We start from the raw sequence: 46,847 nt of genomic DNA, 5'->3' as shown, positions 1-46,847 counted from the left end.
TGCCGACGAAGTTGACACTGCCGGTGAAGGTCAGCCGCTCGACATTGGCGTAGCCCGCGATGCTCAATGTCCCCTGCGCCGTCTGCACTGTGTCGTCGCCCTCGCCCGCCGCTTCGACGACGGAGACGCCCTGAACGCCGAGGATGTAGACGTCGTTTCCAGCCCCGCCCTGCAGCACATGTCCTGGCACCGCCGAGACCAGCGTGTCACCATAGGCCGAGCCGATCGCCTTCTCGATGTTAACATAGGTGTCGCCGGCAGCATCGCCGCCGCTGCCCGTATTGGTCCAAAAGTCGACGTTCACCGCAGCCGCCGAGGTCGAGTAGTCAACCGTGTCGACACCGGCGCCACCATCCAATCGGTCCGCCCCTGCGCCGCCGATGAGGATGTCGTTGCCTCCGAGGCCGGAGATCTGATCATCTCCGCTAGTGCCATTCAAAGTATCGTTACCTGCCGTTCCCGTAATGACTGCGATTTTAGCCCCCTGTCGATTCAAATGTGGAAAAGAAATGATGTTGGTCGTCCCGAGACACGTGCTCGACGTGGTCGCTGATTGGGTTCAGGAAATAAGGGAGGACCATTCGATCCGTCCTGCGAATGAAAACCTGCGTGGACCGGTAAGAGCTTGAGATCGCGAGCTTTTGCCGTTCGTCTTGAGATATCGTCTGAAATCACAGCAAAGGCGTGTTTTGTCAGCGCACCATCAACCACTGCAGCCATGCGTAGCATCACGTGCGAGCGAATGACCTCCATCAAGAGTCCTGTTGCGAGGAGGATTGGGGCGATCAGGGCCGGAACGCTCTTGCTCAGCATCGCCTGATCGCAGACCTCGACCATGAAAATCGGTTTGGTGAGCTCCAACTATTGATTAGGCGTGAAAAGAGAAACACGCCACCTGAAGCGGCAAGGCAACTCCGATACTCCTGAGGCTGTTTCCTACCCAGCACCTGCATCCTTCTCGCCGCTATAACTCCCCATGAGATCGTTAGGATGACAGAAATTCAGGTGCAACTTTTAATTTAAAATCTTGACATAAGGCGGAACTCATGCCCGCTATAGTGTTAAACCTCGGATGTAAGTATCTATAAAATATCTATTTTTGATTGAATTCAATCTCTTAAGGTAACATTCGAATTCAATGAAAAAGAAATTCGAATAGCTGCAAATCGAGTCATCTCCGAGAAATTATTCCACAACATTTCAGAGCACGAGCCGCGGCCTCAGAAAGCGCCAACGAACGACGCATAGGAATTGCGACGACAAGGCGGACGGAGCTACTTCTCTCCCGTCTTCGGAGCTATTTGAAAATGATCGAGGTCGGAATAATGCCGAGCGCAACGGCGAGATAGCCGGCATGACGCGGCCCGCGCGCATCGAGTTTTTCCGTGACGGAATTCAAGACAGCTCGCACGGCGGTGCCCGAAACCGAACGCATATCGCCAATCTGTTTGACTTCGTGGCCGGCGACGTAAAGCGCCAGATAATCGGTTTCCTTGGCGGTCAATGCGGAAATGCGAGAAGCCTGCGCTGCGGGTTTTGTCTCGATCTCAGCCGTCCTGACCTGAATGGCTTTGCCGATCTGAATGAGCGATGGCAGAGTACGGCCCTTGAACGTCGCCCAATCGTCCCCCTCGAGATTTGATGTGACGCTGAACAGCGCCCGCCCGGCCTGGGCATCGACAAGAGGTATGGAGACGCCATTATTGCCGACGCCATGGCGCTCGGCTTCCGCGAAGAAGGACGCGGTTTCCTTCGACACAGACTTCAAGTGGCTCCAGTCTAACGGTTGAGATGCTTTGCGTGCGGCGATCTCGATGGGGTCGGTGCGAACGTAATTTTTCGACTGATAGAGTTTCTTCCACCTGTCGGAATAGGTCTCTGCAACGAGCCGTTCATTGGTCACCCGGCCCGGAATGAAAAGAGCTTGATAGGCAAGATTGGCAGCCCCGACCAATGCTCGCAGTTGGTGGACAATTGCTGAGAGATGGCCAATTTCATGGAGGTTGCGGATGCAGTGGAATGCTTCCTGCAGGATACGCTGATCGACAGACATTTTCTTCCGAAATCAATATTTCTAATCAGCAGCAGGACGAAGCGGCCCGCATGCTTTTGATATACATTTATTACACGCGGATTTTACAGTTTGGGTTGTATTTATCCAGTCTGCATTATTGCGATGCAGAATTGACAATTGTCAGGCGACACTGCGGAGGGAATCTTAAGCATTCGGATAGCTGTCCATCCAGCACGGCTAAACGAACGTGAGAGTTCCCCCGGCTGTGCCGGGGTGGCAGTAACAGTTTGACATTTGCTGGAGCCCACCGCGACTTTTCCTTTGTGAGCCGCCAAGCACACGAAAGGTCAAGTCACGATGGACGAGTTTGAAAGTTTAAGCCACAGCAGATGGGAGTGCAAATATCACGTCGTTTTCATCCCGAAATACCGTCGCAAGACGCTTTACGGCGAGTTGCGGCAGCACCTTGGCGAGATATTCCGGAAACTGGCTGAACAGCGTGAAAGCCGTGTGGAGGAAGGGCATTTGATGCCGACCATGTGCATATGATGCTGTCGATCCCGCCAAAATACGCGGTCAGTCAGGTTGTTGGATACATGAAGGGCAAGAGCGCCATCCACCTTGCGCGGGTTTACGGTGAGAGAAAGCGCGGCTTTACCGGGCAGCACTTTTGGGCGCGTGGGTACTTCGTGTCTACCGTCGGTCGTGATGAGGAGACGATCCGCGATTATATCCGCAACCAAGAGAAGGAAGACCACAGGCTTGAGCAATTGAACCTGTGGCGTTGAACGGCCACCTTCAGGTGGCGCATTGAAACCGGGGCCGCGTCAGCGTCCCCATCCAGCCGCTTTGAGCGGCTCACATCTTAAAGCCCCCGGCTTTGCCGGGGGATACTTACTCGTGAGATCCTCATGCACCATGACGCATTCATCATGCGTCACTCGTGCCGCAGCGCCTCGATCGGGTTCAGCTGTGCTGCCCGTCTCGCCGGGAAATAGCCGAAGATCATGCCGATTGCGGCGGAGAAGAGGAAGGCGACGGCGACCATCAGGGGGCTGAAGACGAAGGGGACCTTCATCAGGGTCACCGCGCCGAAGCCGAGGCTCAAGCCGAGCACGATGCCGGTGATGCCGCCGAAGAGCGAGAGCGCCACCGCCTCGACCAGGAACTGGGTGAGCACCTGGTTTTCGAGTGCGCCGATCGCCAGGCGAATGCCGATCTCGCGGGTTCGCTCTGTGACAGAAACCAGCATGATGTTCATGATGCCGATGCCGCCGACGAGCAGGCTGATCGCGGCAACCGCGCCGAGCAGGCCGGTCAGCAGCGTCGTCGTGCCGGTCATCGCCTCGGCGATCTGGGTCATGTCGTTGACGTTGAAATCATCCTGCCGGCCGGGGATGATCTTGCGGCGCTCGCGCAGCAGATCTTCGACATCGGACTGCACCTTGGCGGTGGAGACCCCGTCGCGGGCCGAGATGATGATCTGCGGCACATTGCTGTTGCCGCTGATGCGCCGCTGGAACACCTTGACCGGCATGATGACGACATCGTCCTGATCGGTCCCCATGCCGGACTGGCCACGCTTGGCGAGCACGCCGATGACGGGGCACGAAACCTTGCCGACGCGGATCTGCTGGCCGATCGGGTCGGCGGCGCCGAAGAGCTGCGAGCGCACAGTCTCGCCGATGATGCAGCGGGACTGGCCCCGCTCCTCGGCGGGGGTGAAATTGCGGCCGAGCGCCAGGTTCCAGTCCTGCGCGACGAAATAGTCGTTGGTGGTGCCGGAAACGCTGGTCGAATGGTTCTGGCCACCTGATATCACCGTCGCTGTCGACTGGTTGAGCGGCGCGACCGCCCTCAAGCCGCTGATCTGGTCGCGGATGGCGGCGACGTCCTTGACGCTGAAGCGCTTGGCTTCCGAGCTCGCCCGGCCGGGACCGAACTGGCCGGGGCGGACGAAGAGCATGTTGGTGCCGAGCCGCGACAATTCCGTCGAGACCTGCGCGGTCGTGCCATTGCCGATCGTCACCAGCGCGATGACGGCGGCAACGCCGATGACGACGCCGAGCACGGTCAGGAAGGAACGCAGCATGTTGCGGCTGATGGCGCGCAATGCCAGTTTCAGCGTCTCAAAGAACATGATCCGCCCTCCTCCGGTGCTCGACTTCCGTCTCCAGCTTGCCGTCGACGAAACGCAGCAGCCGCTGGGCATAGGCGGCGATATCGGGCTCATGGGTGACCATGACGATGGTGATGCCCTGCTCGCGGTTCAGCCGCGTCATCAGATCCATGATCTCGACGCTGGTCCTGGTGTCGAGATTGCCTGTGGGCTCATCGGCGAGGAGCAGCGCCGGCTCGGTAACGATGGCGCGAGCGATAGCGACTCGCTGCTGCTGGCCGCCTGACAGTTCCTGTGTCTTGTGATGTTCGCGCCCGGTGAGACCGACCAGCGCCAGGGCTTCGCGGGCCCGCTCGCGCCGCTCGCGCACCGCCATGCCGCGATAGATCAACGGCAGTTCGACATTTTCGACGGCCGAGGTGCGCGACAGGAGGTTGAAGCCCTGGAAGACGAAGCCGAGCATGTGGCGGCGCAGCAGCGTCAGCTGGCTGCGGTCGAAGCCGCTGGTCGGAATGCCTTCGAAGATGTAGTCGCCGGCGCTCGGCACGTCGAGGCAGCCGAGAATATTCATCGCCGTCGACTTGCCGGAGCCAGACGGCCCCATGATCGCGACGAATTCATGGGCGTTGATCGCCAGGTCGACGCGGTCGAGCGCGCGGATCGCCGCCTCGCCCTCGCCGTAGATTTTCGAGACCTGCCTGAATTCGATGAGCGGCGGGCTTGCCATCCGTCTCTCCGCCTAGTTCGCACGCGTCGTGGCGTCGGTCACCAAGGCGTCGTTTTCCTTGATTTCGCCGGAGACGACCTGGGTGAACTGGCCGTCGGAGGAGCCGACCTGGATGACAACAGGTGCGGGCCGGCCGTCGCGCAGCACCCAGACGCGCCGCTCGGCGCCCGTCAATGCCTGACCTGAATTGCCGCCGCGCTGGCGCGGCGGGCCGAAGATGCCGAAAATGCCGCGGCCGCGCCTTTCCGCCTGCGCCGGGGCGTAGCGCAGCGCAGCGTTCGGCACCATCAGCGTTTCCTTGACGGCTTCCACGGTAATGTCGGCCGTCGCCGTCATGCCAGGGCGCAGCAGCAGATCGGCATTGTCGACCGAGAGCACCGCCTTATAGGTCACGACATTGTTGACCACTTCGGAGGCGAAGCGGATCTGCTCGATCTCGGCCGGAAAGCTGCGGTCGGGATAGGCGTCGACCGTAAACTTCGCCTTCTGGCCGACGGCGATCTGGCCGACATCGGCCTCATCGACATCGACCTGCAGCTCCATCTTCTTGAGGTCGCCGGCGATGGTGAACAGGATCGGCGCCGAAAGCGAGGCTGCGACCGTGGCACCCGGATTGACGGCGCGGGTGAGGATCACGCCGTCGATCGGCGAGACGATCTTGGCCTTGGCAAGATTGACCTCGGCAAGCTGCAGGTCGGCCTCCGAGGCGAGCACCTCGGCTTCGTTGATCTGTTTGGCGGCGACGGCGGAATCATATTTGTAAGTGGCGTCGTCGAGGCTCTGCTGGGTGGAGACGTTGCTCTTGACCAGGCTCTTCAGCCGCTCGAGCGAGGTGCTTGCGGATTCCAGATCGGCATTGGCCTTGGCGACGTTCGCCTTGGCAGAATTCAGCTTGGCGCGCGAACTCTTCACATCCGCCTCCAACTTGTTGGTATCGAGAAGCGCCAGCACGTCACCCGCTTTGATCGTGCTGTTGTAATCGACATTGACGTCGCGGACCGTGCCGGAAAGCTCGCTCGATATATCCACCTGCTCGGTCGGCTGCACCGAGCCGGTGGCGGTGACGAGCACCGTCAGATCGCCGCGTTTTGCCGGCTGAGTGGCATAGCTCACTTCTCTTTGCCCGCGGCCCATATAGAAATAGGCGGCGCCGGCTACGGCAGCGACGAGGATCAGCAAGATGAGCAGGCGTCCACGCCAGCGGCTGCGCTTGCCCTGACGTCCCGATGCGGCAAGCACCGCTGCGAGATCGGACGCGCCGCTTGTCTGTGGCCCGGTCTTCTTGCCGGTTCCTGTGTCGTTCATGTCATCCTCGATCAGTCATTGGCCGTCTCGGCCCTTGCAGCGAAATAAGCATAGCGCAGATGAACCGGGCATTAGCGTTGCCGCCGAAGTGGCACGGAATTGCGGATGGGGGAAATGAAATATTGGTAAGAAAAGTCAAGTTTTGGCGCGGAAGCGCTCGTCAGTCGGCATCGCCGGCGGATTGCCCCGCGCCCGGCAGCGGATTCAGCCAAGGTTCGCGCCGCGTGATCCAGATTTCATGATCCGGCGCGAGGTCAGTCGGTGGGCTGTCGAGCGAACCGAGACGGAGTTCCGCCGCCTCCTCCCGCAGGCAGAAAAGCCTGCTGCCGCAGGCGGGGCAGAAGCTGCGGCCGGCAAACGTGGCGATCTCGCCGCTATGGGCAAAAGCCCGGCGCGGCCAGACCGCGAAGAAGACGAAGGCCGAGCCGCTCGATTTGCGGCAATCGGCGCAGTGGCAAAGGCCGACGCGAAGCGGCTCGCCTTCGACGCGATAGCCGACTGCCCCGCACAGGCAGCTTCCCGTCCGGATCCGCATGGCGGCCGTCAGGCGTCGAGACTGGTGGGCAGTCCCGGCGGGCGGCGCTTGGCCGCCATCAGCAGATCGAGTTCGGTGGCGGATGGGCCAAACTTGTCGTAGAGGCGTTTTGCCTCCTTGTCATCCAACCGGTATTTCCTGGCAAATTCGCCGATACTGTAGGGGCGGCCACGCAACACTCTTCGCGCCGGGGTCGCCGTATTCGGTGCGTCGGTCATGGGTTTCTCCTTTCATTCCATGCCCTTTAAGTTAGAGCGATGGGGTCGATTGGAAAGAGCCGACGAGCTGGAGCGGGCTTCCGGCGTAGATCGATCGGGCTGATCGCGGAACCTTCCTGCCGCCAGACGCATTGTCGAATCGAGGTTGCGGGCCGCGCCAAGCGGACGCGGCGGCGCCGGAGAACATCGGGATTTTTCCGCTTTCTCCCGATGGCCAACGAAACGGCAGGCGAGCTCCCTACCCGCCCGGTCCGCTTCCTCATTCCTCATTTCGAGACGATCACGAAATATTAAAATGTGGAACGCATGCGCTGGAGCGAGGTTTTTCTTTCGAGGTCGACGTGGCCTCGTTCAAACCCAAGGAGAACCGAATGGCAAACCAAGGTGGAACGCATGAACAGCACGTCAAAGCCGGGCAGCAGAGTCACAAGAACGACGCCAATGCCCGCAGCTCCTCTTCAGGTGGCCGCGACGCGCAGTCCAGCGGATCCCGCGGCGGCAGCCATGAACAGCATGTAAAAGCTGGTCAACAGAGCCACAAGAATAGCCACTAAAGCTGTCTTGATGTGAAAATTCGGCCCGCGCCTCCATTCCGGCGCGGGCTTTTTCTTTTAATCCGTGCCACTTGGTTTGCACCACGCGCTTCGGAGCAGAATGTCAGCAGATCAGGACGTTACGCCCTATAGTGTTCGCGGGGCCGTCTTGAACATCGATCAATACTTCGGTAGCATTGAAACTGAAATTCAATACTTGCGGGAAAAATGACTAAAATTAACCTCAACGCGCCTCAGATTGACTTACTCTTTCAATCCTTTTCTGGGCCGCCTTGGTATTTGCTATCTCGTCGTGCCTGGTTTTATTAATTTATTTTATATTATTCTATAGCGAAAGCGATTTCCGCCTTCTGTATGTATTCCTAATCCTCGCTGCTCCATCGTCGCTACTCGCATGCATTTATTTCGCGGTCGGGCTGTGGTTGCGGAAAAGAATCTCCGATTAGCCGTCTTGGCGGCGGAGAGACCAAGCTCAAATGAAGACTTCCCTGTCAACATCAATCACAGCTCAAAACCCCGGACGTCCCTGAGCGTCTCAGGACAGACGCCTTCCGTCCTCGCCGAAGAGGTGCAGCACGGCGGGATCGAGATGCAGCGGCAAGCTGTCGCCCGATTTCATCCGTCGCTGGCCGGCAAAGACGGCGATAAGCTTCTTTCCACATGCGTCGGCGTGGACGACGGTCTCCGAGCCCAGTTCCTCGACGAGGAGGATGCGGGTGTCCAGCTTGCGCGCGTCAGTCCCATCGGCAAGGGTGATGTGCTGCGGGCGGATGCCGATGCTGACCCTCTTGCCGATTAGGCGCGTTTCCTCAGCAATAACGGAAAGGCGATGCCCGCCGACGGTTTCGACCTCGGTGAGATTGCCGTCATGGCCGATAATTGCGCCCTCCAGGAAATTCATGTGCGGGGCGCCGATGAAGCCGGCGACGAAGCGGTTGGCCGGCTTGTTGTAGAGCTCCAGCGGCGTTCCCACCTGTTCGATCCGGCCACCTCTGAGCACGACGATGCGGTTTGCAAGCGTCATCGCCTCGACCTGATCGTGGGTGACATAGATCATCGTCGCCTTCAGCCGCGCATGCAGGGCGGCGAGTTCGGCGCGCATGCTGACCCTGAGCTCGGCGTCGAGATTGGAGAGCGGCTCGTCGAGCAGGAAGGCATCAGGCCGGCGGACGATGGCGCGGCCGATTGCGACGCGCTGGCGCTGGCCGCCGGAAAGCTGGCCCGGGCGGCGCTGCAGGAAGGGCTCGATCTCCAGCATGCGGGCGGCGTCAGCGATGCGCGCTTCGATCTCGGCCTTGGCCACCTTGGTATTCTCGAGACCGAAGGCAAGGTTTTCCCTGACGCTCATATGCGGATAAAGCGCATAGGATTGGAAGACCATGGCGAGGCCGCGGTCGGCGGCGCCGATCTCGGTGACATCCGTGCCGTCGATAGCGATGCTGCCGCCTGTTGGCTTATCGAGGCCGGCGATGAGGCGCAGCAGCGTCGATTTTCCGCAACCGGAGGGGCCGACGAAGGCGACGAACTCGCCGTCCTTGACCTCAAGCGAGACATCGCGGATGACCTCGACGGAGCCGAAATTCTTGACGATGTTTCTGAGCTCGAGCCCGCTCATGCACTCTCCTGTATTTTTGTAGCCTGGCCTATTTCAGGCCGGAGCCGGCGATGCCTGTGGTGATGAAACGCTGCAGGAAGACGAAGATCAGCACGACGGGGATCATCGAGACGACGGTCATGGCGAGGATATAGTGCCATTGCACATTGAGCTCGCCGGCATAGACGTTGAGGCCGACCTGCAGCGTATACAGTTCCTTGCGCGAGAGCACGATCAGCGGCCAGAGGAAATCGTTCCAGCGCCAGACGACCGAGAAGATCGCCAGCACCGCAAGCGCCGGCGCCGACAGCGGCAGGATGATGCGCCAGTAGATCTGCCATTCGCTGGCCTTGTCCATGCGTGCGGCGTCGATCAGCTCGTCCGGGATGGTCAGCATATATTGGCGGAGCAGGAAGACACCTGTGGGGGTGGCGACCGTCGGCAGGATGACGCCCCAGAGGCTGTCGAAAAGGTTCAGTGTGCCGATGACGGAATAGAGCGGCACGACGATCACCGAGAGCGGCACCATCAGTGTCGCCAGGATCATCAGCATGACGGCGGTGCGGCCGGGGAACTGGTATTTCGACAGCGCGAACGCGGCCATGGAATTGACGAGCAGCGTGATCGCCGTCGCCACAACAGTCACGAAGACGGAGTTGCGCAGGAACAGGAAGAAATCGAAGCGCTGGAACGGTTCGGTGTAGTTGCCGGCAGCGAATTCCACCTTCCGCACCGAGGTGCGGTCCTTGATGTTCGCCTTGACGATCTCACCCGGCTGTTTCGGATCGACCATCTGACCGACAATGCCGATGCGGCGGACTTCGGCGAGCATCCGGCTGCTGCCGTCCGGCATCGTCACGTTATAGAGCGGCAACGGCTTGTCGTAGCCCGGCACGACTGCCTGTTCGGTGACATAGGGCAGGAAGGACGGCGGGAATTCGGCAAGGGCGGCCGGCGTCTTGAACGAGGAGAAGACCAGCCAGACGGCCGGACCGAACATCAGGAAGACGCCCGAGATCAGCCAAATCCAGGTGACCACGTCGGTCCAGTGCCAGCCGCGGCCGCGGCGGCGAAGGAGAAAGGTGCCGACAGCACTCATTGGCGTTTCCCCTTCTTCTCGTTGCGGCTGCTTGCGGCAAGCTGAATCAGCGTCAGAATGACGAGCACGATGCCCATGAGGATCGAGGCGGCCGAGGCAAGCCCCGGATTGCGCAGCGAACTCGCAAAGCCGGTCTCGTAAATATACTGGGTGATGTACATGGTGCTGGTGCCCGGCCCGCCACCGGTCAAGACGAACACCTCGTCGAAGATCTGCACGGCGCGGATCAACGCCAGCACCAGGACGACGATGAGGTTTGGCATCAGGAGCGGCAGGGTGATGCGCCGGAAGATGCGGGTGGGGCTCGCCTTGTCCATCGCCGCCGCCTCATAGAGATCCCTCGGGATTGCCTGCAGACCGGCGAGCAGGATCAGCGCGTAAAAGCCCATATGCGCCCAGACAGAGACGAAGACCGCGAAGAAGAAGGCCCAGAAACGATCGCTGAGCCAGGAGAAGGGCTCGAAGCCGAAGGGGCTCAGCGCATAATTCAACAGTCCCTGGCGCTGCAGGATCCATTTCCAGATCAGGCCGACGACGACGGGCGAAAGAAGCACGGGGAAGAAGAAGACGGCGCGCCAGAAGCCGCGATTGGAAAGCTCGCGATTGAGGATCAAAGCCGTCGCCAGCGCGGCGACCAGCATCGCCGAGACCTGGAACACAACGAAGACGGCAGTGTTGCGCACGGCCGCCCAGAATGTGTCGGCAGCGCAGGTCGAAGGGTCGAGATAAGAACCGCAATCAAACAGGATGCGATACTGCTCGTCGCCGACATAGGTCCTGTTCGGCAGGAAGATGGCGCCGCCGCTCGTCGTCGAATAGATGAAGTTGATGACCAGCGGCAGGAGCACGAAGACCGTAAAGATCAGCATGTTGGGCGCCAGGAAGACGCCCGCCATGCCGTTCAGCCCGGTCAGCTTCTGCCAGCCGCGCATGGGAATATCGACGATACCCATGAAGAGCCGGACAGGTGCCGAGAGCGCCTGCCGCAGGCCGGCTTTCGCCGGCGGTTCGGAAGAAACCGTCTTTCCCGCCATCTATTCGTCCGTCAGTTGGCGCCGACCTTGGCCTTGATGTCCTCGTCGATGCGGGCATAGGCGTCAGCGAGCTTCATTTCGCCGGCGATCACCTGGCTGATGCGGGCGACGATGGCGCTGTAATAGGCATCCGACCACTTCCAGCCCGGAAGCTTCATGGCCGGCGCCGCCGTCTGACCGGCCGCGGCGACGAAGGCCTTCAATGCCGCCTGCACATGCGGATCGTCGGTCTTGAAGTCCATCTGGCCAGCGGCGACATCCTTATGCGCCGGAATGAACAGGCTGCGCTCGGCGAATTCCTTCTGCACGTCGACGCTCGCTAGGTAATCCATCACCTTGGCGACGTCCTTGGGGTTCTTGGTGTATTTGACGGCGACGAGACCCGCGCCCCCCTGCATTCCGGTGCAGGCCGCCGTGCCACAGGGGCTTCCGGCCATGACCCAGTCGAAACTGTCGCCGATCTTCTGGGCGAAGCCGGAAATCTGCCAGCTGCCGGAATAATAATAGGCAAGGCCGCCATTGATGAAATCTTCGGCGGCGGCGCGATAGGTGGTGCCGGCAGCGCTGACCCAGACATCCTTGTTGACGATGCCCTCCTCGTTCCACTTGACGAAGCGGCTGAGGAATTCCTTGGCGCCCTGATCGATCGGCGCCGGCTTGCCGTCGGCGGCGATATAGTTGGCGCCATAGGAAATGTTCGGGCCGGAGACGCGATGGCCGGAGCGGTCGATCGCCATGGCGAAGACCTTCTGGCTGTCGGCGACCTTCTTGGCGGCCACTGCCCAGTCGTCCCAGGTGGCCTTCGGGCCAGGAATTTCGACACCGGCCTGATCGAACAGCGTCTTGTTGACGAAGCCGCCGGTCAGGGTGATCTGCGTCATGAAGCCGGTAATGGCGTTCGAGCCGTCTGGACGCATCCAGTCAGCCTGGGCGCCGAAGTTGTCGTCCCAATATTTCGCATCGGCAAGGAGCGGGCGTAGATCGAGCCAGTGCTGCGCCTGCGCCTTCAGATTGGTGACGCGGGCTATGTCAGGCCCCTTCCCGGCTTCGAGCTGCACCGGCAGCTGTTCCTTGACGACGTCGTAGGAGACTTCGTCGAGGATGACGTTGACGTCGGGATTGGCCTTCGAGAAGCGCGCCAGCAGGTCCTTGATGACAGCGCCTTCGCCGCCGTCGGAATACCACATGATACGCACGTCGCCGGCATGGGCGGCAACGGAACTCAAGAGAACCGCAGCCAAGGCCGCGCCGATCGATTTCATTCTGGTCATTTTCTCCTCCTCCTGACGGATGAATGCGTTGCCCGGCCGGGTCCTCCACCTGCCGGGCATGTCGTCTATGAGGCCGCGCGCCGAGGCTGCCTGCCTGGTATCTCAAGATGTACCGCGTCTCCCCGCACCGACCAGTCCGACGGGCGAAGAATGCGGCCTTCAGCGCGCACGGTGCCGTCCTCTTCGAAGACGATCTGACCATAATCCGGATCGATGACGATCAATGCGCCCTCAATGTCGCGGCGGGCCGCGAACGTGGCGAAACGCGCCCGCATGCCGTCGAGGCCGCCCTCGCGCCCACAATCGGAGAGACGGACGATCCAGCAGCCCTTGCGGCCGGACAGGCGCAGCTCGACATCCGTCGTCGGGCCGTGTTTCACCGGTTCGAGCGCGCCATTGCCGATCAGCATCGCAAGCCCGTTGCCGGCGCGGGCGATCGCCAGATTGCCATCGACCACCGTGTCGTCGAAAGCTTCGATTGGGAACCAGGCATGAGTGAAATCCGGCTGGCCCTCGTGGATGTCGAAATCGAGAATGGCGAGATCACGATATTGATGGACGCGCGGCAGCGTTCCGCAGCCACCCCAGAAGCTCGGCCGGCCGTAACCGAATTGAATGGTCTCGCCGGGATGATTGATCCAGACCTGCGCTTCCGGCCGGTCGCCGAGGCGCAGGTGCAGCACCGTCTCCTGATAGCCCCATGCGCCAGGGCGATAATGGGCGATGGTGCCGAGCGCGGTGTCGCGCGTCTTGTAGTGATAGAGGGCGGCAAAACGGTTCTCGCCCTGGGAAAAGGTCCATTCCTGCGCGTCGTCGGCGTCATGCGCGGCGATCGCGGCAAGGGATTCGGGGAAATGCAGGCCGTGGTCGCGGATGCAGACGGCAAGCTGCGGCAAAGCGTGGACGCGCCGGCCATACCAGCCGCGGCCCCAGAGCAGCCGGGCGATGCCCGAGAGTTCGACCGAGCGGCCGGGACGCAGCGTATGTTCGTAGGAGCGGCCCTGGCTGCCGGTCAGCATGCCGTGATGGGCCGAACGGGCGACGATCTCCATCAGGCGGACGATGCTGGCATTGGCGCGAGCGCGGATCATCTCATCGGGCGCGCAGGCGGCAAGCGCCGTCAGGCCCTTGAGGTCGATCGGGAAATAGGGAACGGAATTCCACTCGGCCATTTCCCAGCGCTCGAAATGATCGAGCCAGGCGCGGACGCGCTCTTCGCCGACCTTCATCTGCTCGGCGCCGGTGCGGCCGGAACGGATGAAGACGGCGTCGGGGAAAAGCCTGCCGCCGAGATAGGCGGCGGTATGGAAGAGCAGCGCGTGGTTTTCCGAAAAATACCACTGAACGTCGTTGCCCGGCTCGTCCATCCAATAGCGGTAATTGAGAACGGCCTGCTCGATCCTGCCACGCAGTTCCGCTGACAGCAGATCGCTCCAGCGCGTATAGGCAAAAAGCAGCGGCACCAGCACGAAATCGGCGCAGTCGTGGCAATCCTCGATGACCGGCAGCATGGCCGAAATCATTGACTCGGTCTGCTCGCCACCCTGCCCCAGAGCCAGACGCGCAAAAGCACAGACCGTGTCGGGCTCGGAATGGGCGGCGACTTCGGCAAGCGCCTCGGCAACGCGGTCTTCCAGCACAGCCGGCGCTTGCCCCTGGCGCTGGGGATGACAGATCTCGACGCCGAGCGTGCGGCCGACCGACAACTCGCCGGTTTTGAAGGTGATGCGGAAATGGCGGAAATCGGCGGGCATATCAGCCGAGGTGCCGAGTTCCAGCTTGGTTGCTCCCGCTTCCAGCGCGAAGTCATAGTCGAAGCGCTCGACCGACATGAAGTCACCTTCGATCTCGACATGACAGCTCAGCGCCAGTGGCAGCGGCGCGGGAAACAGGATCGTCACATCCTGGCCGAGATAGGCGGTGCGGTCGAAGCGCATGCCTTCGAGGATCGTCTCCAGCGCATCCGCAGCAGCGGCGGCCACCGGAACGGGGACAGCGGTTTCGACCTCCGGCCCGTCGAGATAATCCAGCTGGAAATAGAAGCGGGCGTCACGCTCGGCGAGATCGTCGAAATAGATGCTGATCTCGTTGAGGCCGGCTGAAAGTTCGACCTCGAAGATCTGCTGGGCTTCCAGATTGCGCTCGTAAGGCGCCATGAAGCCCTGCTCGCGGCCGTTGACGAAAAGGATGGCGCCGCCGCAGGTCGACAGGCGAAGCGTAGCAGATCCGGCCGTGCGGGCATCGAGGAAGGTGCGCGCCCAGCAGCCGATGCGCGTCGGGCGAAACCAGAAGCCGGAAAGATCGACGCGCGGCGAGGCAAAGGGAAGCCACCAGCGGATGGGTTCGAAGTCGTCGGTCGGTTGTGGTCTTTGGCCGGAGAATGATTTTTTGAATTCGGTGCGGCAAGGATATTCATGCGGGATGAAGTTCTTCGTCTTGGTGACGAAGAAAAACGGATCCATCCTGCCTTCCATCGGCCGGTCGGCGACATCGTAGCGCTTTTGTGAGAGGTGGCCGAGCTGCCAATAGACGATCTGGGTCTGTTTGCCGGTGGCGCGGCGAAGATGGGATTTATCAGCGGTCATGTTTCAACTCGCTCGAGCCCTGAGACGTTGGAAACGCCGACGCGTGGATGACGGTCAAGCCGCATCTTCAAAGCCTCCCTGCTCTGCCGCTTGTCGCGGACTCCTCATGTGCAATTGTGCATAGGCATTCCGTTTGCGCAATCTGAAAGATTTTTGCATAAGAGTAGGTGAACGAGGAGAACGACATGTCAGCGGAGGAGAAAAAAGGCAGGCGCACACGTCTCGACGACATCGCCGCCCGCTGCGGCGTCTCGATCAGCACAGTCTCACGCGCCTTGGCGGGCGAAAAAGGCGTCCGGCCGGAGATTCGCAAGCTGGTACTGGAAACGGCAAGCGCGGTCAGCTACGCCCTGCCGGCGAGCGTCGCCGGCAAGAAGGTTATGCTCGTCGCCTCCGGCGCGGCAATGATCGACTATGTCCGCAACCAGTTCACGCTCCATGTGCTCGAAGGCTTGAATGCCCGCGCGGCCGCCCTCGGCATCGAACTGGCGATGCGCCCGGTGGCCGATAAGGCCGATGAAGCCCGTGTCGTCGCCGAGATGCGGGACGACCCAGGCTTTGGCGGCATGCTGATCCTGACCGTCGACGAGGAAGATATGCTGGCGGCAGCCGCCGGTCTCGGCAAGCCCGTCGTGCTCGTCAACAGTGACGATCCCTATATGCGGCTTTCCAGTGTGACGCCCTGCAACCGCTCGGCCGCCTTCATCGCCGCCGAGCGGCTGATCGAGGCCGGGCACCAACGCATCCTGTTCATGCTGCGCCCGGGACGGCGGACGATCGAGCGGCGGCTGGAGGGCTGGCGCGATGCCCTGCAGCATCACGGGCTGCAGGCCGATGCCGATCTGGTGCTCGAGGTCGACGACTGGCTGCCGGAATTGGCCGCCGAGGCGGTCACCCGCCTCGTCCGCGACAAGGGTCTGTCCTTCACCGCCATCCTGACGGCGGGCGACAGCCTCGCCAACGGCGCCGTGCGCGGATTGCAGGCGATGGGGTATGCCGTGCCGCAAGATATCTCCGTCATGGGCATCGACGACCTGCCGCAATCGGCCTTTCTCAATCCGCCGCTCTCGACAGTGCATATTCCTATGCGCGAACTCGGCGCCACCGCGCTCGATCTGTTGCGCGACATGATGCTCGGCCTGGCGACGCCGCGGCGGCGTGTCGAGCTTTCCTGCCATCTCGTCGAAAGAGGCAGCGTCGCGGCCGTCAGCGGCGCAGCAGCGCGAAATATCAGGCCTCGATAAAGCTCGCTTCGAACAGTTCGCGGGCATAGGCATCATGTGTCACGCCGGCCTGCAGATCCTGTTTGGTGAGTTCGTCGACGAAACAGCCGTTCTTCATGATCAGCACCCGGTCGCACATATGGGCGATGACCGCGAGGTCGTGGCTGACGAGCAGATACGTCAGTCCCTTTTCGTCACGCTGATCAGCCAGCAGGTTAAGGATTTCGGCCTGGACGGAGACGTCGAGCGCCGATGTCGGCTCGTCGAGAAGCAGGATGGGCGGCGAGAGGATCAGCGCCCGGGCGATCGCCACGCGCTGCCGCTGGCCGCCGGAAAGCTCATGCGGAAAACGATTGGCGAAGCTTGCCGGCAGGCCCACCTGGATCAAGGCCTTTTCGACCTTCGACCAGATCTCCGAATGGCCCATGGCGCGCAGCGGTTCGGCCAAGGCGGTGCCGATGCGATGTCGCGGATGCAGGGATCCATACGGATCCTGAAACACCATCTGGGCAAATTTCAGCTCCTCGCGGGAGCGATGCTTGCCGATCGGTCTGCCGCCGAGCTCGATCTGACCGGTCCACCCGGCCTCCATGCCGGCGAGGCAACGCAGCACCGTCGACTTGCCGCAGCCGGATTCGCCGACAATGCCGAGCGTCTCTCCCTGCTTGACCTGAAAACTGATGCCCCTGACGACATGGTTGCTGGACTTGCCGGAGGCAAAGACGACATTGAGGTCGCGGACATTGATCATTGCGCCGTCTCCAGATCGAGTTTCGCCCTGTCGAGAACCGCCAGCCGGCGCACCGGGTTCTTCGGGTCCGGCAATGCGGCTATCAGCCCGCGGGTATAGGGATGGCGGGCCTCTTCCAGACTGGTCAGCGTCTCGACGATACGGCCGGCATACATGACGATGATCCGCTCGCAGAAGGCCGCCACCATGCGAATGTCGTGGCTAATCAACAGCAGGCCGGAATTGTGCTCGCGCACCAGCTCATCGAGCAGCAACAGCACGTCCTTGCGGACGCTGACATCGAGCGCCGAGGTCGGTTCGTCGGCAATGACCAGCTTCGGCCGCGCCAAGAGCATCATGGCGATCATCACGCGCTGACCCATGCCGCCCGATATCTGATGGGGATAAAGCGCCATGACCCGATCCGGATCGCTGATGCGCACACGCTCCAGCATGGCGCGGGCGGCGTCTTGCGCCGGGGCCTTGCCGAGACCGAGGTGAAGGCGCGCGGCCTCGGCGATCTGCTTGCCGATCGAGAGCACCGGATTCAGCGAATAACGCGGATCCTGCATGATCAGCGCGATGTCCTTGCCGCGAAGCGCGCCCATCTGCCGCTCGCTCTTTGACAGCAGGGGATCGCCGCCGAGATCCAGGCGTTCGGCGGAGACCACCGCTGCCGGTGGCAGCAGGCGCATGATGGCGCGCCCCGTCGTCGATTTGCCGGAACCGGATTCTCCGACGATGCCGACCCGTTCGCGCCCGACGTCGAAACTGACATTGGAAACGGCGGGCACGGCGCCGCGGCCGAAGCGGACGGTCAATCCTTTGACGGAGAGAACGGGTTGAAGATCACGATCTCTCATTTCACGATCTGGCATGGCGGGGATCCAGAATGTCGCGCAGAGCATCTCCGGCGATGTTGAAGGCAAGGCTGGTGAGAAGGATGGCGATACCCGGCATGACGGCGACCCACCAGTAATCCAGCATGAATTTGCGGCCGTTGGAGATCATCGCGCCCCATTCCGGTGCCGGCGGTTGCGCGCCAAGGCCGAGAAAGCCGAGGGAAGCCGCCGTCAGGATGATGCCGGCCATATTGAGGGTCAGGCGAACGATGACCGAAGGAACGCACATCGGCGCAATATAGAAAAGAAGAATGCGGATCGGCGAGGCGCCGTAAAGGCGGGCGGCGACCACGTAATCGGCGTTTCTGACGACAAGGGCCTCGGCGCGCGCCAGCCTGGCGATCGGCGGCCATGCGGTCAGCGAGATCGCGATGATTGCCGTGGTCAGGCCGGCGCCGAGTGCGGCGGCAAAGGCCAGCGCCAGGATCAGCGACGGGAAAGATAGGACGATATCGGTGGCGCGCATCAGCAGCGCGTCAGTGCGGCCGCCGAAGAAGCCGGCGACGACGCCGATCAGCAGGCCGATCGGACCGACGATTAGGGAGATCGACAGCACGGTCTGGATGGTGATGCGCGTGCCGAAAATCAGGCGGCTCAGAATGTCGCGGCCAAATTCGTCGGTGCCGGCCCAATGCGCCAGGCTCGGGGCCTGCAGGGCATCGCCGAGCGATTGCACGACCGGATCATAAGGCGCCAGAAGCGGCGCGAAGATCGCGATCAGGCACAGCAGGCCGAGGATGACGAAGCCGGCAAGGCCAAGCGGTTCCGCAGCCAATTTGCGGCCGGCGCGCGCAAACGAGGCCGCGACGCGGGTCGAGACACTTGGTGGGCGGATCTGAATGTCAGTGCGGATGGCGTCGCTCATCGGGCCGCCTCCCGCATGCGCGGATCGAAGACGGCATAAGCCACGTCGGCGAGGAAGTTTAACAGCATGAAGATGAATCCCACGATGATGGTGCCGGCCACGATGGCGTTCATATCGCCGATCATGAGGGCGTTCGTCATGTACTGGCCGATGCCCGGCCAGGAGAAGACGATCTCGGTGACGACAGCGCCTTCCAGCAGCCCGCCATAGGAAATCGCCAGGATGGTGATCAACTGCACCGCGATGTTCGGCAGGACGTGGCGCCAGATCGTGCCGAAGGGGCTCACACCCTTGGCACGGGCGGCGATGACATAGTCCTGGCTCAACTGCTCCAAGGTGAAGCTGCGAGTCATGCGGGTGATATAGGCCATCGCCGCATAGGCGAGGATGATGGCGGGCAGAATGATATGGCCGAGCGCATTCCAGAAGATTTCCGTCTCGCCCTGCAGCAGGCTGTCGATCAGCAACAGGCCGGTCTGCGGCGTGACGAGGCCTTCATAAAAGACATCGATCCTGCCGGGCCCGCCGACCCAGTTGAGGCCGGCATAGAAGATGACCAGCCCGACGATGCCGAACCAGAAAACCGGGATCGAATGCCCGACGAGGGCCACCACCCGGGCTATCTTGTCGATGAAGCTGTCGCGAAACAAGGCCGCGACCAGGCCGAGCGGCACGCCGACGAATGTCGAAATGATCACCGCCAGCGTCGCCAGTTCGAATGTCGCCGGAAATGCCTGGGCGAGGTCTGAGGAGACGGGATTGCCGGTGAGCACGGCAGTGCCGAAATCGCCATGCGCCAGCCCGTTCAGATAGAGGAAGAACTGCTGGTAAATCGGCAGATCGAGCCCGAGGCGGGCCCGCATCGCCGCATAGGCGGCGGGATCGGCGAGCTCGCCGACGATCGCGCCGACCGGATCAGTGGGCAGGACGCGGCCGATCACGAAGGTCACACAGAGGAGAATGAACAGGCTGACCAGCAAATGCGCCAGGCGTCGGCCAAATTCGGCTACGGAGAGTTCCTTCATGATCGGCTGTCCTCCCGAGTCTTACTGGGTTTCGACCTTGGTTACGTTCTCGAGACGCGTCATTTGAGACGGATGTCCGACATATCCCTGGACCTTGCCGGTCAGGACGATCGGCTCAAAGCGCTCGAACATCGGCAGCACCGCCGGCTTCTGTTCGACGAACATCTTCTGCATCTGCACGTAGAGTTCGCCGCGCTTCTTGGCGTCCGGCTCCATCGATGCTTTCGCCGTCAGCGCCGTCAACTCGGGAATATCCCAGGCCGACCGCCAGACGAAATTGCCGGCATTGTTGGCCTCTTTCGAGTTGTCGGGATTTGAGGAAAACTGCTCCATCGAGCCGAGCACGTTCGGCATGTAGGCGCTGGTCTGCGGGATCAGCAGATCGAAATCCCGGGCGCGATGGGCGGCGATGATTTCCGAACCGTTGCCCTGCTGGATGTCGATCTTGATGCCGACCTGGGCAAGGGAAGCCTGAATGGCGGTGGCAAGATCGATGCGCGGTGTCTGGGCGATTGTCTTCAGCGTCAGCGAGAAGCCGTCCTTATAACCCGCCTCTGCCAGCAGCTGCTTGGACTTCTCGACGTTGAGCTGCCAATCCGGGCTCGGGATAGCATATTCGAAATTCTCCGGCACGGGCACGGTTCTCGCCCGTCCGTAGGGGCCCATAATCGTCTTCTCGATGCCCTTGTAGTCGATGCCGTAGGCGATTGCCTCGCGGACCTTGGGGTTGGAGAGGAATTGGTTGCCGGCATTCATCGACAGCACGTAGAAACCGCCTGTCGGAATGCGCTGGATGGCAAAACCCTGCTTGGCCTGGAATGTCGCGAGATCGGAGGCTGTCAGCGCACTGGCAATATCGATATCGCCGCGCTCCAGCATCAGCCGCTCGACCTGGCTTTCCGGCACATGGCGGACGATGACGCGACGCATCTTCGGAGCGCCGTCGACATAACCCTTGTTGGCGTCGAGAATGACCAGCTCGTTCGGAGACCAGCGGTTGAGGGTGAATGGACCGGAACCGGCCGAATGCGTTCGCATCCAGGCATTGCCATAGTCATTGTCGACGGCGTGGCTTTCGACCTCGACGCTGTCGACCACGCTGGTGGTGGTCGTCGTCAGCCGGTAGAGCAGAAGCTCCGCCGTCACCTGGTCGGAAAGATCGATACGCACCGTCTGGTCGTCGACCGCCTTGACGAGCTTGTCGACATTGTTCTTGTCGTAGCCGACGCGCTTGAGGTTGGCGGCTGCGGCCTGATCCATCTTCAAGAGCCGCCCCAGCGAATAGACGACGTCCTTCGAAGTCACCGGGTTGCCGGACGCGAAATTGGCCTTGCGCAGCGTAAAAGTGATGCCCTTGTCGTCAACCTTCCAGCTTTCCGCCAGCTGCGGAAGGATCTTGCCGTCCGCCGTGCTGGCGACCAGCCGGTCGTAAAGATTCGACATGATCTCAACGGCTTTGCCCTCGGTCGCCTGCTGCGGATCGAGGGACAGAACCTGGGCCAACGACGTTCCCATCACCAGCTGGTCTTGCGGCGTCGCAGCCTGCAGCTGCGGGGCAGCCATGGTCAGGGCGCCGAAAACGGCGCCGAGGAACAGGCCTTTAGAAAAATGCTTCATTGTCACTCCTCCATGAATTACTATAGAAGACATATTATGTCGACCGTATGTCGTATTATGATCTATCGAAGTCAGATACGATTGACAAGGCCCGAACGGGAGACTTGAGTGCAATGGGATTGGGGAACAGAAAATGACGACACTCGGCCGTGGCCGGCAAAGACTGGCGCAGCAGGTCATCGATCAGCTGCGGGCGCAGATCGAGGCTGGCATGCTACGGGTCGGTGACCAGCTGCCGACCGAGCCGCAGCTTGAAGCGACCTTCGGCGTCAGCCGCACCGTGGTGCGCGAGGCGATCGCCGATCTCAGGTCGGCCGGCTTCGTCAAGCCGATCCAGGGCAAAGGAGTGTTTGTCGCGGATCCGAAATCTCAATCGGTGCTGCCATTGACGCCGGTGGAAATCAAAAGCATCCCCGAAACCCTTGAGTTGCTGGAGTTTCGCATGGCGGCCGAGGGTGAAGCGGCGGCGATTGCCGCCTATCGCCGCACCGCCGAGCAGGAGGCGGCGATCCGTGAGGCCAACCGCCGGATGGCGAACTTGATCGAGACCGGGCAGCAAACGGTGGAGGCGGATTACGCCTTCCACATGGCGATCGCCGCCGCCACCAACAACCGATTCTATGTCGATGTGCTGCGCCAATTCGGCCCCAAAGCGATCCCCCGCGGCCAGTTTCCGACGCTGCCGGAGGCCAATGACCGCGACTATCTGCAAAAGGTCTATGCCGAGCATGTCGAAATCCTGTCGGCCATCGCCGATCAGGATCCGGAGCGCGCCCGCCAGGCGATGCGTGCGCATATGATGGCCAGCCAACGTCGCTATCGGATGCTCTCCGAGCAGCAATAGGGCTCGACTCTCTTCGAAATTCATATTATGTCATATGACATTGTGTAATTTCGAAAGAGGCTCAAATGTATCTGGGAACACAGGTCGCCGCGCGGGATGACGACGATTATCGTATCTTCGCGCAACTGGGTGTGAAGCATATCAACGCCGATCCGCCGGGAGAACCGAGCAGTTGGACGCTTTCAGACCTCGAGCGCCATCGCGACAAGGTCGAAAGCTTCGGCCTGATCCTCGACATGATCCAGCTGCCGCTGCCCTCGCAGCCGATCGAGAAGGCGTCCTATCCCGATATTCTGCTCGCCGGCCCGGAGCGCGACAGGCAGATCGACGCCGTCTGCAAGCTGATCGAGAATACCGCAGCGGCCGGCATTCCGGCGGTGAAATACAATCTCAACCTGATCGGCATTCCCCGCACACCCGATGAGCCGGGACGCGGCGGCTCGATGAATGCCAGCTTCCGCTGGGACAAGACCGATCAGCAGGCAGCACCCGGTCTTGCCGGCGTTCTCTCCGAAGACGAAAACTGGGAACGGATCGACTATTTCCTCGAACGGGTCGTGCCGGTCGCCGCAAGCAACCGCGTCAGGCTCGCCTGCCATCCGCATGATCCCTATACGCCACCCGGCTTTCGCGGCGTCACGCGGGTGCTCGGCACCGTCGAAGGCCTGAAGAAGTTCGTGCTGATGCGGGAAAACCCCTATCACGGCCTCAATTTCTGCCAGGGCTCGATCGGCGAGATGCTGGAAAGTCCCGGCAAGGAGATCGACGACGTCATCCGCTGGTTCGGTGAGCGCAACAAGATCTTCAACGTCCACTTCCGCAATATTCGCGGCGGCAAGCTCTCCTTCATGGAGACCTTCCCCGACGAGGGCGACATGGACATGGTCCGCTCGGCCAGGATCTACAAGGAAGTGGGCTTCAAATACATGCTGATGCCCGACCATGTGCCGACCGTCAGCGGCAAGGACCCTTCCGCCACCGCATTCGCCTATTGCTACGGCTATATCGCGGCCCTTCTGCAGACGCTCGAAAGCGCCTGAGACCGCCAATTTCAACAGCTAAGGAACAGGACTTCATGATGAACCCGATTGAATTGAAGAAGGCCGTCGGTAGTGGTCTCCTCTCGTTTCCGGTGACGCATTTCGACGATCAGCTCACATTCGACGAGCCAAAATACCGTCGTCATGTCGAATGGCTTTCGGGGTATGACGCGGCTGCGCTGTTTGCCGCCGGCGGCACGGGAGAGTTCTTCTCCCTCAATCCGGCCGAAATCCCTCAGGTCGTCCGCGCCGCCAAGGCCTCGGCCGGCAAGACGCCGATCATCTCGGGCACCGGTTACGGCACATCGCTCGCCATCGAAATCGCCAAGGCGGCGGAAAAGGCCGGCGCGGACGGATTGCTGCTTTTGCCGCCCTACCTGATGTTTGCCGAACAGGCCGGCCTGATCGCACACGTGAAGGCAGTCTGCCAATCGGTTGGCATCGGTGTGATCGTCTATAACCGCGACAACGCCGTCCTGACGGCCGAAAGCATCGCGCGGCTCGCCGACGAATGCCCGAACCTGATCGGCTTCAAGGACGGCGTCGGCGATGTCGACAAGGTCATCGAGATCACCACCCTGCTCGGCGACCGTCTGGTCTATGTCGGCGGCATGCCGACCCACGAGGTCTATGCGCAAGCCTATTTCGCCGCCGGCGTGACGACCTATTCCTCGGCCGTCTTCAACTTCGTCCCGGCGCTGGCCCAGCGCTTTTACGGCGCCCTTCGCACCGGCGACCAGGCAACCGTCGATGAAATCCTGAAGAGCTTCTTCTTCCCCTTCGTCGCCTTGCGCAACCGCAAGAAGGGCTATGCCGTCTCGATCATCAAGGCGGGTCTTCGCGTCCTCGGCCAGAACCCCGGCCCGGTTCGCCCGCCGTTGACGGACCTCACCCCGGAAGAGCTGACACTCTTGGAAAAGATCGTCCAGGCCAACGGCGTCTCGCGGATCGCGGCGGAGTAGTCGCGGGTTACCTTTTCAACGACAAAACCGCCGGGCTTGCTCGGCGGTTTTGTCGTTGTCAGCCATCCGTTAAATCACGCCCACAGCCTATCGCACAAAACGCGCGCAGCAATCAAAGCGCCACGCCACTGCCGCGGTCGAAAACATGCACCTGGTCGCTGGCGATGCTTGCCTCGAACACCGCGCCGTAGCGGGCGGGGTATTCACCGTCGACGATGGCGGTCACCTGCTGGCCGGCGAGATCGAAGACCACATGGGTCTGGGCGCCTGTGGGTTCCACCAGCATGGTGCGGCCGGCAAGCGGCGTGCCGGCCGACAGGCCGGGAACGAGATGTTCGGGGCGCAGGCCGATGGTGACGGCCTGGCCGGGCCTGACCCGGCGGTCGGGCGCAATAAGGATCGCTGTGCCGTCTTCGAGGCGGGCGGCGGGCGCGCCGTTTTGACCCTCCACCGTGCCGTCGAGCATATTCATCGCCGGCGAGCCGATGAAGGCGGCGACGAAGAGGTTGGCCGGCTTTTTGTAAAGTTCGAGCGGCGTGCCCGACTGCTCCACCCTGCCCTGATTGAGCACGACAATGCGGTCGGCGAGCGTCATCGCCTCGATCTGGTCATGGGTGACATAGATCGACGTCGTCTTCACCTTCTGGTGCAGCGTCTTGATCTCCGAGCGCATCTGCACGCGCAGTTTCGCATCGAGGTTGGACAGCGGCTCGTCAAACAGGAAGACGGCCGGATTGCGCACGACGGCGCGGCCCATGGCGACGCGCTGGCGCTGGCCGCCGGAAAGCTGGGCCGGCTTGCGGTCGAGCAACTCGGCAAGATCGAGCATGCGGGCAGCCTCGGCAACGCGGGCCTCGATCTGGGGTTTGGCAACGCCGGCGAGCTTCAAGTTGAAGCCCATGTTTTCGGCGACCGTCATATGCGGATAGAGCGCATAGGACTGGAAGACCATGGCGATGTTGCGCTCGCGCGGTGTCATCGCGTTGACGATATTGCCGCCGATCGCGATCTCGCCATCGGTGATTTCTTCCAGGCCGGCGATCATCCGCAGCAGCGTCGACTTTCCGCAGCCGGACGGACCGACCAGGGCGACGAATTCGCCATCCTCGATATGAAGCGAAATGCCGTGGATAACGTCGACGGCGCCATAGGCCTTGGTTACATCGTGCAGTGAAACGGATGCCATGATTGCAACTCCAATAGTTCGGCTCAGGACTTGACGGCGCCGGCGGTCAATCCGGCGATGATGTGCCTCTGGGCGACGAAGAAAACGATGATTGTCGGCAGGATGGTCAGGGTGATGAAGGCCAGCACCAATTGCCATTCCGTGCCGTATTCGCCGCGATAGACCATGATGCCGAGCGGCCAGGGATATTTCGATTCCGAGTTCAGCATGATCAGCGGCAGGATGTAGCTGTTCCAACTGCCGACGAAGGAGATGATGCTGACGGTCGCGACGATCGGCCGGGAGAGCGGCAGCGAGATATGCCAGAAGAAACGGAGATAGCCGCAGCCATCGACGAAGGCCGCCTGAAACAATTCTTCCGGAAGGTTGCGGAAATAGTTCCGGAACAACAGGATGCTCATGCCGAGGCCGAAGGCGACCTGCGGCAGCACCACACCCCAATAGGTATTCAGCAAGCCGAGATCGCGGATGCGGATGAACAGCGGCAGGATCGCGGTCGCTGCCGGAAACATCAGGCCGAGCAGGAAATAATTGAGCAGGAAGGACGAACCGAAGAAGCGCACATGGGCAAAGGCGAAGGCCGCCATCGACGAGACGATCAGCGTCAGCAGCACGGTGAGCGCTGCAATGATCAGCGAATTGCCGATCTGCAGCCAGTAGCGCTCGCCGAACAGAATGTCGGTATAATTCGCCCACTGCCATTCCGTCGGCAGGCCGAAGGGATTGGTGCGCAGGTCGCCCAGCGTCTTGAAGCCGCCAAGCGCCGTCGTCAGCAGCGGGATCAGCACGATGGCGGCAATCAGGGTCAGCGACACGTAGAGGTAGATGCGGGTCGATGCGCGCATGCGGATGGAAGAGCTCGTATCAGTCATGGCGCATGAAGATCCTTTTGTAACCGAAGGCGAGCGTTACGCAGATGATGAAGAGCACGACGCCGACGGCGCTGCCGAGACCCACCTGCATGCGCATGACGCCATAGGTGTATAGAAAGGTGACCATTGTCTGGGTGGAGTTGGACGGGCCGCCGCCGGTCAGCGGCATGATCATGTCGAAAAGCTGCAGCGAACCGACGACGGCGAAGAAGATGGACAGGCGCAGGGTCGAACCGAGCAGCGGCAGCGTGACATAGCGGAATTTTTGCCAGCCGGTGGCGCCATCGATTTCGGCCGCCTCAAGCACGCTCTTGTCGACCGATTGCAGCCCTGCGATAAACAGCATCATGTGAAAGCCGAAATATTTCCAGACGATGACACCGAGCACGGCATAGATCGCCAGGTCCTTGTCGGCGAGCACATAAGGATTGGCGAAGCCGAAGAAGTTGGAAATGGCGGCAAACAGGCCGTAATCGCCATCATAGACGAAGCGCCAGATCAGGCCGGCGGCAACGTCCGCCAACACATAGGGCAGGAAGAAGATCAGCCGATAGCCGACGACGCCCGGAATGCGGTGGGCGAGCATGGTCGCAAGCCAGATGGCGAGCGGCACCTGGATGCAGATCGAGATGACGATGATCAGGCCGTTATTGACCAGCGCCTGGGTGAAGGCCGCATTGCGGAACAGGACCTGGAAATTGCGGAGTGCGATGAACTCGGTCGGCGTGCCGTAGCCGTTCCATTTGTAGAGGCTGTACCAGGCCGCCTCGCCCATCGGCATGATGACAAAGAGCGTGAAGAGCAGCAGCGCCGGCGGCAGAAACAGCAAGAGCACCGCCAGCCGGTCATGGGCGACCGAACTTCTGCTGTTTGCGGCTCTTCGTGCCGGCCTTGCGGCAGTCGTTATCGAGGGAACTGAAATATTGGCCATGGTCCTGCTTTCGTTCGTCGGCAGCAATGCCGGCGCTCCACTGGATCTGGAGCGCCGGGAAGGCTCTGCGGGCGCCGGTTATTGTTCCAGCTCGAAAGCGTCCTGGATCATCTGGGCGCCGTCCTTGGAATTCATCTGGCCGGAGACGATTTCCACCGAGACGTCGTTGACGACACGGCCGACGGCCGCACCGAGATCCTGATCGAAGAAGTTCTGATGCCAGGTCGAACCGGCAAGCTGTTTGGCCGATTCGGCCAGCAGCGGATTGACGACGCCGTCATCGGCGCCGACGGCAACGGGAAGCAACATGCCGGCCTTGGCCATCGCCCGTTCATTCTCCGCGCTCGTCAGGAAAGCGAGGAAATCGATCGCTTCCTTGGAGGCCTTCTTGGTGACGGCCCAGCCGTTCAGGCCGCCGAGCGTATCGGTCGGCTTGCCGGCGCCGCCCTCGACCGTCGGGAAGACGAAACGGCCGATATTGTCCGGTGCCAGCCCCTTGCCGTCGCCGGCATTCTTGCGCTGGTTGGCCTCGGTGGCCTCAAAGCCGAGGATCATCGCCGCCTTGCCGTCACCGAAAACGCCGAGCGTCTGCGGCCAGGTGGCGCCGAGATAACCGGGCTGGAAAGGCTTGAGCTTGCCGAGTTCGGCAAGGTCGTCACCGGCCTTGATGATGGCGGGGTCGAGGAAGCCTTCGCCCTCGCCGTTCTTGGCGGCGTCGAAGACCTTCTGGCCGCCTTCGCGCATGACGAGATAGCTCCAGTAGAAATGGATCGGCCATTTCTCGCCGCCGCCGCCGGCAATCGGCACGATGCCGGCCGCCTTGATCTTCTTCACCGCAGCGAGGAAATCAGCCCAGGTCTTGATGTCTTCGGCCTTGACGCCAGCCTTGGCAAACAGCGCCTTGTTGTAGAAAAAGCTGACCAGACCGACCTTGTAGGGAATAGCCCAGGTCTTGCCCTCAAAGCTCAGGCCGTCGACCGAGGCCGGCGTGTAGGCCTTGCGCAGCTTGCCGCCATCGGCATCGAGCGCTGCCGTCACATCCTGCAGCGCGCCGGTCTCGGACTGCTGCTTCAACACGCCGCCGCCCCAGCTGAAAAAGAAATCCGGCACGTCGTCGGATTGCAGCAGCGTGGGAAGCTTGGCCTTGAAGGCCTCGTTTTCGAGGAACTGCATCTGGATGTCGACGTCCGGATGCTGGGCTTCGTATTTCTTGACGATGTCTTCCCAGGCCGCGACGTTCTTCGGGTCGAGCTCGAGATGCAACCATTTGACCACCGTCGTCGCGGAGGCAGCACCCGCACCCGCCAGCAACATGCCGGCTGCCGCGGCCATGGATACGATGCGCCTGCCGCCGAAAGCGGCGTTCTTCAGCATAAAATTCATGATTTTCCTCCCAGGGGACCTATCCTCACAATTTTTCCCCAATGCGGATTAATTCACCGGAGCTTTTGCCGGATGTCAACCCAATTGCCGCTATTTTTACCAAATGTGCTTGACAGGTCCGTGGGATTGCCTGCTATTTATTTCGTAACCCGTTAAAAATATTGGCTTCCGCCCAACGAACGATGCCGGCTAGTTTTTCATGAAGACCGCAGATCCAGAATTGATGCGCGCGATCAATCGCTTGAACGTGCTCGACACCATCCGGCGCCATGGTCCGATCTCGCGCATCGAGATCAGCGAACGCACCGAACTCTCGACCACCACGGTTTCCGCCATTACCGCCTCGCTGCTCGACGACGGGCTGATCCTGCCGCGCCACGAAGGCGATATCCGCAACGAGGCGGTGCGCGGCAGGCCGCGTGTGGCGCTGGAGCTCAATCCCGACGCCGCCCGCGTCGTCGGTGGCAAGATCGCCGCCAACCGGATGGTCTTCGTCGTCACCAATTTCCGCGGCGACGTGCTGTCGAAACTCGCTTTGCCGATCCGCCTCGACCGGCAGCCGATCGGCGTCATCGCCGATCTGGTCGAGGACGGCGTGCGGCGCTGCGTCGTCGATGCCGGGCTGTCGCTCGAAGATGTCGACAGCGTCTGCCTCGGCTTTCCCGGCGTCATCGAGCACCGCACCGGCTACATCAGAAGCAGCCCGATCTTCCGGGACACCAATGTCGATTTCGCCGCCGAGATGTCGACGCGGCTGTCGACGCCGACCATCGTCGAAAGTGACGCGCATGCCATCACGCTTGGCCATCACTGGTTCGGCAAAGCGCGCGATCTCGAGGATATGGTATTGATTTCATTGGAGCAGACGCTGGGCCTCGGTGTGCTGCACGGCAACAGCCTGTTCCGCGGCGCCGGCGGTCTCAGCCACAATCTCGGCGACCTCGTGCTCGGCATGGGGCCGAATGGCGTGGTGCGGCTGTTCAGCCAGGCCGGCGAAAGCGCCATCCTCGGCGAACAGCAGGCCGACGGGCGTTTTGCCGAAGCGATCCGGCTCGGGCGCGGCATGACTCATGCCCAGGCCCTGATCAAGGCCGATGACGACCGGCTGATCGGCGCCGCCATCCGCGCCGGCGAAGCGGTGGGATTGACCATCGCCAATATCGTTACGCTGTTTGCGCCGCCGCGCGTCATCCTTGTCGGGTCGAGCCTGGCGCTCGGCGAACCCTTTTTGAACAGCCTGCGCGATGCCTATGCGCTTGCCATTCCGCCCTCACTGAAGGGCGTGAGCGAACTCGTCTTCGACGATTCGAGCGATGATTTCTGGGCTCAGGGTGCCGCTGCGGTGGCGCTCTACGAACTCTACGAATCGCCCTGGAGCACCACCGGGCCGGCACTCTGACGGGTGTCACAATCACGATCAGATGGAGGAATTCATGGAAAGAGTCGGTATCGGCATCATCGGATGCGGCAATATTTCGGGCGCCTATCTCAAAGCGATGGCGTCCTTTCCCATTCTCGACATCCGCGGCGTCGCCGATCTCAACCGGGAACTGGCGGAAGCCAAGGCGCGTGAATTCAATGTTCCCGCCAGAACGGTCGAGGAGCTTTTCGCCGACCCCAAGGTCGAAATCATCGTCAATCTGACGATCCCCAAAGCCCATGTTGCCGTGGCATTGCAGGCGCTCGAGGCCGGCAAACATACCTATTCGGAAAAGCCGCTGGGGATTAATTTCGCGGAAGGGAAAAAATTGGCGGAGGCCGCCAAGGCCAGGAATCTGCGCATCGGCGCAGCCCCCGACACCTTCCTCGGCGGCGGTCATCAGACGGCGCGCGCGCTGATCGACCAGGGCGTCATCGGCCAGCCGGTCGGCGGCTCGGCGAGCTTCATGTGCCCGGGCCATGAGCGCTGGCATCCGAACCCGGCCTTCTATTACGAATTGGGCGGCGGGCCGATGCTCGACATGGGTCCCTATTACATCACCGACCTCGTCAATCTTCTCGGGCCGGTCGCTCAAGTGGCGGGCTTTGCGACGACGCCGCGGCCCGAACGGCTGATATCAAGCGAGCCGCGCAACGGCGAGCGCATTCCCGTGCACGTGCCGACCCATGTCACCGGCATGATGGCTTTTGCAGGCGGTGCCGTCGTCCAGATCGCCATGAGCTTCGACGTCGCCGGCCACAAGCATGTGCCGCTCGAGGTCTACGGCACCGAGGGCACGCTTATTGTGCCCGATCCCAACAGATTTGAAGGCCCTGTCGAATATCTGCGCAAGGGCGGCCAATTCGAGGATCAGCCCCTCACATCTCCCTATGCCGATGGCAATTACCGCTCGCTCGGCGTCGCCGACATGGCGCATGCGATCCGCTCCAACCGGCCGCATCGCGCCAATGGCGATCTGGCGCTGCATGTGCTGGAGGTCATGGAAGCGTTCCACACTGCGTCTGAGACCGGCCGGACGGTGGCGATCTCAACGGCGGTGGAGCGCCCTGCCCCCATATCGCAATCCATCGTCGACGGACGGCTGGCGAAATAATTTCAGGAGGAATGACTATGCGTGAAGCACTGATCGTCTGGGGCGGCTGGAGCGGCCACGAGCCGCAGGAATGCGCCGAAATCATCAAGGGGATGCTCGAGGAGGACGGCTTCAAGGTCTATCTCGAACACGGCACCGAGGCCCTTGCCGACCCTTCCGTTCATGATCTCAGCCTGGTCGTGCCGATCATGACGATGTCGAAGATCGAGAAGGAGGAGGTCAAGAACCTCGCCGCCGCGGTCGAAAGCGGCGTCGGCATCGCCGGTTATCACGGCGGCGCAGGCGATGCCTTCCGCGACTCCGTCGACTACCAGTTCATCATCGGCGGCCAGTGGGTGGCCCATCCCGGCAATATCATCGACTATACCGTCAACATCACCCGGCCGGACGATCCGCTGATGGAGGGGATTGCCGATTTCCCCTATACGTCGGAGCAATATTACATGCATGTCGACCCCTCGAACGAGGTGCTGGCGACGACGAAATTCACCGGCGAGCACGCCTACTGGATCGACGGCGTCGTCATGCCGGTCGTCTGGAAGCGCAAATACGGCAAGGGCCGGGTTTTCTATTCCTCGCTCGGCCATCAGGCCAAGGAGTTCGACGTGCCGGAGATGAAGACGATTTTCCGCCGCGGCGCCAATTGGGCAGCGCGATAGTTGTTCGGTTCGCGGGGAACAAAGACCCCTCCCCACAAGGGGGAGGGACTCAGATGCCGCACCGCTTCACATAAACTCTATCGTATCAATCCGTCGAACGGCACCAGCCAATACGACCTCTGCTTTCGGTCGCCGCCGGACACCACAGCTTAGCCCCTCCCCCTTGTGGGGAGGGGTTTTTGGCAATCTCAACGCAGGATCAACGCCGTCCCATAAAGCCCCAGCGCAAACACCGTATGCGCCAGCAGATTGAAGCACCGCACCTTATTCGGGGTCGGATGTTTGGAAGCGGCCCAGCCGATGCCGAGGCCCGGCTGCAGCAGGAACCACCCTGCCCCGACGGTGATGATGCCGAATATCCAGGCGGGGAGAAATGTCGGGACGGCCAACCAGCCCTGCCCCATGATGAGCGCGAAGATAACGCCGTAGAGAATGCCGACGGCGTAGTGGCTGATCCAGCCGAGCGCCAGTTCATTGGCATAGGGCTCGGCATCGGCGATGCTGTCGTGAAAGACCTTGCCGCGGCGGAGATGCCAGAACCAGCGGCCGACCGGCGCCCAATTGGGCGCCGTCTGGCCGAAGACCTTGGTGAGCACGATCGCCCAGAGGTCCATCAGGATGGTTGCGCCGGCGCCGATCGCCAAGCCGCGCCACAGAATATCGAACATTGGGAATCACCGGAGAGCGTTAAATTGCAGAGACGCCAGCAAACCATTGCAGGCGCGTCGGCGCAATGGCTCCAGTGAATTCCTCGCGCATCCGGGGATTATATGACAGTGCCCCGCCCTCTGGGCGATGGCCGATGCTGCATCATCCGCAAAAAGGCATCGGTGCGGGCGCAAATTGATGCTTTTCGCGTGCAGCGATATTTCCTACTCACTGTCGAAACGGCAATGAGAGGCGCGGCGATGGCAATGCCATTTTACTGGAACGAACTGAATAGCTCCGATTTCGCCGGACTTTCGCCCGACACGACCATTGCCATCCTGCCGATCGCCTCGACCGAACAGCACGGTCCGCACCTGCCGATCGCGACCGATGTGGCGATCGCCAACGGCATGCTGGCCGAACTGCGGAAACAGAAGCCCGACGACCTCGATTTTCTGGTCCTGCCGACGCAGGAGATCGGCAAGGCGAACGAACATATCTATGGGCCGGGAACGCTGTCGCTCGATGCTGAGCTGCTCATTCCCGTCTGGACGGCGATCGGCGCCAAGGTTGCCGAAGCCGGCATTCGCAAGATGGTCATCGTCAATTCGCATGGCGGCAATGTCGACATCATGAGCATCGTCGCGCGCGAGTTGCGCGTCCGCTGTCAGATGGCCGTCGTCTCAACGCAATGGGGCCGCTTCGGTCATCCCGAAGGCATGATCGGCGAAGACGAGTTGAAATACGGCATCCATGGGGGCGAGGTCGAGACCTCGCTGATGCTCTATTTCCGCCCCGATCTGGTGCGGATGGACAGGGCGCAGAATTTCACCTCCAAGGCCGAATGGATGCGCGGACAATCGAGATATATCCAGCCGCTGCCGCCGCATTCGCTTGCCTGGATCGCCCACGACCTCAATCCGCACGGCGTCGTCGGCGACGCCTCGCGCGGAACGGTGGAGAAAGGCGAAGCGATCTGCCGCCATCAGGTCAAGGGCTTCATCGAGTTGCTGTCCGACCTGAAGCGCTATCCGCTTTCCAGCCTCTATTCACAATAACGCCGGCGAAAGCGACCAAGAGCATTAGGCCGAAAAGTGTGTGCGGTTTTCGGACGACATCATGCTCTAACCCTTTAATTTAGAACAGGATTCATATTTAGGTCGACCCCTAGAATATGAATCCTGTTCTAAGGTGCGACAGGCTTTTCCATCACGATATGACCTTTGGCCTGCAGTTCCTGCACGAGGCCGGCAAGTTCGGCGAGCAGGTATTCGACGAACAAGCTGGTGGCTGAATCGAGCGGCGCGCGGGCGCGGGCAAAAAGCTTCATCGGCTGCTGGCGCGCATGCGGTTCGGCGATCGCCCGGAAAACGAGCTCGCCCTGCCTGCATTCGGTGATGACGTCGAGCGGATTTAGTATCGTCAGCCCCGCCCCCGATTTGACCAGCTTCTTCAACATCTCCGACGCATTGGTCTCAAGCACCGGCTCGACATGCACGTCGAGGCGCGCCAAGGCCAGATTGATCACATCACGCAGGCTGGTGCCCTGCTGGGCCAGCACCAGGCGCTCCTGGACGATATCCGCCAGATTGATCGGGCCTGAACCGATCAGGTGATGGCCGGGCGGCAGCACCACGCCGATCGGGATATCGAAACTGCCAAGCGTTCGGATGCCCGGTGTCGCCGGAATGTTGAAGCCGAGGCCGATATCCACCTCGCCCGACAGCACCGGAGTGACCGTCATCGTGCCCGCGTCATTGCGCAGCTGCATGAAGACGCGCGGATGCTCCGACTGGAACCGAGCGATGATGTCAGGCAGAGGGCCGGCGGCAAGGCCAACCGTGGTAACGATGCGGACCTTGCCGGCCTGCTGCATCTTCAGGCTGCGGATACGCCCTTCCAGCCGCTCGTAATTCTTCAGCACTTCGCGAATATGTTCGATGCAGAGTTCACCGGCCGCCGTCAGCCGCAGGCCGCGCGGCAGCCGCTCAAAGAGCGGCGCGCCCATTTCCTCCTCCAGCGCGAGAATCTGGCGGTTGATCGCCGATGACGCCACATTCAGCCGCGCCGCCGCCTTGCGGATCGAACCGGTGCGGGCGATCTCATTGATGTAGATGAGCTTTCGGGAATGCAGCATGGCAACCTCGTTGCATGAAAATAAAGCAGACGCACAAATTAGGCACAGGCTGCCGTTGAGATGCCAAAAAGGCATCGTTGCGCACGAAATTTGATGCTTTTCAAAGAGCAAAGCAATCGCTCCAATGAAGAAAATCCGACGTCATCACAGGCGTTGCGAACTCAAAAGGGGAACGCTGATCATGCCCAATGCACTGAAGAATACGGTCTTTTCCGCCCTTATGGGTTTTGGTGGCGCGCTCGTCGCTACTGTTGCGGCGCATGCGGCCGACAAGGTCAGCTACGGAACGAACTGGCTGGCGCAGGCCGAGCACGGCGGCTTCTACCAGGCGGTCGCCGACGGCACCTATGCGAAACACGGCCTCGACGTCACGATCGTGCAGGGCGGCCCGAACGCGGCCAACAGCGCGCTGCTGATTTCCGGCAAGATCGATTTCTACATGGGTGGGCCGCAGGGTGAGATCTCGGCTGTCGAACAGGGCATCCCGCTCGTCGATGTCGCGGCGATCTTCCAGAAGGATCCGCAGGTCCTGATCGCCCATCCGGATACGGGTATCGACAAATTCGAGGATCTTGCCAAGCTCAAGACCTTGTTTCTCGGCAAGGACGGTTACCTTACCTATTTCGAATGGATGAAGGCGAACTTCAAGGGCTTCAAGGACGAGCAGTATAAGCCCTACAATTTCAGCCCCGCGCCCTTCCTTGCCGACAAGGAATCCGCCCAGCAGGGCTACCTCACTTCCGAGCCCTACGAGATCCAGAAGCAGGCCGGCTTCGAACCGAAGGTCTTCCTGCTCGCCGACAACGGCTATTCGCCCTATTCGACGATGATCACCACCACACAGACGATGATCGACAGCAAGCCGGATGTCGTCCAGCGCTTCGTCGATGCCTCGATCGAGGGCTGGTACAACTACCTCTACGGCGACAACAGCAAGGCGAATGAGCTGATCAAGAAGGACAATCCTGAAATGACGGATGGCCAGATCGCCTACTCGATCGCCAAGATGAAGGAATACGGCATCATCGAATCCGGCGACAGCCTGGACAAGGGCATCGGCTGCATCACCGACGCGCATTACAAGGCGTTCTTCGACGAGATGGTGGCGATCAAGGTGTTCAAGCCGGAGACCGATTACGGCAAAGCCTTCACGACGAAATTCGTCTGCAAGAGCATCGGAATGGCGATGAAGAAGTAGGCACCTCCGACGTCGGCCGATGGTCCGCCTGTGGTGGCGGACCGCATACTCCCCTGGTGAATGAGACAGGCAATGCCGTTAGCAAAGGCCCAGGCCTTATCCCCGCAAGAGACGCGCAAGCGGCCGCTGGTCGTGATGCAGTCGGTCTCGAAGGTCTTTTCCAGCGGCACTGTCGCCCTTTCCGACATGTCGCTCACCGTCGAAAGCGGCGAGTTCGTCAGCCTGCTCGGCCCTTCGGGCTGCGGCAAGTCGACAGCGCTGCGCATCATCGCCGGCCTTGGTGACGTGACGTCGGGGGCGATTGACTGGCCGAGTTCGCGCATCAATGCCAGGGGCCTGCCGGAGGGCGATATCGGCTTCGTCTTCCAGGAGCCGACGCTGATGCCGTGGAAGAACGTGTTCGACAATGTCCACCTGCCGCTGAGATTGAGGCGGGTTTCGAAGGCGGCAGCGCATGGAGAGATCATGCAGGCGCTGACCACCGTCGGCCTCCAGGATTTCGCCAAAGCCTATCCACGCGAACTTTCCGGCGGCATGAAGATGCGCGTCTCGATCGCCCGCGCGCTGGTCACGAAACCGAAGCTGCTTTTGATGGATGAGCCCTTCGCCGCGCTTGACGAAATCACCCGCCAGAGGCTGAACGACGACGTGCTGCGGCTGTGGAAGACGACAGGCATCACCGTCATCTTCGTCACCCATTCGGTCTATGAATCCGCCTATCTTTCGAACCGCATCGTGGTGATGAAGGCAAGGCCCGGCCGTGTGCATGCCGATGTTCCGCTGACCACCAGCCTGGAACGCGACGAGCATTACCGCACCTCGGAAGAATACCGGAAGGCCTGTGAGACGGTCTCCCTTTCGCTGATCGGGGCAATCAACGCGGCGGGAGAGCATTGATGCATGACGAAACGGATACGCCGCCGCGGCTCCTTCATCTTTCCGTAAATGCAGCAGGCGCAAGACGCCGCGATCTCGCGCTGCGCATCGCCATCCCCTTCCTCGTTATCGGCCTGCTGGTCCTGATCTGGTATGCTTATGTGAAGCTCTCAGGCGTGCCGCCCTATATCCTGCCGGGTCCGGCCGCCGTCGCAAACGCCTTCGTAACGGACTGGGATACGCTTGCCCCTGCCCTCTGGGTCACCACCAAGATCACCTTGCTGTCGCTGATGCTGGCCCTTGTCGGCGGCGTCGGCTTTGCGATCTTCCTGGTGCAGTCGCGCTGGATCGAGCTTGCCTTCTATCCGCTTGCCGTCATCCTGCAGGTGACGCCGGTCGTGGCGATCTCGCCGCTGATCCTGATTTATGCACCGTCGACCCAGGTGGCGCTGCTAATCTGCGCCTTCCTCGTCGCCTTCTTCCCGATCCTTTCGAATATGGTCCAGGGGTTGAAGAGCGTCGACCACAATCTCATCAATCTCTTCGAGCTTTACGGCGCCTCGCGCTGGCAGACGCTGCTCTTCCTCAAACTGCCCGCCGCCCAGCCCTATTTCATGACGGGCCTCAGGATCGGCGGCGGCCTGGCGCTGATTGCCGCCGTCGTCGCAGAATTCGCGGCCGGCTCGGCGGGCGCCGGCTCCGGCCTTGCCTTCCGGCTGCTCGAAGCACAGTACCGGCTCAACATTCCGCGCCTCTTCGCCGCGCTGCTGATGCTCTCCCTGCTTGGCGTGGCGATCTTCGCCGTCACCTCGTTCATTTCCTGGCTCGCCCTGCATCGTTGGCATGAGAGCAGCCTGAAACGGGAAAACTGATGACCCATTCCTTCATTTCGCCGCCCAATGCCGGCCGCTTCGTGCTGAGCAATGCGACGCTGCCTGCCGTCGCCATCGAGGGATTTGACGCGCCGGCGATCGAGGGGCTGGTCAAGGCGGATATCGTCATCGCCGATGGCGTCATCTCCGCGCTGCTGCCGGCGGGTGCAGCCCCGGTGGAATTGCCACGATCCGATCTGAAGGACGGCATGGTCTGGCCCTGCTTCACCGACATGCACACCCATCTCGACAAGGGGCATATCTGGCCGCGCAACGCCAATCCCGACGGCACCTTCACTGGCGCCCTGGACGCGGTGCGAGCGGACCGGGAGGCGTACTGGTCGGCAGCGGATGTCGGCAAGCGCATGGAATTCTCGCTGCGCTCGGCCTATGCGCACGGCACCAGCCTGATCCGCACGCATCTCGATTCGCTGGCGCCGCAGCACCGCATTTCCTTCGAGGTTTTTGCCGAGATGCGCGAGGCCTGGAAAGACAGGGTCGCGCTGCAGGCGGTGGCGCTCTTCCCGATGGAGAATATGGTGGACGCGGCTTATTTCGCTGACCTGGTTGCCGTCGTGCGCGAAAAAGGCGGGCTGATCGGCGGCGTTACCCGGATGAATCCCGATCTCGACAGCCAGCTCGATGTGCTTTTCAGGGCTGCCGCCGATAAGGGCCTCGACGTCGATCTTCATGTCGACGAAAGCGACGATCCCGCCGCCGAGACGCTGAAGGCGATCGCGCAAGCCGTGCTGCGCAACCGGTTCGACGGCAAGGTGACGGCAGGCCATTGCTGCTCGCTCGCCAGGCAGGACGAGGAGGCGGCAAAACGCACGGTCGAGCTCGTCGCAAAGGCCGGCCTCTCCATTGTCTCGCTGCCGATGTGCAACCTCTATCTGCAGGACCGATATCCCGGCCGGACCCCTCGCTGGCGCGGCGTGACCCTGTTCAAGGAACTGGCGGCCGCCGGCGTTGCGACAGCGGTGGCCTCCGACAATACCCGCGATCCCTTCTATGCCTATGGCGATCTCGACCCGGTCGAGGTGTTGCGTGAAGCAGTCCGCGTCCTGCATCTCGATCACCCGCTGGACACGGCCGCGCGCGTCGTCACTACCTCGCCTGCGGATATTCTCGGCCGGCCCGACAAGGGGCGCATCGCCGCCGGCGCGCTGGCCGATCTCGTGCTCTTCAGCGCCCGGCGCTGGGGCGAATTTCTCTCCCGTCCACAGTCCGACCGCGTCGTGCTTCGTCGCGGCAAGGTGATCGACCGCAGCCTGCCGGATTACCGTGAACTCGATAACATCGTTGGAGCCTGACATGCCGGATTATCAAACGATCAAAAAGGAACTCGAGGGCATCGCCATCGAGGACAATCCGGCGCTGGTGCGCCAGAAGAGCCGCGATTTTTACTGGTATTCGCCGATCCTGAAAGCGCAGCTCGACAATGTGACGGCCGATCTCGTCGTCACGCCGAAAAACGAGCAAGAGGTCATCCAAACGCTGAAGGTCGCCTTCGCCCATGGCGTGCCGGTGACGCCGCGTGGCGCCGGCACCGGCAATTACGGCCAGGCCATGCCACTTTCCGGCGGGATCGTGCTGAACCTTGCCGCCATGGACAGGATCAAAGAAATCCATCCCGGTCGGGTGGTCTGCGAACCAGGCATCGTCATTGCTCAACTCGACAAGCAGACCAAGGCGCATTCCGGTCAGGAACTGCGTTTCCATCCGTCGACGGCGCAGACGGCAACGGTCGGCGGCTTCGTCGCCGGCGGCTCCGGCGGCGTCGGTTCGATCACCTGGGGCGGACTGCGCGATCTCGGCAATATTCTGCGTCTGCGCGTCGTTACCATGGAGGCCGAGCCGCGCGTGCTCGACCTAACCGGCTGGGATCTGCAGAAGGTCAGCCATGCCTACGGCACCAACGGCATCATCACCGAAATCGAAATGCCGCTCGCCCCTGCCTATGATTGGGTCGACGTGCTTGTCGGCCATGACGACTTCATGGCTTCGGTGCGCTTCTCGGATGCGCTGGCAAAATGCAACGGCATCCTCGTCAAGGAAATCGCCCCGATCGCGGCACCGATCCCGCACGATTATTTCACCCGCCACAGACCCTATATCCGCAAGGGCCAGTCGGTGGTGGTGCTGATGATCGCGCCGCATTCGATGGATGCCTTCCTCGCCTTTTCAGCCGCCCACAAGGGCGAGATCATCTTCCGCTCCGACACGGTCGAAAGCATGAAGGGTATTCCGCATGCCTATGAGCTTGCCTGGAACCACACGACGCTGCGTGCCTTGAAGGTCGATCCCGGCTTCACCTATCTGCAGGTTCAGTATCCGGGCCCGGATCACGTCGCCAAGGTCGCCAAGATGGTCGAGATCTTCGGCGACGAAGTGCCGGGCCATCTCGAATTCATCAGGTTCGACGGTCAGATCCAGTGCTCCGGCCTGCCGTTGGTGCGCTATAGCACGGAGGAACGCCTCGAGGAGATCATCAAGATCCACCAGGATCACGGCTGCCCGATCTTCAATCCGCATCGTTATACGCTTGAAGAAGGCGGCATGAAGCGCACCGACAAGGTACAGCTCGCCTTCAAGCAGGAAACGGACCCGAGAGGGCTGTTGAACCCCGGCAAGATGATCGCCTGGGAAAATCCCGATTTCGATTTCAATGCCGGCAAGAATTATCTCTTCCCGGGGCTCGCGAGCGTCATGGAGGCCTGATGAGAGTTCTGGTTCTTCACTCGCATCCGGTCGAGGAAAGCTACGGCAAGGCGCTCTACAAACAGACGCTGGAGAGCCTGCAAAAGGCCGGTCACGAGGTGGATGCGTGCGATCTCTATGCCGAGAATTTCGATCCCGTGCTCTCCCGACACGACCGGCTCGCCTATCACGATTATCCCGGCAATACCGAGCTGGTGAAACCCTATGTCGAGCGGCTGAAGCAGGCCGAAGCGCTGGTGCTGGTGACGCCGATCTGGAATTTCGGTTTCCCGGCGATCCTGAAGGGCTATTTTGATCGCGTCTGGCTTCCTGGCGTCTCCTTCGAACTGGTCGACGGCAAGGTGGAATCGCGGCTGCGCCACATCAGGAAACTCGCGGCGGTGCTGACATACGGCGCGACGCCGTTTCGCGCCTTCGCCGCCGGCAACCCGCCGAAGAAGATCGTCAAGCGTGTGCTGAGGGCGCAGATCAATCCGCTGCGGCCGGTCACCTTTCTTGCCCATTACGACATGAACAACTGCACGCCGGAAAGCCGGGCCAGTTTTTTGGAGAAGGTGAAGACGGCGATGGAGCGGTTTTAAGAGCCCGCAGCGTCCTCGTTGCACTGAGGAACGGCCTATGAAGAAGATTTTCAATCCCCCGTCCGTCCGCCGTCCGTTCGGAAATTACAATCACGGGCTGCTGGTGCCGCCGGGCGCTTCGCTGCTCGTGACCTCAGGGCAGCTCGGCATCGGTCTCGACGAGAAAGTGCCGGAGGATATCGGCGCTCAGGCAGAACTTTGCTTCGAGGCCATCAAGGCAATTCTCGCCGAAGCGGAAATGAGTTTTGCCGACGTCATCCGCATCTCAGGTTTTGTGACGAAACGTGAGGATTTCCCCGCCTATATGGCCATGCGGGATCGCTATACGCTCGATCCGAAGCCGGCCTCGACGCTGATCATCGTCAGCGGCTTCACCCGCCTAGAATTCCTCGTGGAAGTCGAAGTCACCGCCGCCAAACTGTTTTGCTGAGGCGAGCCCTCGGGACGCACCCAGGGACGCACCCTCGTCACCCGCCCGCTCCCTGGGACTCTGCCACGTTACCGCCGGTATCATCGCCGATATCCTCTGCAAACTTCCGCATCAGCCGCACGAGCTCATTGAAGTCGTGCTCGTCCCAGCGCTCGAAGATGGCGCGGCCGATCCTTTCACGCGCCACGTCGATGCGATCGGTCATCGCCTTGCCTTTCGGGCTGATGACCGCCTCGCGCACGCGGCGATCGGCGGCACTTCCGCGACGCTCGACCAGGCCGAGGCTTTCGAGCTTGGCAACCTGACGGCTGACGGTGGTGTAGTCGCGCCCGGCGCGATCGGCGAGCTCGACCACACCGATCGGGCCGAGGCGTTCCACCGTGACCAGCAGCGGAAACAGCGCACGATCGAGTGATATCCCCGCCTCGCGCACCATCTGCTCGTCACGCTGCGGCCGGTTCATGACGCTGACAATCTCGATCAAAGCCCCATGCAGTTCACGCAGCCTTTCCGACATATGTGTATTATGCACATTATTTCTTGACGGCATATCGATTCTCCTATTATGTGCATAATACACACATGGAGATGGCAATGACACAGAATTCTACGGTGGACGTGCTAATATCAGGTGCCGGTGCAGCTGGCCTGACGCTGGCGATCGAGCTGGCGCGGCGCGGCGTCAGCTTTCGTCTAATCGAGAAATTGAACGACCCGTTCCGCGGCTCGCGCGGCAAGGGCATTCAGCCGAGAACGCAGGAAGTCTTCGAGGATCTCGGCATCCTCGACCGGATCGTCGCGCTCGGCGGCGCCTATCCCCGGCAGCGGGAATATCGCGACGATGGAAGCTTCAGCGAATCCGACGCCGTCCTGCGCGAGGAGCCGACGCCTGCCGAGCCCTATCATTTTCCGCTGATGGTGCCGCAGTTCCAGACCGAGGGCGTGATGCGCGAGCGCCTCCTCGAACTAGGGTACCGCCCGGACTTCGGATGTGAACTCATCGGCTTCGAGCAGGATGATGCGGGCGTGACGGCGCGGCTCCAGGGTCCGTCCGGGCAAGAGACGATCCGCGTGCGCTGGCTGGTCGGCGCCGATGGCGGGCGCAGCTTCGTGCGCCACGCGCTTGATATCGGCTTTCCCGGCAAGACGCTCGGCGTGCGCGCCATCGTCGCCGACGTCATGCTGACGGGTCTGGATCGCGACGCCTGGCATCGGTTCGGCGAAGGCTATATGCAGCGGCAGATTGGGCTTTGCCCGCTCGCCGGAACGGAGCTGTTCCAGATCCAGGCACCGATCCCGCTCGAAGGTGAGATCGATCTTTCCGCGGCGGGTCTGACCGCGCTGGTGGCGGAGCGCACCGGCCGCGACGATATTCACGTCCACTCGGTTTCCTGGGCGTCGGCCTTCCACATGAATGCCCGCCTTGCCGATCGCTACCGGCTCGGCCGCGTCTTCCTGGCCGGCGATGCCGCCCATACGCATCCGCCGACCGGCGGCCAGGGTCTGAATACCAGCGTGCAGGACGCCTATAATCTCGGATGGAAGCTGGCGGCGGTCGCCGGCGGCGCGCCGGATGCGCTGCTCGACAGCTATGAGCAAGAGCGCCGCCCGATCGCGGCGGCGATGCTCGGTCTTGCCACCGGTCTTCTCGATGCGCTGAAGCGCGGCGATCTCAGGCGTGGCCGCGAGGTCCATCAGCTCGATATCGGCTATCCCGAATCTTCCCTCTCATTGGAAAAACCGGCCCGGCGCGGCGGCCTGCTGGCAGGCAACCGTGCGCCCGATGCACCGCTCATGGCTGCGGCCGGCCAGCCGAGACGTTTGTTCGAACTGTACAAGGGCACGCACTGGACGTTGCTCGGCTATGAGGTCGACCAGGCAGCCGTGCCATCGCGCAAGGGATTACATATTCACAGGATCGGCGGGAGCGGCGACCTCATCGATCAAAGCGGACACTTCCTTAACGCCTACGCCCTGACGCCGGGCGACTTCGTGCTGGTGCGTCCGGACGGTTATATCGGCGCAATTGTCGCATCCCGTGAAGCTTCGGCGCTGGAAGACTATCTCGCCCAGTTGGGCCTTGGCCTGACGGCGGGAGAACGGTCATGAGGCGATAAGCTGACCGCGCCTTTATCGGTCACAGCGCATTCCCGGCTCGCTGACCTCGCATTCCCGGTCGTTCAATTCCGGCTGCGCAACCAGATATGAGCGAAACATGGTCGTCAGCTGCCTTTCGGCCTCAAGACCATCGGCCGCGGACAAAACGCGGTGGCAGAAGGGCGGGACGGTTCCGTAAAGCGCTGCCGCCAGGGTTTGAGCAAGCAGGCCCGGATCGGCGAAACGGCCGTCCGCCGATGTGGACAGCATCGCCTCGATGGCCCCTGCGCTCCGCCGGACCGCCGCCTCGATCAACGCGCGGACGTCGAGTTCCATGGCGATGCGATAGAGGGCTGGGGAAATCTCAGCCTGCGCCAACTGCGTTTGAAGATAGGCCTTCACCACGGGCTCGGCGATCAACTCTTTCGCAGCGCACCGGTTTTGATCACGCGCTTTCTCGATGGCGCCGGCCAGCATTTCGAGGTGTCGCTCCAGCACCGCGAAGAGCAAGGCCAGCTTGTTCGGGAAATACTGGTAGAGCGTTCCCACAGAAACGCCGGCACGGCGAGCCACTCGCGTGGTGTTCAGACGGATGAGGCCATCGCTCGACAAAACCTGAAGGGTTGCCTCGAAAATGGCGTCGACAGTGGCGATGGCTCGGCCCTGACGCGGGGATTTCCGGGGGGTTAGCGGTAGCGGAGAGCCCGTTCCCATAAGCGAATCCAAAAGCTGAAGGATGTTTCATATATAACTTCCGGCCCCGCTGCTCCAGCAATCCTGCACGCCATGCCGGGTCTTCAGACGTAAATTGGAGACGAATGTGGGTAAATTGGACGGTAAAATCGCAGTCATCACCGGCGGCAACTCGGGAATGGGACTGGCGACAGCCAAGCTCTTCGCACGAGAAGGCGCAAAACTCGTTATCACTGGCCGCGATCAGGCGACGCTGGATGCGGCGGCGCAAAGCATCGGCAATGGTGTCGACGCCATCCGCAGCGATATTTCCAGGATTGCAGATATCGATGCGCTTCGCGACCATCTCGAAAGAAAGTATGGTCGCGTCGATATCATCTTTGCGAATGCCGGCGGGGCAAAGCCAAACCTGTTCGAATACATGTCGGAGGAAGAATTCGATTTTTCCATCGCCAACACCTTTAAGGGAACCTACTTCACAGTGCAGAAACTCGTTCCGCTCATGCACTCCGGCGGCTCGATCATCCTCAACACCTCGACGCTCAGCAGACAAGGCCGCCCCTATGTCAGCGTCTACTCCGCGGGGAAAGCCACCATTCGTTCGCTGGCACGCTCGCTGACCGTGGAACTGAGCGAGAAAGGGATTCGCGTGAATGCCATGGCTCTGGGCTACATCGATACCGATCAGGCGCGTAAAGCAGGCATGAGCGAAGAGATGATCGAGCAGACGAAGGTGCAGGTGCATGCTCAAATTCCGATGCACCGCAGCGGCACGGTCGATGAGATCGCCAAAACAGTGCTGTTTCTCGCCTCCGATGACTCGGCCTACATCACAGGCTCTGAATTGTGCGTCGACGGTGGCTGGGCGCAGATCTGACAACGCTTTCGGCGGCTCTCCGTGAGGCGCGGCCTGAAACGGCGGGAGGCCCTCTCGTGTCAGAGGGCGTCGCGCTTGTATCGCGGTGTCCAACCGCGGGTCATTCCGCGGCTCATCGCCCGCTCCGCCAGGGCCAATTGCTGGCGGAGATGTTTGCAGTCGTCGAGCAGCGAGCGGATCGCCGCCTTAGCATTGTCGTCATGCCAGGCCAGCACGGCTTCGACTTCCCAAGCACGATCGGGCCAAGCAGCATCGGGCCAAGCAGGATCAGGCAAGGCCAGATTGGGCGACATGGGATCGGGCTCCTGGATCTTTGCCGGCTGCATCAGTTCAGCGCCAATGGCAATTGAACCGGACGCGGCAAGGGCGGCAGCGGCCGGCTGAGTTCGACCTTTCTCTGCCAGGCGGCGCGGCGCAACTGATCGCGCTCGCGCGCCGCACGCGACGCTTCGACAAGGGCTAGGGCGTTGGCGATCACTTGTTCCGTATGCGTCATGACCATCTCCAATGTTCCTGTTTTGTTCTAATTTAGCCTCTCGGCCGAAAATGTCAAGTCGGGCGGATCTGGCGTTCAGGACGATTGGATCAGGCGGGTGTTCAGTCCGCAGCCTCAATGACGGCGATGCCGGCTTCCTGAGCAGCCCGGATAAAGGATGCCCGCACCTCTTCCGGCGGGAGATCGCCGATAATCGCATCCAGGCAGGACTTCACGGCTTCGAAATAGTCTTCGCCGTCATCGACCGGCCACTCGTGCAGCAGCGTGCGCGCAGCGTCCCACACAGAGTTAATAACGGCATAATGGCCAAGCCCCATTGAGGCCAAGCCGACCGGTCGAAAATTTGCCGTCTGTCTCACTTTGCTACAGCTTTTCCAATTTCGGTGAGCTTACGAGTTAAAGATGCAATTTGCGTGCCGTGGGGTAGGCGGGAGCGGACATTCTCCTCGCCCCCTCCAGCAGGCGCTTTGAGAACATGCAACGCTTGAAGTGCTCTGATCGGCGTCGAGAACCCCGCAACTGGTTATCAAACGGCTGATTATGGTAAATATCAGGCTTCTCCTGCCGAGCCTACTCATTAAAAGCCGGCCTTTGCCGAGTATTCTATAGAATTTACAGCAACGCATCGAATTCTCCGGAAGCAACAGCCTTTATATTCATTCATTGATTGTGCCAAAGGTGGACGCGAAAGCGTCCAGATCGTAGAATGCCATCGCTTGCACGCAACGGATCTGGGAGGACACGCGATGCCTATCTTCATGGATCGGCACTTTCTCGAGGGAACGTCGGCGGCCGACGTTGCGCAGGCGCATCGCATGGATCTGGACATCCAAGATCGCTACGGCGTCAAGTTCCTGACCTATTGGTTCGACCAGCGCCGCGGGACCGCCTTCTGTCTCGTGGATGCCCCTGACATGGAAACCGCCCAATGTGTGCATCGCGAGGCGCACGGCTTCGTCGCTGGCGAGGTCGTTGAGGTCGCTTTGTCGGCTGTCGAGGCGTTTCTCGGCCGCATTCATGACCCCGATCCGGCGCCTGGCCAATCCTCCGCCGAAATAGATCCCGGCCACCGGGCAATCCTCTTTACCGATATCGTCGGATCGACCGAGATGACCGCGCGGCTCGGCGACCGCATCGGGACTGAAATGGTGAGAGCCCATGACGCGATCGTGCGCCGATGCCTCGGCCAAAATTCCGGCCGCGAAGTGAAGCACACCGGCGACGGCATCATGGCGGCCTTTTCCGCGACCACTGCCGCCGTCGAATGCGCCATGGCAATCCAGAAGGAATTCCAGCTTTACAACGGCGGAAACACCGAGCCGATCCATATCCGCATCGGGCTGGATTGCGGCGAGCCGGTCGAGGACAGTAACGATCTGTTCGGCTCGACCGT

The 46,847-nt window shown here is 61.3% G+C and carries 48 protein-coding genes and 2 pseudogenes (1 of these 50 cut by a window edge); 20 read left to right on the top strand and 30 right to left on the bottom strand.

Translation table 11 applies throughout. The features are described 5' to 3' along the window. From OS035_RS19880 to OS035_RS19870, 3 genes are all read right to left on the bottom strand, one after another. The coding region (locus tag OS035_RS19880; protein ID WP_442967704.1) for a calcium-binding protein at positions 1-439 on the bottom strand (439 nt) is incomplete at its 3' end. A 53-nt stretch (positions 440-492) separates the two neighbouring features. Continuing rightward, positions 493-861, bottom strand: coding sequence for a hypothetical protein (locus tag OS035_RS19875; protein ID WP_183777706.1), 369 nt, complete (start codon positions 859-861; stop codon positions 493-495). Between the two features lie 436 nt (positions 862-1,297). Beyond that, a complete protein-coding gene (locus tag OS035_RS19870) occupies positions 1,298-2,053 on the bottom strand; it encodes an autoinducer binding domain-containing protein (protein WP_097625447.1) in 756 nt (251 codons plus the stop codon). 318 nt (positions 2,054-2,371) lie between these two features. On the opposite strand from OS035_RS19870, the pseudogene tnpA reads away from it, so the two are divergent. Beyond that, a pseudogene (gene tnpA, locus OS035_RS19865) lies at positions 2,372-2,802 on the top strand (IS200/IS605 family transposase). A 149-nt stretch (positions 2,803-2,951) separates the two neighbouring features. Here the strand turns inward: tnpA and OS035_RS19860 are convergent. The 5 genes from OS035_RS19860 to OS035_RS19840 all read right to left on the bottom strand — a co-directional run bounded on the left by OS035_RS19860 (position 2,952) and on the right by OS035_RS19840 (position 6,918). Then, positions 2,952-4,154 carry an ABC transporter permease gene (locus tag OS035_RS19860; protein ID WP_097625446.1) on the bottom strand — a complete coding sequence of 401 codons (1,203 nt, stop codon included), beginning with the start codon at positions 4,152-4,154 and terminating at the stop codon, positions 2,952-2,954. After that, the gene (locus OS035_RS19855; protein ID WP_097625445.1) at positions 4,144-4,860 is read right to left on the bottom strand and encodes an ABC transporter ATP-binding protein; all 717 of its coding nucleotides are present in this window, start codon (positions 4,858-4,860) and stop codon (positions 4,144-4,146) included. The genes OS035_RS19860 and OS035_RS19855 overlap by 11 nt, the downstream gene beginning before the upstream one ends. A 12-nt stretch (positions 4,861-4,872) precedes the next feature. Next, a complete protein-coding gene (locus tag OS035_RS19850; protein ID WP_097625444.1) occupies positions 4,873-6,165 on the bottom strand; it encodes an efflux RND transporter periplasmic adaptor subunit in 1,293 nt (430 codons plus the stop codon). Between the two features lie 160 nt (positions 6,166-6,325). After that, entirely contained in the window at positions 6,326-6,700 is a 375-nt protein-coding gene (locus tag OS035_RS19845) for a GFA family protein (protein WP_097625443.1), read from the bottom strand. A gap of 8 nt (positions 6,701-6,708) precedes the next feature. Next, positions 6,709-6,918, bottom strand: a complete 210-nt coding sequence (locus tag OS035_RS19840; protein WP_003586528.1) for a hypothetical protein — start codon at positions 6,916-6,918, stop codon at positions 6,709-6,711. A 371-nt stretch (positions 6,919-7,289) separates the two neighbouring features. Here OS035_RS19840 and OS035_RS19835 point away from each other — a divergent pair, with 371 nt between their 5' ends. After that, positions 7,290-7,472 (top strand): hypothetical protein, encoded by a 183-nt coding sequence (locus OS035_RS19835; protein ID WP_071086825.1) that lies wholly within the window; start codon positions 7,290-7,292, stop codon positions 7,470-7,472. A 535-nt stretch (positions 7,473-8,007) separates the two neighbouring features. On the opposite strand, the gene OS035_RS19830 is transcribed toward OS035_RS19835, so the two are convergent. From OS035_RS19830 to OS035_RS19810, 5 genes are all read right to left on the bottom strand, one after another. Further along, the gene (locus OS035_RS19830; RefSeq protein WP_097625442.1) at positions 8,008-9,087 is read right to left on the bottom strand and encodes an ABC transporter ATP-binding protein; all 1,080 of its coding nucleotides are present in this window, start codon (positions 9,085-9,087) and stop codon (positions 8,008-8,010) included. Between the two features lie 28 nt (positions 9,088-9,115). Continuing rightward, the gene (locus OS035_RS19825; RefSeq protein ID WP_097625441.1) at positions 9,116-10,165 is read right to left on the bottom strand and encodes a carbohydrate ABC transporter permease; all 1,050 of its coding nucleotides are present in this window, start codon (positions 10,163-10,165) and stop codon (positions 9,116-9,118) included. Next, positions 10,162-11,199, bottom strand: coding sequence for a carbohydrate ABC transporter permease (locus OS035_RS19820; protein ID WP_331813990.1), 1,038 nt, complete (start codon positions 11,197-11,199; stop codon positions 10,162-10,164). Before OS035_RS19820 ends, OS035_RS19825 begins: the two co-directional genes overlap by 4 nt. A gap of 11 nt (positions 11,200-11,210) precedes the next feature. After that, positions 11,211-12,470 carry an ABC transporter substrate-binding protein gene (locus OS035_RS19815; RefSeq protein ID WP_097625439.1) on the bottom strand — a complete coding sequence of 420 codons (1,260 nt, stop codon included), beginning with the start codon at positions 12,468-12,470 and terminating at the stop codon, positions 11,211-11,213. Between the two features lie 65 nt (positions 12,471-12,535). Next, on the bottom strand, positions 12,536-15,055 hold the full coding sequence (locus OS035_RS19810) for a hypothetical protein (RefSeq protein ID WP_331813989.1): 2,520 nt from the start codon (positions 15,053-15,055) through the stop codon (positions 12,536-12,538). Between the two features lie 185 nt (positions 15,056-15,240). On the opposite strand from OS035_RS19810, the gene OS035_RS19805 reads away from it, so the two are divergent. Beyond that, positions 15,241-16,299, top strand: coding sequence for a LacI family DNA-binding transcriptional regulator (locus tag OS035_RS19805; protein ID WP_097625437.1), 1,059 nt, complete (start codon positions 15,241-15,243; stop codon positions 16,297-16,299). On the opposite strand, the gene OS035_RS19800 is transcribed toward OS035_RS19805, so the two are convergent. Genes OS035_RS19800 through OS035_RS19780 form a run of 5 tightly spaced genes read right to left on the bottom strand, consistent with a single transcriptional unit; the run spans position 16,286 to position 21,417 of the window. Next, positions 16,286-17,029 (bottom strand): ABC transporter ATP-binding protein, encoded by a 744-nt coding sequence (locus tag OS035_RS19800; protein ID WP_097625436.1) that lies wholly within the window; start codon positions 17,027-17,029, stop codon positions 16,286-16,288. The genes OS035_RS19805 and OS035_RS19800 overlap by 14 nt on opposite strands. Next, complete coding sequence (locus OS035_RS19795) at positions 17,026-17,871, bottom strand: ABC transporter ATP-binding protein (protein WP_097625435.1); 846 nt, start codon at positions 17,869-17,871, stop codon at positions 17,026-17,028. The genes OS035_RS19800 and OS035_RS19795 overlap by 4 nt, the downstream gene beginning before the upstream one ends. Before the next feature lies 1 nt (position 17,872). Then, a complete protein-coding gene (locus tag OS035_RS19790; protein WP_097625434.1) occupies positions 17,873-18,775 on the bottom strand; it encodes an ABC transporter permease in 903 nt (300 codons plus the stop codon). After that, positions 18,772-19,800: an ABC transporter permease gene (locus OS035_RS19785; RefSeq protein ID WP_054183148.1), complete on the bottom strand. Its 1,029-nt coding sequence runs from the start codon at positions 19,798-19,800 to the stop codon at positions 18,772-18,774. Before OS035_RS19785 ends, OS035_RS19790 begins: the two co-directional genes overlap by 4 nt. Positions 19,801-19,821: 21 nt before the next feature. Continuing rightward, positions 19,822-21,417: an ABC transporter substrate-binding protein gene (locus tag OS035_RS19780; RefSeq protein WP_097625433.1), complete on the bottom strand. Its 1,596-nt coding sequence runs from the start codon at positions 21,415-21,417 to the stop codon at positions 19,822-19,824. A gap of 133 nt (positions 21,418-21,550) precedes the next feature. On the opposite strand from OS035_RS19780, the gene OS035_RS19775 reads away from it, so the two are divergent. From OS035_RS19775 to kdgD, 3 genes are all read left to right on the top strand, one after another. Continuing rightward, entirely contained in the window at positions 21,551-22,261 is a 711-nt protein-coding gene (locus OS035_RS19775; RefSeq protein ID WP_097625432.1) for a FadR/GntR family transcriptional regulator, read from the top strand. A 65-nt stretch (positions 22,262-22,326) separates the two neighbouring features. Beyond that, the gene (locus tag OS035_RS19770) at positions 22,327-23,301 is read left to right on the top strand and encodes a mannonate dehydratase (protein ID WP_097625431.1); all 975 of its coding nucleotides are present in this window, start codon (positions 22,327-22,329) and stop codon (positions 23,299-23,301) included. Positions 23,302-23,336: 35 nt separating this feature from the next. After that, a complete protein-coding gene (gene kdgD / locus OS035_RS19765) occupies positions 23,337-24,263 on the top strand; it encodes a 5-dehydro-4-deoxyglucarate dehydratase (RefSeq protein WP_097625430.1) in 927 nt (308 codons plus the stop codon). 112 nt (positions 24,264-24,375) lie between these two features. On the opposite strand, the gene OS035_RS19760 is transcribed toward kdgD, so the two are convergent. The 4 genes from OS035_RS19760 to OS035_RS19745 form a co-directional block, all read right to left on the bottom strand. Continuing rightward, positions 24,376-25,449: an ABC transporter ATP-binding protein gene (locus OS035_RS19760; RefSeq protein ID WP_097625429.1), complete on the bottom strand. Its 1,074-nt coding sequence runs from the start codon at positions 25,447-25,449 to the stop codon at positions 24,376-24,378. A 23-nt stretch (positions 25,450-25,472) separates the two neighbouring features. Further along, positions 25,473-26,321, bottom strand: a complete 849-nt coding sequence (locus OS035_RS19755; RefSeq protein ID WP_097625428.1) for a carbohydrate ABC transporter permease — start codon at positions 26,319-26,321, stop codon at positions 25,473-25,475. Continuing rightward, positions 26,314-27,252: a carbohydrate ABC transporter permease gene (locus OS035_RS19750; protein ID WP_097625471.1), complete on the bottom strand. Its 939-nt coding sequence runs from the start codon at positions 27,250-27,252 to the stop codon at positions 26,314-26,316. Before OS035_RS19750 ends, OS035_RS19755 begins: the two co-directional genes overlap by 8 nt. Positions 27,253-27,330: 78 nt before the next feature. Further along, positions 27,331-28,635 carry an extracellular solute-binding protein gene (locus tag OS035_RS19745; RefSeq protein WP_331813988.1) on the bottom strand — a complete coding sequence of 435 codons (1,305 nt, stop codon included), beginning with the start codon at positions 28,633-28,635 and terminating at the stop codon, positions 27,331-27,333. Between the two features lie 199 nt (positions 28,636-28,834). On the opposite strand from OS035_RS19745, the gene OS035_RS19740 reads away from it, so the two are divergent. Genes OS035_RS19740 through OS035_RS19730 form a run of 3 tightly spaced genes read left to right on the top strand, consistent with a single transcriptional unit; the run spans position 28,835 to position 31,828 of the window. After that, positions 28,835-30,034, top strand: a complete 1,200-nt coding sequence (locus OS035_RS19740) for an ROK family transcriptional regulator (RefSeq protein WP_097625426.1) — start codon at positions 28,835-28,837, stop codon at positions 30,032-30,034. A 34-nt stretch (positions 30,035-30,068) separates the two neighbouring features. After that, positions 30,069-31,169 carry a Gfo/Idh/MocA family protein gene (locus tag OS035_RS19735; protein WP_097625425.1) on the top strand — a complete coding sequence of 367 codons (1,101 nt, stop codon included), beginning with the start codon at positions 30,069-30,071 and terminating at the stop codon, positions 31,167-31,169. Between the two features lie 17 nt (positions 31,170-31,186). Continuing rightward, complete coding sequence (locus tag OS035_RS19730; RefSeq protein ID WP_097625424.1) at positions 31,187-31,828, top strand: ThuA domain-containing protein; 642 nt, start codon at positions 31,187-31,189, stop codon at positions 31,826-31,828. Positions 31,829-32,016: 188 nt separating this feature from the next. Here OS035_RS19730 and OS035_RS19725 read toward each other — a convergent pair whose 3' ends face one another. Then, on the bottom strand, positions 32,017-32,496 hold the full coding sequence (locus OS035_RS19725; protein ID WP_097625423.1) for a DUF2938 domain-containing protein: 480 nt from the start codon (positions 32,494-32,496) through the stop codon (positions 32,017-32,019). 240 nt (positions 32,497-32,736) lie between these two features. Between OS035_RS19725 and OS035_RS19720 the strand changes: the two genes are divergently transcribed. Continuing rightward, positions 32,737-33,534, top strand: a complete 798-nt coding sequence (locus tag OS035_RS19720; RefSeq protein WP_097625422.1) for a creatininase family protein — start codon at positions 32,737-32,739, stop codon at positions 33,532-33,534. Between the two features lie 128 nt (positions 33,535-33,662). Here the strand turns inward: OS035_RS19720 and OS035_RS19715 are convergent, their stop codons facing one another. Next, positions 33,663-34,613, bottom strand: a complete 951-nt coding sequence (locus OS035_RS19715; RefSeq protein ID WP_097625421.1) for a LysR family transcriptional regulator — start codon at positions 34,611-34,613, stop codon at positions 33,663-33,665. A gap of 181 nt (positions 34,614-34,794) precedes the next feature. Here OS035_RS19715 and OS035_RS19710 point away from each other — a divergent pair, with 181 nt between their 5' ends. The 7 genes from OS035_RS19710 (at position 34,795) to OS035_RS19680 (ending at position 41,291) form a co-directional block, all read left to right on the top strand. Further along, positions 34,795-35,811, top strand: a complete 1,017-nt coding sequence (locus OS035_RS19710; RefSeq protein ID WP_097625420.1) for an ABC transporter substrate-binding protein — start codon at positions 34,795-34,797, stop codon at positions 35,809-35,811. A gap of 72 nt (positions 35,812-35,883) precedes the next feature. Further along, positions 35,884-36,708, top strand: a complete 825-nt coding sequence (locus OS035_RS19705; protein WP_097625419.1) for an ABC transporter ATP-binding protein — start codon at positions 35,884-35,886, stop codon at positions 36,706-36,708. Then, on the top strand, positions 36,708-37,559 hold the full coding sequence (locus tag OS035_RS19700) for an ABC transporter permease (RefSeq protein WP_097625418.1): 852 nt from the start codon (positions 36,708-36,710) through the stop codon (positions 37,557-37,559). Before OS035_RS19705 ends, OS035_RS19700 begins: the two co-directional genes overlap by 1 nt. Further along, positions 37,559-38,872 carry a cytosine deaminase gene (locus tag OS035_RS19695; protein ID WP_183777712.1) on the top strand — a complete coding sequence of 438 codons (1,314 nt, stop codon included), beginning with the start codon at positions 37,559-37,561 and terminating at the stop codon, positions 38,870-38,872. The genes OS035_RS19700 and OS035_RS19695 overlap by 1 nt, the downstream gene beginning before the upstream one ends. Before the next feature lies 1 nt (position 38,873). Continuing rightward, positions 38,874-40,280 (top strand): FAD-binding oxidoreductase, encoded by a 1,407-nt coding sequence (locus OS035_RS19690; protein ID WP_097625416.1) that lies wholly within the window; start codon positions 38,874-38,876, stop codon positions 40,278-40,280. After that, positions 40,280-40,861 carry an NAD(P)H-dependent oxidoreductase gene (locus OS035_RS19685; RefSeq protein ID WP_097625415.1) on the top strand — a complete coding sequence of 194 codons (582 nt, stop codon included), beginning with the start codon at positions 40,280-40,282 and terminating at the stop codon, positions 40,859-40,861. Before OS035_RS19690 ends, OS035_RS19685 begins: the two co-directional genes overlap by 1 nt. A 37-nt stretch (positions 40,862-40,898) precedes the next feature. Further along, positions 40,899-41,291, top strand: a complete 393-nt coding sequence (locus tag OS035_RS19680) for a RidA family protein (RefSeq protein WP_097625414.1) — start codon at positions 40,899-40,901, stop codon at positions 41,289-41,291. A 37-nt stretch (positions 41,292-41,328) separates the two neighbouring features. Here the strand turns inward: OS035_RS19680 and OS035_RS19675 are convergent, their stop codons facing one another. Further along, positions 41,329-41,841, bottom strand: coding sequence for a MarR family winged helix-turn-helix transcriptional regulator (locus OS035_RS19675; protein WP_097625413.1), 513 nt, complete (start codon positions 41,839-41,841; stop codon positions 41,329-41,331). Positions 41,842-41,885: 44 nt separating this feature from the next. On the opposite strand from OS035_RS19675, the gene OS035_RS19670 reads away from it, so the two are divergent. Continuing rightward, the gene (locus OS035_RS19670; RefSeq protein ID WP_097625412.1) at positions 41,886-43,400 is read left to right on the top strand and encodes an FAD-dependent oxidoreductase; all 1,515 of its coding nucleotides are present in this window, start codon (positions 41,886-41,888) and stop codon (positions 43,398-43,400) included. 21 nt (positions 43,401-43,421) lie between these two features. On the opposite strand, the gene OS035_RS19665 is transcribed toward OS035_RS19670, so the two are convergent. Together OS035_RS19665 and OS035_RS19660 are read right to left on the bottom strand one after the other, a co-directional pair. Beyond that, complete coding sequence (locus OS035_RS19665) at positions 43,422-43,865, bottom strand: hypothetical protein (protein ID WP_246828211.1); 444 nt, start codon at positions 43,863-43,865, stop codon at positions 43,422-43,424. A 30-nt stretch (positions 43,866-43,895) separates the two neighbouring features. Beyond that, positions 43,896-44,102 (bottom strand): annotated as a pseudogene (locus OS035_RS19660) (TetR/AcrR family transcriptional regulator); the annotation flags it as partial. Positions 44,103-44,208: 106 nt separating this feature from the next. Between OS035_RS19660 and OS035_RS19655 the strand changes: the two are divergent. Continuing rightward, complete coding sequence (locus tag OS035_RS19655; RefSeq protein WP_097625410.1) at positions 44,209-44,958, top strand: SDR family oxidoreductase; 750 nt, start codon at positions 44,209-44,211, stop codon at positions 44,956-44,958. A gap of 59 nt (positions 44,959-45,017) precedes the next feature. On the opposite strand, the gene OS035_RS19650 is transcribed toward OS035_RS19655, so the two are convergent. From OS035_RS19650 to OS035_RS19640, 3 genes are all read right to left on the bottom strand, one after another. Next, positions 45,018-45,284: a hypothetical protein gene (locus OS035_RS19650; protein WP_097625409.1), complete on the bottom strand. Its 267-nt coding sequence runs from the start codon at positions 45,282-45,284 to the stop codon at positions 45,018-45,020. Then, complete coding sequence (locus OS035_RS19645) at positions 45,284-45,454, bottom strand: hypothetical protein (protein WP_010069037.1); 171 nt, start codon at positions 45,452-45,454, stop codon at positions 45,284-45,286. Before OS035_RS19645 ends, OS035_RS19650 begins: the two co-directional genes overlap by 1 nt. A gap of 101 nt (positions 45,455-45,555) precedes the next feature. Then, entirely contained in the window at positions 45,556-45,813 is a 258-nt protein-coding gene (locus OS035_RS19640) for a DUF982 domain-containing protein (RefSeq protein ID WP_003586584.1), read from the bottom strand. A gap of 387 nt (positions 45,814-46,200) precedes the next feature. Between OS035_RS19640 and OS035_RS19635 the strand changes: the two genes are divergently transcribed. Next, positions 46,201-46,847: the 5' portion of a nickel-binding protein gene (locus OS035_RS19635; protein WP_097625408.1), read on the top strand. The gene runs 181 nt beyond the window's last position; 647 of the gene's 828 nt are visible here — the first part of the coding sequence; its start codon is at positions 46,201-46,203; its stop codon lies beyond the right edge, outside the window.

Origin of the sequence: Rhizobium sp. 268 (assembly GCF_036571585.1) — a bacterium.
GTDB classification, from domain to species: domain Bacteria; phylum Pseudomonadota; class Alphaproteobacteria; order Rhizobiales; family Rhizobiaceae; genus Rhizobium; species Rhizobium redzepovicii.
Note: the sequence above shows the minus strand (reverse complement) of the source record. Positions and strands in the feature narration are given on the sequence as shown.

Coding starts and splice junctions, on each gene's coding strand:
- OS035_RS19870 (WP_097625447.1), bottom strand. CDS start 2,053: ATGTCTGTCGATCAGCGTATCCTGCAGGAAGCATTCCACTGCATCCGC.
- OS035_RS19860 (WP_097625446.1), bottom strand. CDS start 4,154: ATGTTCTTTGAGACGCTGAAACTGGCATTGCGCGCCATCAGCCGCAAC.
- OS035_RS19855 (WP_097625445.1), bottom strand. CDS start 4,860: ATGGCAAGCCCGCCGCTCATCGAATTCAGGCAGGTCTCGAAAATCTAC.
- OS035_RS19850 (WP_097625444.1), bottom strand. CDS start 6,165: ATGAACGACACAGGAACCGGCAAGAAGACCGGGCCACAGACAAGCGGC.
- OS035_RS19845 (WP_097625443.1), bottom strand. CDS start 6,700: ATGCGGATCCGGACGGGAAGCTGCCTGTGCGGGGCAGTCGGCTATCGC.
- OS035_RS19840 (WP_003586528.1), bottom strand. CDS start 6,918: ATGACCGACGCACCGAATACGGCGACCCCGGCGCGAAGAGTGTTGCGT.
- OS035_RS19835 (WP_071086825.1), top strand. CDS start 7,290: ATGGCAAACCAAGGTGGAACGCATGAACAGCACGTCAAAGCCGGGCAG.
- OS035_RS19830 (WP_097625442.1), bottom strand. CDS start 9,087: ATGAGCGGGCTCGAGCTCAGAAACATCGTCAAGAATTTCGGCTCCGTC.
- OS035_RS19825 (WP_097625441.1), bottom strand. CDS start 10,165: ATGAGTGCTGTCGGCACCTTTCTCCTTCGCCGCCGCGGCCGCGGCTGG.
- OS035_RS19820 (WP_331813990.1), bottom strand. CDS start 11,199: ATGGCGGGAAAGACGGTTTCTTCCGAACCGCCGGCGAAAGCCGGCCTG.
- OS035_RS19815 (WP_097625439.1), bottom strand. CDS start 12,470: ATGACCAGAATGAAATCGATCGGCGCGGCCTTGGCTGCGGTTCTCTTG.
- OS035_RS19810 (WP_331813989.1), bottom strand. CDS start 15,055: ATGACCGCTGATAAATCCCATCTTCGCCGCGCCACCGGCAAACAGACC.
- OS035_RS19805 (WP_097625437.1), top strand. CDS start 15,241: ATGTCAGCGGAGGAGAAAAAAGGCAGGCGCACACGTCTCGACGACATC.
- OS035_RS19800 (WP_097625436.1), bottom strand. CDS start 17,029: ATGATCAATGTCCGCGACCTCAATGTCGTCTTTGCCTCCGGCAAGTCC.
- OS035_RS19795 (WP_097625435.1), bottom strand. CDS start 17,871: ATGAGAGATCGTGATCTTCAACCCGTTCTCTCCGTCAAAGGATTGACC.
- OS035_RS19790 (WP_097625434.1), bottom strand. CDS start 18,775: ATGAGCGACGCCATCCGCACTGACATTCAGATCCGCCCACCAAGTGTC.
- OS035_RS19785 (WP_054183148.1), bottom strand. CDS start 19,800: ATGAAGGAACTCTCCGTAGCCGAATTTGGCCGACGCCTGGCGCATTTG.
- OS035_RS19780 (WP_097625433.1), bottom strand. CDS start 21,417: ATGAAGCATTTTTCTAAAGGCCTGTTCCTCGGCGCCGTTTTCGGCGCC.
- OS035_RS19775 (WP_097625432.1), top strand. CDS start 21,551: ATGACGACACTCGGCCGTGGCCGGCAAAGACTGGCGCAGCAGGTCATC.
- OS035_RS19770 (WP_097625431.1), top strand. CDS start 22,327: ATGTATCTGGGAACACAGGTCGCCGCGCGGGATGACGACGATTATCGT.
- kdgD (WP_097625430.1), top strand. CDS start 23,337: ATGATGAACCCGATTGAATTGAAGAAGGCCGTCGGTAGTGGTCTCCTC.
- OS035_RS19760 (WP_097625429.1), bottom strand. CDS start 25,449: ATGGCATCCGTTTCACTGCACGATGTAACCAAGGCCTATGGCGCCGTC.
- OS035_RS19755 (WP_097625428.1), bottom strand. CDS start 26,321: ATGACTGATACGAGCTCTTCCATCCGCATGCGCGCATCGACCCGCATC.
- OS035_RS19750 (WP_097625471.1), bottom strand. CDS start 27,252: ATGGCCAATATTTCAGTTCCCTCGATAACGACTGCCGCAAGGCCGGCA.
- OS035_RS19745 (WP_331813988.1), bottom strand. CDS start 28,635: ATGAATTTTATGCTGAAGAACGCCGCTTTCGGCGGCAGGCGCATCGTA.
- OS035_RS19740 (WP_097625426.1), top strand. CDS start 28,835: ATGAAGACCGCAGATCCAGAATTGATGCGCGCGATCAATCGCTTGAAC.
- OS035_RS19735 (WP_097625425.1), top strand. CDS start 30,069: ATGGAAAGAGTCGGTATCGGCATCATCGGATGCGGCAATATTTCGGGC.
- OS035_RS19730 (WP_097625424.1), top strand. CDS start 31,187: ATGCGTGAAGCACTGATCGTCTGGGGCGGCTGGAGCGGCCACGAGCCG.
- OS035_RS19725 (WP_097625423.1), bottom strand. CDS start 32,496: ATGTTCGATATTCTGTGGCGCGGCTTGGCGATCGGCGCCGGCGCAACC.
- OS035_RS19720 (WP_097625422.1), top strand. CDS start 32,737: ATGGCAATGCCATTTTACTGGAACGAACTGAATAGCTCCGATTTCGCC.
- OS035_RS19715 (WP_097625421.1), bottom strand. CDS start 34,613: ATGCTGCATTCCCGAAAGCTCATCTACATCAATGAGATCGCCCGCACC.
- OS035_RS19710 (WP_097625420.1), top strand. CDS start 34,795: ATGCCCAATGCACTGAAGAATACGGTCTTTTCCGCCCTTATGGGTTTT.
- OS035_RS19705 (WP_097625419.1), top strand. CDS start 35,884: ATGCCGTTAGCAAAGGCCCAGGCCTTATCCCCGCAAGAGACGCGCAAG.
- OS035_RS19700 (WP_097625418.1), top strand. CDS start 36,708: ATGCATGACGAAACGGATACGCCGCCGCGGCTCCTTCATCTTTCCGTA.
- OS035_RS19695 (WP_183777712.1), top strand. CDS start 37,559: ATGACCCATTCCTTCATTTCGCCGCCCAATGCCGGCCGCTTCGTGCTG.
- OS035_RS19690 (WP_097625416.1), top strand. CDS start 38,874: ATGCCGGATTATCAAACGATCAAAAAGGAACTCGAGGGCATCGCCATC.
- OS035_RS19685 (WP_097625415.1), top strand. CDS start 40,280: ATGAGAGTTCTGGTTCTTCACTCGCATCCGGTCGAGGAAAGCTACGGC.
- OS035_RS19680 (WP_097625414.1), top strand. CDS start 40,899: ATGAAGAAGATTTTCAATCCCCCGTCCGTCCGCCGTCCGTTCGGAAAT.
- OS035_RS19675 (WP_097625413.1), bottom strand. CDS start 41,841: ATGCCGTCAAGAAATAATGTGCATAATACACATATGTCGGAAAGGCTG.
- OS035_RS19670 (WP_097625412.1), top strand. CDS start 41,886: ATGACACAGAATTCTACGGTGGACGTGCTAATATCAGGTGCCGGTGCA.
- OS035_RS19665 (WP_246828211.1), bottom strand. CDS start 43,865: ATGCTGGCCGGCGCCATCGAGAAAGCGCGTGATCAAAACCGGTGCGCT.
- OS035_RS19650 (WP_097625409.1), bottom strand. CDS start 45,284: ATGCAGCCGGCAAAGATCCAGGAGCCCGATCCCATGTCGCCCAATCTG.
- OS035_RS19645 (WP_010069037.1), bottom strand. CDS start 45,454: ATGACGCATACGGAACAAGTGATCGCCAACGCCCTAGCCCTTGTCGAA.